The sequence below is a fragment of the Algibacter amylolyticus genome, assembly GCF_014202225.1.
Taxonomy (GTDB): Bacteria; Bacteroidota; Bacteroidia; order Flavobacteriales; family Flavobacteriaceae; genus Algibacter_B; species Algibacter_B amylolyticus.
On sequence record NZ_JACHGE010000006.1, the window covers coordinates 57672 to 115342 of the forward strand.

The following is a 57671-nucleotide window of genomic DNA, read 5'->3' on the forward strand; positions in this document are numbered from 1 at the left end:
GCAAGGCAAGTTTGAACCTATCGATAATATGATAGCCGCACCTAATACGTATAGAACCGCAAGTGGCGCTCCTGGAAGTGCCTATTGGCAGCAACGTGCAAACTACAAAATTAAAGCCGTTATTGATGAAAGCAATAATACCTTAACGGGAGAAGAAACTATTACCTATTTTAATAATTCTCCAGATGATTTAAGTTATGTGTGGATTCAGCTAGAACAAAACGTTAATAAAAAAGAAAATGAAGACTTTGGCAATTTAAGAAATAGTATGCGAGACTCCATGACTACTAGAAACCTACAGTTTTTAACTAGAGCCATAGACTTTCCTGCAGGTTACTCTATTAAATCGGTAACCGACAGTAGTAACAACAAACTAAAAACCATGGTTAATAATACCATGATGAAAGTAAAATTAAATACTATTTTAAAATCGGGCGAATCCACTAAAATATTAATCTCTTGGTCTTATCCAATAACCGACAGAAGCATGTATTTACTATCTCGAGAAGGTTATGAGTATTTCCCTGAAGACGACAATACAGTATATTTAATTGCGCATTGGTTTCCTAGAATGGCTGTGTATAGCGATACAGAAGGTTGGCAGAACCAACAATTTCAAAAACTAGGGGAATTCGCTTTGGAATTTGGAGATTACGAAGTTGAAATTACAGTTCCACAAGATCATATAATTGCATCTACTGGCGAGTTACAAAATAGTGACGCCGTATTAAGTAAAACACAAAGAAAAAGATTAGAAGTAGCTAAAAAATCTTTTGACAAACCTGTAATGATAATTACAAAAGAAGAAGCCATAGCTAACGAAAAACAAAAATCGACCAAGAAAAAAACATGGAAATTTAACGCTACTAACGTTAGAGATTTTGCCTTCGCCTCTTCAAGAAAATTTATTTGGGATGCCCAAGCTGTAAAATTACCAACTAATACGGTTATGGCAATGTCATTTTACCCCAAAGAAGGTTTACCTGTATGGCAAGAGGTATCTACCGAAGCCATTAAACATGGTTTAGAAGTGTACTCTGAGGCTACTTTTGATTATCCTTATCCTGTTTGTATTTCGGTAAACACATCCAACATTGGTATGGAATTCCCTATGATTAGTTTTAATGGCGGAAGACCAATTAATGGTGAAATAACCGAAAAGGCTAAACAATCTATGATTGGTACTATAATCCACGAAGTGGGACACAATTGGTTTCCTATGATTGTAAGTTCAGACGAACGAAAATGGATGTGGATGGACGAAGGTTTAAACACCTTTTTACACCAAAGAACACTAAAAGAGCGCTACCCTAGTTTTGCAAGTGTTACACCACAAACCATTGTGCCGTTTATGAGTGGCGATAAAAACATATTAAGACCAATAATGACCAATTCTGATAATGAGCTTATGACGCAATTTGGCTCCAACTTTTACAAAAAACCAACGGTTGGATTGCAAATGTTAAGACATTCTATTATTGGAAAAGAACTTTTTGATGAAGCTTTTAAAGTATATGCGAACCGATGGAAATACAAACACCCTAACCCCGCAGATTTATTTAGAACCTTAGAGGATGCCACTGCAACAGATTTAGATTGGTTTTACAGAGGATGGTTTTTTACTACCGATCATGTAGATATGGAATTAAGTCATGTTAAATGGTTTAAAGTTTATGAGGATGAGTTAAATATTGAAGACAAAAAAGGAACATCAAAAGCTAAAATAGCATCGCAATCTGGCAGCGGTAAAACCACAAATAAAGATTTTAGTAACGGACCAGAAGTTATTACCATGACCGCTACCCCAGATAAGGCTTATGGCCAATTCCTTTCTAGAATTGACGAAGCTGAAGTACGCAAGCAAGTTTCCGGAAAAAATATTTATGAAATTACTGTAAAAAACATTGGAGGTTTAGTTATGCCGGTAACCATAAAATGGGAGTTTAAGGATGGAACATCCGAAATAGATAGACTTCCTGCAGATCTATGGCGCAGAAACGAATACGAAATTCAGGAAACTTTTATAAAAGAAAAAGAAGTAATTTCTGTAACTTTGGATCCTAACTTTGAATTTGCAGATACAAACACAGAAAACAATAGTTTCCCTAGAACAGAAACCATCTCAGAATTTGAAAAATTCAAACAAAACAAATAACAACGTACTCGTAAAACATATGCCATATCGTTTTTTAAAGTATTGCTTTACACCGCTGTGTTGTTTGTGTGTTATCTTAAATGTTAGTAGTCAAAATAATGAGTTAGACAGTTTAAAGAAAAAAGAAGAGATTCATAAAATTCTTTTTATTGGTAACGATATTATTTCTGCACACAACTTACCTGCTGCTGTAAAGCAAAAAGCGAAGTATTCTGGTTATACCATAGAAACTAAAATGATTACTACTTCAAACTACAATTATTCCGACCATTGGAATAAAAGTGGTGTGCAAAGTTTAATAAGCAGTAAGGTTTATGATGTGGTTGTTATTCAACAAAACCCCACCAATCGCATTAATAGTTACGATAATTTAGTCGATTACAGTAACAGGTACAGTAAACTTTGTAAAGAAAACAGTGTAATATTGGCCTTTTTTATGTGCTGGCCAGCTCTAGATCACTTTATTACATTCGATACCGAAATACTAAATTACCAACTTGTTTCAGAAACAAACGACGATGTATTATGCCCTGTAGGACAGGTTTGGAAAACATACTTCGATAAAACTAAGAAATTTGATTATTATGGCGACGACAATTTCCTACCTTCAAAAAAAGGAAATGATGTAGCGGCCCAGGTTGTTTTAAAAAGTATTTCAAAATACTTCAGGTAACCTCTTTTTTACCATAAAACCAACAAAACGCATAACCCATAAAAACATCTGTAAAGCCTTATTTTTAGTAAGTTTCCTCTGTGGAACTAAATACTGCTGAATATAAAATACGTACTAATGCGTATTTCACAAGACTATCTTTAAGTCTATATTTACATCAAACCCATTAATTACCAAACCGTTATGATACGCCTAAACTTAAAGCCCTCAGTAATTAAAAACATCAATTTTAATAAAAACGACGAAACTCTAGAGATAGAATTTAAACGCCATATTAATACCGCTCAGTGTATAAATATACCGTTATCTATTTTACAAGATTATGTTGAAACATTAAAAGACGACAAGGAAAATGATGACGACTATCAGCCAAATTTAACCGTAGTATATTCTAACTTTAAAGCGTCTTAATTAGTCTATACGTTCTATTTTAGCACCAATTGCTCTTAATCGTTCATCTATATTCTCGTAACCACGATCAATTTGCTCAATATTTTGAATCGTAGAAGTTCCTTTAGCCGAAAGTGCAGCAATTAATAATGAAACTCCAGCACGAATATCTGGCGATGTCATTGTGGTAGCCTTTAAAGTCGATTTATAATCATGACCAATTACGGTAGCACGATGCGGATCGCAAAGAATAATTTTCGCACCCATGTCTATTAGTTTATCTACAAAGAATAAGCGACTTTCAAACATTTTTTGATGTATTAATACACTACCTCTAGCTTGGGTAGCAACAACCAAAATAATGCTTAATAAATCGGGTGTAAATCCTGGCCATGGTGCATCAGAAATAGTTAGTATAGATCCATCAATAAAGCTTTGTATTTCATAACCATCCGTATGTGCAGGAATATGAATATCATCGCCTCGTCTTTCAACCGTAATACCTAATTTTCTAAACGTTGCAGGAATTACTCCTAAATCATTCCATGACACATTGGTAATAGTAAGCTCACTTTTTGTCATGGCAGCAAGACCTATCCAACTTCCTATTTCAATCATATCAGGAAGCATTCTATGTTCGGTACCACCTAAACTATCAACACCATCAACAATTAACATATTAGAACCAACACCACTAATTTTGGCGCCCATTCTATTTAGCATTTTACAAAGTTGTTGCAAATACGGTTCGCAAGCTGCGTTGTATATAGTCGTTTGGCCTTCTGCTAAAACAGCAGCCATTAAAATATTTGCTGTTCCAGTTACAGAGGCCTCTTCAAGTAACATGTAAGTTCCTTTAAGTCTTTTGGCTTCAACACCATAAAACTGCTCCTCTTTGCTATAACCAAATTTAGCACCAAGTTTTATTAAACCTTCAAAATGAGTATCTAAACGACGTCTACCAATTTTATCGCCACCAGGTTTAGGAATATATCCTCTACCAAATCGTGCTAATAATGGGCCAACAATCATTATAGAACCACGTAAACCACGACCATCAATTTTAAATTGATCGGACTCTAAATAATCTAAATCAACATTATCTGCCTTAAACGTATAAGAGCCTTTTGCTAGTTTTTCAACCTTTACACCTAACTTTTTTAATAAGCTTATTAGTTTATTAACATCAACAATATCTGGGATATTATTAATCGTAACAAGTTCTGGAGTTAATAAAACAGCACATAAAATTTGTAATGCTTCGTTTTTGGCACCTTGAGGCTGTATTTTTCCTTTTAGTTGGTGACCACCTTCAATTTTGAATGTTCCCATGCTTTGATTAGTAGCGTTTTCTTTGACGGTTATTAGTATTCTTTTTCTGGTGCGTTTTCTTATTATTGTTGTTATTAGAGTATTTCCCTTTAGTACGCAATAAACTTGTAGAGTCCGATAAATCCTCATCAGAATCCTTTAAGTTTAATTTACCTCCAGAAAGCTCGTATAAATGATCAAAAATAACAGCATCCTCAACAGTGTCCTTATTCCAATTTAAAAAACACTTTTTCATGTGGTTTGCAATAGTATAAGTTAAAGCTTCTTTAAGCTCGCCCTCTTCCCAAGTGTTTGCAACATCAATCATGGTTTTAATATTGTTTCCGTAAAAACGATATTTCGGGAAATTTTGTGGATATTCTAACGGGTCTGGACGCTCTTCGTAAATTTCCTTGGTAGGAATTTCGTAAGGCGAATCTACATCCAATTCAAAATTAGACATTATAAAAAGCTGATCCCAAAGTTTATGCTGAAAATCTGGAACATCTCTTAAGTGCGGTTGCATATTACCCATTACGGCAATAATAGCCTTAGCTACCTTATTACGTTCCTCTTTTGTTTCAAGTGTTTTAGCATGATTAATCATTTTTTGCATATGGCGACCATACTCAGGAATAATTAAATGTTCACGCTCGGTGTTGTATTCTAAATTATCTATCAAAATAAATGTGTAGAGTTATATATTTTTGCATGTAGTATTCTATGCAAGCGCAAAATACGAAAAAAAACTAAAGACTAATCACACCCTCAACCTTTTCTGCAACTTCTTTGTATTTATTAATAACAGCATCAGGGTTTTTCATGGTAACATTAATAGAAACGCTAGTATATTTACCGTTTTTAGACTCTTTAGTTTCAATAACAGCGCCTAAATAATTAAAAATTGTTTCTATTTGCTCTATCTTTTCCTTATCAGAAATTACAATAAATTTATACAAATACTCACTAGGCCAAAGCGATGTATCTAGCAATTGCGATTTTAATTTTTTGTAAAACTCTTCAGAATTTGGAGGTGTGCTCATATCTATAAAATTGAACTACAAATATACGGCACCAAACCACATTTAAAAACATAAAATTTTATTATTTGGGCGCTACCATCCCGATAACAATCGGGAGGTCGGGCTTGAAGCTTGTCTTGAGCAAAGTCGAAAGGTTACAAGTCCTCGCACCTCCTAAGTCGGGCTGTGGGCTATCCACTACAATCCCTAGCGCAACTATCCGCAAGCAAAATCTAACACCAAAAACCACAGTCCATTTACAATAGTTAGGCATCTACTTTTTTTTCAACATTAAAATTCCGATTTTTACAGCAAATAAAACAGCATTGAGCACAAAAAAAATAGTAATTACAGGTGGTCCAGGAACCGGAAAATCTACTTTAGTTAAAGCATTAATACAACAAGGCCATATCTGCCTCGAAGAAATTTCGCGTCAAGTAACCTTAAATGCTAAAAAGGATGGTGTAGACCAACTATTTTTAACCAACCCATTATTATTTAGCGAACTCCTTTTACAAGGCAGGCAACAACAATTTTTAGAAGCCGACCTCTATAAAAATAAAACCGTTTTTTTTGATCGTGGTGTGCACGATGTACTTGCCTACATGGATTTTATTGGCGACACTTACCCCGACAACTTTGTGCAAACCTGTAAAAAAGCCACTTACAATTTGGTTTTTATATTAAAACCCTGGGAAGCCATTTACACAAGCGATAACGAGCGCTACGAAACCTTCGATCAAGCACAAAAAATACACGACCACCTAGTTAACACCTACAAATCCTTTAATTACAAACTTATTGATGTACCTTTTGGTACCGTTAAAGAACGTACAGATTTTATTTTAAAAACAGTCAATATGTAATATGGAGCACCCCATTAACATATTAGAACGCTATTGGAAATACACAAGTTTTAGGCCGCAACAAGAAGCCATAATTAATTCGGTTATTGCAGGCGAAGACACTTTTGTATTACTCCCAACAGGTGGCGGAAAATCGATGTGCTTCCAAATTCCAGCTTTAGCAAAAAAAGGGATTTGCATAGTCGTATCGCCGTTAATAGCATTAATGAAAGACCAGGTTTTAGCCTTAAATAACAAAGGCATAAAAGCCATGGCAATTACTAGCGGCATAAGTTATAAAGAGCTTGACACCCTTTTAGATAATTGTATTTACGGTAACTACAAGTTTTTATACCTATCGCCAGAGCGTTTACAACAAGAGTTAGTGCAAAGTCGTATACAACAAATGCCGGTAAACTTAATAGCTGTAGATGAGGCACATTGCATCTCGCAATGGGGAAGCGATTTTAGGCCAGCATACAAAAACATTACGTTATTACGCCAACTACAACCCAGTGTAAATGTGGTAGCCTTAACCGCTTCGGCAAAACCAGAAGTGGTTCAAGATATTGTAAACGAGTTGGATTTTATAGATCCTAAAATATTTAAACAATCGTTTTACAGGCCAAATTTGGCGTATATGGTTTTTCATGAAAATGATAAATATTATAGGCTGGAAACTATATTAAAAAAGTACAGCGCATCATCAATAATCTATGTTCGTAACCGAAAACAAACACTAGATATAAGTGCCTTTCTAAGTTCTAAAAAAATTACTGCTACGCATTATCACGGCGGACTTTCAAATGTTGAGAAAGATGCAAACATGGCGGCTTGGTTAAACAACCAAAAACAGGTTATGGTAGCCACCAATGCCTTTGGTATGGGCATAGATAAGCCCGATGTAAAAACCGTTATTCATCTTACTTTACCCGAAAGTATTGAGAGTTATTTTCAAGAAGCTGGTCGTGTGGGACGAAATGGCGACAAAGCTTTTGCTGTAATTTTAAAAAACGATAGCGATAAAGCCTTGGTTAAAAACCAATTTTTAAGTGTATTACCCACGGTAAGCTTAGTTAAACAAGTGTACAGAAAGCTGTGTAACTATTTTCAAATATCGTATGGCGAAGGCGAATATTTAACCTTCGATTTCGATTTTAATACGTTTTGTAAAACCTATAAATTTAGTGCCATTACATGTTACAATGCGCTGTTAATATTAGATAGAAATAGTATAATAACCTTATCTAAACAATTTAAAAACAAGGTAACCGTACAATTTATAATTTCAAACAAAGCCTTGTTTAACTATTTGGAGACACACCAAAATTTCGGAATTATAGTAAAATCTATTTTACGCCTTTATGGCGGTGTTTTCGATCATGTTACAAAAATAGATCTGAAAAAGATTTGCGAAAAAGCAGCCATATCCGAGGGCAGATTAACCTACATATTGCAAGAATTAGAAAAGGACGAGATTATTACCTTAAACCTAGCAAAAACCGATGCACAGGTAACTTTTATTGAACCTCGCGAAGATGATAAAACCATAAACCGAATTGCTAAAACTATCGAGCAACAAAATAAATTAAAACAAGGGCAAGTAAAAGCCATGTTAGATTATGTTGAAAACGAATTGGTTTGTAAAAGTATACAGCTACTCTCCTATTTTGGAGAAACCGAAGCTGAAAACTGTGGCATTTGCTCGGTGTGCATACAAGCGAAGCATGATAAAAAGAAACCTGTAGATGGTAAAACGCTTAAAAAACGTGTTATTGAGTTGCTTGAAAATGGCGACCAATCGTCGCGCGCTATGGTAAAACAATTGCAATGTGAGCAAGAGGTTTTAAAACCCGTACTAAAATTATTATTAGAACACCAAATAATTGTAATTACACCAACAAATACTTATAAATTAAGCCATTTATAGGTGTGTGCTACTTGACTTTGTAAAAATTTTCTAATACCTTCGTTTAACGTCGGATATAAAACGATTTCATATCCGTAAAAACATTGTGAAGCATTGCGGAGAATTATAAACTGATTTTAAATAAACTAAATAAAAGCATACTTAATGAGTGAAGAACTAAAAGCTAATAACTACACAAAAAAAGGCGACAAATTCGGAGAGTTTGAATTCTTCAACATTGGTAAAACCAATTTATCTGAACTGAAAAAATACAAAATAGTTCCAAACATAGATTACGCAACTTACAAAAACACAATGCCAGATGGTCTTCTAGTTGATAGAAGAAACAGAAAAGCACTTGAAGTAATAACTGTAATAGAGTTTAAGAATCATAATAAATTTGATACAGCTATTAAAAGAACTCAAGCTTTTGAACAATGTAGCACCTATTGTCAGCTAGTCGGAGCAAAATTTGGAATCATTACTGATACTAGAGAATTCTATTACTTAAACCCTTCTGGAAATGATATCACTTACCTTGATGAAAAGAACAAAGAAAGGTCCTACAGCATAATACAAAATGAAGATGGTTATGATCTTAGTGTTAACTTCCCTATTTCTGTGGATGATCAAATTGAAGTTGATAAGGCACTAAAACTTATACAACGAATTACAAATTCAATCAGCGATACTTCTTCAAAACTTAAGCAAGAGCAAAAAATTAATCCTAAAAATCTAGCCAAAAGTGTTTGGCAATCAATATGGCTTGCTAGTGGTGAAAACCCAGACAAATGCTTATCCACTTTTATCGAAATATTTATTTTTCGCTTTTTAAGTGACCTTGAAATTCTTCAAGAAAATGAAAGTGGAGTATCGGTTACTTTTGAGGCTGTTTTAAAACTTGATAAAAATAAATCTCTTAAATATTATTTTAACAACGTTAGAAGTTATGTTAAAGAACTATTCCCAGAAAGTGATTTCGATAAGACTTCTATAATAAATGGCTTTGTTCTTGATCCAGAAATAACTGAACATAACGCATTGTTTTCAAGCATTCTAAGTTCTTTTAATAAATTTCTTATTGATGATAAAGGAAACCCAATTAAACTAAATAATATAGAACCAGAATTTAAATCTAAAATTTACGAGGATTTCTTAAAGAAAAGTATCAGTCAAAAGAATTGGGGACAATTTTTCACACCAAGAAGTATTGTAAAAGCAATAATTGAAATGTCAGGAATTGAATCACTTTCTCCAAACTCTGTCGTAGGTGATCCAGCTTGTGGTGTTGGTGGATTTCTATTAGAACCAACATTGTCTAAAAGAAGTTCTGACTATACTATTTCTAATGGCAAACTAAATTCAAAATTGATTTATTTAGGAGATGATAGAGACCCAAAAGTTATTATTCTAGCCAAAGCTAATATGCTAATTCATTTGTCAGATTTGTTGGCAAATAATAGAACTATTTCAAGAAATATCTCAAAAAAAATAAATGAGACATTTAAGTCGTTTCATTCATCAATATTAGGGTCTTTGACTGATTGTGCAACTGATAAATTTGATTTAATTCTTTCAAATCCGCCCTATGTTACAAAGGGTGTAACTAACTACAAAGATGCCATTAAAGAAAGCGGAGAATTGACTGATTATTATACAGTTAACGGAATGGGAGTTGAAAGCTTTTTTATGGAAAAAATTATTAATAGTCTTAAAGAAAATGGAAAAGCCTTTGTGATTATTCCAGATGGAATTTTAAATAGAGTTCATGAAAATAAATTAAGAGGCTTCATCAAGAAACATTGTACAATAAATGCTATTATCTCTCTACCAATAGGAGCTTTTTACTCAACTTTAAAAAAGACATATATTCTAGCTATTTCCAAAAAAAGCACTGCTATTGTTCAAAAAGACAAAGTCTTTTCATACTTAATTAGTGATATAGGAGAAAGCCTTGATGTTTATAGAAGCCCAATCGAAAATAATGATCTTAAGGACATGGTTCGTCAGTTCAAGTATTTCATGGCTGATAAAGATACTTTTGAGCCATTAAACATTAAATGCAAAACATTTGATATATCGCAATTCGCAAATGAGAATAATTGGTGTGTAGACAAATGGTGGTCAAGAGATGAAAAAGTAGAACTTGGAATTGAAGATTCAATTGATATAATTGATGTTGAGGAATTTAAAGATCAAACAGCAGCAATAGCAAAAAAATTAACTGGTTTTAAAACTAAAATTAACGCAATTAATGTTGATTTAAAAAAAGAAGAACTTAACATAATTCCAGTTAAAATTTCATCATTATTTAATCTTAAACAAGGAGACTCTTTTTACACACAAAAACGAATTAGGGAAAATTCATGGCAAGGTGATATTCCCGTTTACTCATCCAACACAAAGGACAATGGAGTTTTAATTCATATTGATGAAAAACATATCAAACTCAAAGATAAAGTATATGATTACTGCCTGACTTGGGCAGTTGATGGCACTTCAGCAGGCCATTTATTCGTTAGAAATAAAAAAAATAAATCAAGAAAAATTAATAAGAAATATCTATTTACTTTTAATAATCATTGCGGAGTTATGATCCCAAAGGAAAAGATTGAATTTTATTTAGATTGGTATAGACAAGGTGTTTATGTAGATTTAAGTCTTACTGAAGTTTACAGTTTCTTTGTTCGTTTAAAGGAAAGTTGTCCTAAAAAAAGCCTTACGTCAATTCAAAAAGTGCTAGCAGATATTTTTAATGACACTCTTAATTTAGAACAAAATTTAGATGAATTTAAATTTCAACTAGCAAAATGTGATTTTAAGAATATTGAGGTCACTGAAAAAATAATTAAAAAACTACTTCCAATTAGCACAAAATTTCTTGTGGACAGGATTGATATTGATTTAGAATATGTAAGCCGTAATGCGCAACCACTACTTTTTCAAAAAACAAGAAGTTATCGTAATCATAAAGTAGGTACTGGTCAAATCGTAGACGTAGAAATAAATATCCCAACTAATGAAGAAGGATATTTTGATTCAAAAAAAATGAAAGACATTGCCGCTGAGCAAATTAAATTGGAAAACATAAAAAACGAAATGTTGAAATCATTAGAGTCTCTCAGTCAATTGAATGTAGTGATCTAAATTAACAACGCTTCACAACAACGTATATAAAAAATAGCGGTTTAAGTGCCTAAACGAAAGATAAATATTAAAATAAAGGTCGGTTATAACCCGAAAATTTAGTGCTTAAAAACCCGCTACTTTTCATATACAAGACCGTTAAACGAACTTTTCCCAAAATCAAAACCAAATCAAATAAAAAAACAGAATTAAGCAAACATACCCGCGTTAGGGATTGAAAAGGATAGCCCACAGCCTGACGAAGGAAGTGCGAGGACTTGTATTGGAAAGCCCGACCCTTTATGGGTAACGCTAAAATATAAAAGAAAAAAAATGAAAGATTTAAGAATTGTTTTTATGGGTACGCCAGATTTTGCCGTTGCCACATTACAAACATTAGTAGAACATAATTATAATATAGTTGGTGTTATTACTGCACCAGACAAACCTGCTGGACGTGGCAGAAAACTTAATGAGAGTGCTGTAAAGCAATATGCCAAATCGCAAGATTTAACAATTTTTCAGCCTACAAACTTAAAAAGCGATAGTTTTATTGAAGAACTAAAGGCGGTTAATGCTAATCTTCAAATTGTAGTAGCTTTTAGAATGTTACCTAAAGTGGTATGGCAAATGCCTGAATATGGTACGTTTAACTTACATGCATCGCTACTACCAAACTACCGTGGTGCGGCTCCTATTAATTGGGCTATAATTAATGGTGAAACAAAAACAGGTGTTTCTACATTTTTTATTGATGAGAAAATTGATACTGGCGATATGATTCTGCAAGAGGAAATTGCTATTAAGCCAGATGAGAATGCTGGAGATTTACATGATACGCTAATGGCTATTGGAAGCGAGTTGGTTTTAAAAACAGTTGGTTTTATTGAAAAAGGCAACGTTGAAACTATTAAACAGAAGGACACGAGCGATATTAAAACGGCCTATAAACTTAATAAGGACAACTGCAAGATAGATTGGAATGCTCCTTTGGATGCTATTTTTAACCATATTAGAGGCCTATCGCCTTATCCTGCTGCTTGGTGTACCTTACTTAATGGTGATGATGCTTTAGATATTAAAATATATAAGGTAGAAAAAGAGAAAGAACTACATAATTTAGAGGTTGGAAAGATTATTTCTACAAAGAAGGAACTAAAGGTAGCAGTAATAAATGGTTACATAATTATTAAAGAAATTAAACTTCCGGGTAAACGCGCTATGGATATAAAGTCGCTTTTAAACGGTTATACTTTTAATGAAAATGCTAAAATGCTGTAAAGCCTTATTATCACTCATTTTACTAAAAACTCGACAAATAACGCTTCCTTTATTAACAAATGTCCTAAGTTATTAACAAAACCACGTATTTCCCTTGCTGTTACTTGTGTGGTTGAAGAATCCGTATAAATTTGTAAAGGATTTAACAAAAATGTTTAACCGAATTATTAATAATTAAATTTTATATTATGAACAAAACAGATTTAATCGACGCAATGGCAGAACACGCTGGAATTACTAAAGCAGCTGCTAAAAAAGCTTTAGAATGTGCAATTATTGAAATAGAAGGTGCTTTACAAAAAGGTAACAGAGTTTCTTTAGTAGGTTTTGGATCTTGGTCAGTTTCTAAAAGAGCTGCTAGAGAAGGAAGAAATCCTCAAACTGGTGCTACAATCAAAATAAAAGCTAAAAACGTTGTAAAGTTTAAAGCTGGATCTGATTTATCTAGTGCAGTAAACTAATTATTTACTTCTTAGTAAAAAAACAAGCTTCCATTTTTTTGGAGGCTTTTTTTTTATATTGCCATTAAGAGTTGCATTTTAAATAAATAAATCTTAGATTTAATTATTAATTGCTCAAAATATGGTTACAACAAAGCCCAAAAAAGGAGATCTATTAATTGCGGAACCTGCAATAATTGGCGATGTTTCATTTAATCGTTCCATAGTACTCCTTGCAGACCACTCAGATGAAGGTTCAATAGGATTTATACTTAACAAACCCTTAGAATATAATATAAACGATCTTATACCTGAGGTGGAAGCTACGTTTAAGGTATACAATGGCGGCCCTGTTGAACAAGATAACCTTTACTTTATTCATAAAATACCACATTTAATTCCTAATAGTATTGAAATTTCGTTAGGTATTTATTGGGGTGGAGATTTTACTAAAGTTGCCGAACTTATTAAGAATGATACTATAAAAGAAAATGACATTAAGTTTTTTCTGGGGTATTCTGGATGGGAAACTAGCCAGTTAGTTAATGAACTAAAAGCCAACTCGTGGGTAGTATCCAAAAACACCTATGAAAAGAACATTATAGAAAAAGATTATGAAAGTTTTTGGAAAGAAAAAATGTTAGAATTTGGTGGTGAATATAGTATTTGGTCTAATGCACCAGAAAACCCAAGTTACAATTAATAATTCAACTTCTGTTTAGCCTAATATAGGACTAACCCAATCTTATCTTTACATTTAATTTTTGCAGTAATAGCTTAGCTATCGCATTATCATAACTTTTTTTCCTGTATTTACTAACCGGTTGTATGCCTGTAATAACGTTGGTAATTAACATTTCGTCTGCTTTTTGAATTTCGAATGGCGAGATAGAATCTTCTTCCAATTGGTAATCCGGTAATGTTTTAATTATATTAATTAGTTGTGTACGCATAACTCCTTTTAAACAGCCATCGGCTAATGGTGGTGTTTTAATGGTATTGCCTTTTACTAAAAACACATTGCCATTTAAAGCTTCTACCACATGTTTGTTTGTATTAACTAATAAGCAGTTGTTTAAATTGTTTTCCTGGGCATAAATGCTTCCTACTACGTTAAGCGCCTTATTATTCGTTTTTAGCGTAGATAACAAACTAGGTGACACGTAATAATCTTTAAACAAATCGACTTCGTAAAACGCGTCGTTTAACAAGTAAAAGTTTTCTGAAAGTGGTTTTACAGAAATTATAAAACTTACATTTGAGGTGCTTGGTGTATAAAGCCCGCCTTCGTTTCTATGCACTTGTAATTTTACTCGTGCTGTTACTTTTAATTGACTGTTAGCCTCTAAGGTTTTAAGAATTTCGGCTTCTAAAAATTCCATGGTAAAACTCATAGGTATTTCCATACGCATAATACGCATAGATGCCATTAACCTAAAGTAATGGTCTTCCCAAAATAATATTTTACCACTTACTACCTTTATTGTTTCGAAAAGTGCATCACCATAAGCATACCCTCTATTTTGAATTGAAAGTATTGTGTTGTTCTCTGAAACTGTTCCGTTAAAATTTATCATAAAAAGAAATTATGTCTACCTTATTTTAAAAGCGCCACAAATATAAATAAAATAGCTTGGGGCAATCCCACGAAGTCTTAAAATATATAAAAAACAATAGCTAGTTTATAAAACGAAAAAACCTCGAAGCAAAGGCTTCGAGGTTTTTCTATTTATTTTTAAATACAATCTATTTATTAAGCAGAACCTAACACTTGCTTTAAGCTAGAAATCTGATTGGTCCATAACATTTTAGACTCATCGACCTCATCATCATCATCGGCAAAATCTGTAATCATTAATGAGACATCTTTAGTAATTTCGTCAACTTGAATTCTAATTTCAAAATAGCAAGATGATCCGTCTTCTTCATCTTCTATCCATCTGAATTTAACACGTTCGCCGCTTTTTTTATTTAGTAACTTAGCTTGCTCTTCACTATCATCCCAAATAAAGGTAAACAATTCACCACGAGAGTTTACATTATCTGAAAACCACTCGGATAAACCTGAAGGCGTTGAGATATATTGATATAATAATTGTGGAGAAGCTTGAATAGGAAACTCTATTTCAAATTTAACTTTATCGTCCATTATTTATGTTTAATATTATTGATGCTCAATATATACATAAATTGATAAGTTAAGCAAGAAAAATTAATAATAATTTCTTCAAGTTCTGTTTGCGTAGTACAATTTTGTTTTTATATTTGCAGCCTTAAATTATGGCGAGGTAGCTCAGCTGGTTAGAGCGTCGGATTCATAACTCGGAGGTCGCGGGATCGTGCCCCGCTCTCGCTACAAGGTATTAAAAGGAAAAGCTGAAGATTCGTCTTCAGCTTTTTTATTATAGGTACAACAAATGCCCTTTTTTTAGTCCTTATTATATTTAATTCCATAAGACATCAAATGATATTAAAACTTATTATTACTTTTTAAAAGTTCTTCGGAATATTAAAAATTTGCAGGTAATCCACCAGTATGCCAAAAGAGCACATTAGAGTTTTTTTCAATTTTGTTATTTTGAAGGTGGTCTAGTATTCCTTAAAACGTTCTTCCAGAATACACAGGGTCTAATAAAATGGCTTCAGTTTGTGCTAATTGTTTTATGGCCGACTTTTCGTTTTGAGTAATTACTCCATATCCAGGGCCATCATAATCTCTAATAATTATTGCATCTTTTATTGAGTATCTTTTTTTAATATATTTCTTTATGACCATTAAAAAAGAAGCTAAAAGGCCACGATACTTCAAAATTCAAACTTACCTAGTCCTTACTGCTATATTATCAATAATTCTATTACCGTTACTAACCTATTTTGGAGATTTCCGACCTATTACTCAGCCCTTAGTGTCTTTGGCTTTTTTTTAGTTACGGTAATGGAAATTAACAGCTATTTATACCGGTTAAAAAACACGTATATCCTAAAACGAAATATTGCAAAAGAATATAATTTAACGAATCGAGAGATTAAAATTGCTATTCAAATTATTAAGTGTGATAATTAAAAGAAAATATCCAAAAATATGTTTACTTCATATGGCACAGTTCGCAAACATGCATCTAATATTTTTATAAAGTCTAATGTTACCTATAAAGAGGCTTTTGTAAAAAAGTTTAAAAGTTAAAAAGTATGTGAACAAAAGTTCACATACTAAATACACAGATAAAATTTTGATTCTATTATAATTTTTAACATCTTAGAAATAAAATGAAATAGTAAGTCCCTAAAAAAATATAAACCAAATAGCTAGTAAATAACTAAAATTTCAAATACAATTTTAGTTATTTAATAGAGTAACAGTTAAGGTTAGTCTAAACTTATAATTTCTTGATTAGTTATTTGGCGTGAAGATGTTCCAACAGATAGTATAAACTTTCCTTCCTCAATTTTCCAATCATGAGTTTGTACATCCCAAAAAGAAAAGGCTTCATTTGTTAAATTAAAAGAAAAAGCTTTACTCTCATTAGGTGCTAATTTAATTTTATCGAAAGCTTTTAATTCCTTATTAGGCCTGATAACTGAACTTTGAAGATCTCCTACATATATTTGTACTACCTCACTTCCATTAGTTGAACCTGTGTTAGTTACTACCCCTTTTATATTTATTTGAGGATTATTTTTATTTGAATTAATTACTTGAATTTCAAAATCTGTAATTTTAAATGTAGTGTAACTTAAACCAAATCCAAATTCATAAGCTGGTGTAATTCCTTTGGTATCGAACCATCTATATCCCATTAATACGCCCTCTTTATAATCCATATCATATCCATGCAAAACCGAACGTTCTTCTGGTATAAAAGAAGCTTTAAGCGGAGCAGGGTCTACAATTGCACGAGGTGGCCATGTCTCTAAAGTGTGCGCTCCATAATCATTTAACTGCTTAGCCATTGTAAAACTAAGCTTCCCTCCTGGGTTGGCTTTACCACTTAAAATATGGGCAATGGCAGAACCTGTAGATTGTCCAGAATACCATGCACATAAAATAGCATCGACATCTCTTTCCCAAGTTTGAGTTTCAAAAGTACTAGCAGACTGAACTATAACAGCTGTATTAAAAATAGCACTCCACTTTTTTATTAAATTATTTTGATTATTACGTAATGAAATGCTTTTCATATCATGACCTTCGCTGCCTTGTTGACCTTCTGCAAAATATAAAACTGGATAGTTAAAATTTTTATATTGATTAAGTTCTTTTTGATTAAAGTCTTCTAGACTTTTAACCTCTATTAGCCTGTCCTTACCAAACATATTTATTAAACCTTGTAGTGGTGTTATAGAAAATTCTGAATCCACTTTGCTCGACCCTTTGCCAAAAGCTACACGTTTTAAGGCTGGTCCGGTTACAATTATTTTGCTCACCTTTTTAGCGTTTATAGGCAGAAAATTATTATTGTTTTTTAATAATACCATACCTTCAATTGCAGATTCTAAAGCCGCTTTTTTATGTTCTGGCGTATTAACTTTATTTAATTCTGACCTTTCATTATTATTTAATAACCCGGTGCGTTCGTAAAGTTTTAATATTCTAAAAACTCGTTCATTTAATTCATTTTCGTGAATTTCACCATCCCTTACTAATTGTAATAAATCTCCATTACCGTATACATAAGCACAAAAGCCCATACTCATATCTAACCCCCCTTTAAAACTAAGTAAAGGAGAATAAGCGGCTCTCCAATCACTTACAACTACACCATCATAATTTAATTGCCCCCTTAAAATATCATTCAAAATTATATCATTTTCAGCTACGTGTTTACCATTAACAAGGTTGTTACCAGCCATAATAGTCCAAACATTAGTTTCTTTAATAATTTTTTCAAAAGGCAACATATGTATTTCTCTTAAGGTCCTTTCGTCTAAATTAGAACTAATAAAATGTCTTAAGCCATCTATATCGTTAGCTACAAAGTGTTTTGCACAACCCGCAATATTATGTTTTTGTAATTCATCAATATAAACATTAGCAAGTGTTCCTGTTAAATAAGGGTCTTCGCCCATATATTCAAAGTTTCTACCTCCTAATGGTGATCGCATTAGGTTTACTCCAGGGCCAAATAAAACTTGCTTATCCAAAGAAACCATTTCATTAGCTAAAACATTAGCATATTTTCTAACTGCTTCAGTATCCCAAGTACAAGATAGTGCAAGCGTAGATGGTAGCGAAGTTGTTGCTTGATTTTCATCAAAATCTCTTAACCCTACAGGACCGTCAAGCATTTTAATTGTTGGTATATTTAATCTAGGAATACCTCCGCTTTCAAAACGAAGAGGAATACTATCTGAAATAAAACCATGTACGAGGCTTACTTTTTCCTCTAATGTTAATTGATTAATTATATTATTTATAACATCATCTTTTTTAGTATTAGTCTGTCCCCAGCTTAAGCAAGAAAAAGTTATTAATAATGTGAGAATAATTTTATTGTTGGTCATTTTATATATGATTTTGAAGTGCGTAAATCTTTTTTTAGTATTAATCTAAAATCCATACTGGTGCTAACCAAGATACGGGTGAAACATTATTGTTACTAGGATTGGGATTATCCCAAACTTGAATAAACAAATACGAATCGATTTCTTTATTTTTAACTGAAATATTCCAATAATTTTTATGCTTTAAATTTTCCGATTTAATAGACTTTATTACTTTTCCATGATGCGTTACTAAATCTATTTGAGATATTTTATCACTATTATCATTTATATCTGGGTCATTAATATAAATTTTTAAATTATATAGGTTTGATTGCTTAATAGTACTCCCCATAACTGAATCGTTTACAGAATAACGACACTCCAAGTTTTTGTCAAAAGAGGCATAAGTCCTTCTCTTTCGCATAGCTGTTAAAATATCTCTTGGTGAATTATTTTCAGCCAAAACAAAAGTTCTTGATTGTGCTTCTGGAATTTCTGTATAATTATGATTATCGATACCCGCAACAGGAGATACCTTCCACCCCTTATCTAAAGCATTAATAAAACCATCATATTTAGGTTTTTTGTTGTTTATTATTTCCAATAACGTTATTAATTCAGTAATCTCATCATCACGATATGCCCAGTTATTAAATTGATCTTTATTTGGGTGATTGAAGGTTACTACTACAGGGTTTCCTGTTGTTAAGTTTTTAGGATTCTCTTTAAGCCAATTATAAAAATATGGAATATCAATTCCTGGACGTATCGCATTAATATAAGAAGACGAGCCAATTACATTATAATGACCTCTACCATTATTGCTATCATTTTCTGAATGTTCAACCCCCATAAACGCCGAGAAATTATTTTTAGAAGCTATTTCAGCCTGTTTTTTAGCAATTGCCCATGACGAATTATTTGTAGCATTAGGAAAAAATGCTTCTTCTTGTGAATGATCTGTAACACAATAAAAATCGTAATTGGCCTTAATAGCCTCTTCATAATGTTTTTCGGGTAAACCTTGAAACAGGTCCCAGTTTTCTTTTAACTCCTTGTTTTTAGGTCGACTTAAAAAAAGTGAATCTGTAAACAAGACCTTGTCGCCTTTTACAAAACCCGAACTACGTTTTAAATGACCTCCATGAGAATAGGATAATATAGAATGAGCATGGGTGTTACCATTAAAAGCTTTTAAATTTTTAAATGGTATTTCTTGCACTTGACCAATTATTGAACAACAATGTAAATAAAGAAAAATACAAAATAAGGCTTTCATTTTTTTCATAATTAATTTATTCCATTTAACTGTAGTGTTACATATCATAATATAAGAGTAAACATAAGTGCTATATTTTATAACAACGACTATGGTGTTTGTTTTTAAGTATTAATATTAATCATTAGAAGAAATTAACAAGCCTTTACCATCTGTTACTATAACAATATAATCATCAGATGCGCTCATATCAATTGCTGTTGCCGCTACTTCTCTCAATGTATCATCGGCTTTATCAAGCCAACCATTTTGAGTGTTATGAGGGTTGTTAAGTCTATATAAAAAACAATCGGGATTGCTTGCATTTTCAGGTCTTGCATATACTAATAAACGACCACTAGGATCTAAAGCCATTGCTCCTGGGTTATCTTTTGGATAGTTTAAATTAACCTCAGAAGGAGAACCTCCAACTGAAGCATTAGCAATTCTAAATACATCTTCATCAGTAGAAACATACAATATATCATTGGAACTATCGTAAGCTAAATAACCTTCATCTTTTCCAACTGGTTTCGTTAGAATTTTAGTCCAACTCACACCGTAATCTGTCGTTCTCCAAACACCAGTTAGCCTATCATACATAAATGTAGTTGTAGTACCATTAGTTACCACTGAACACCTAAGCCCATTGTTAGATTGGAGGTTCGTAAAAGCTGGAGTGCTACGTGAAACCCAATTAGTTGAAAAATTATTACTGTTTGAAGGTCTATCCGAGGTTATAATCTCTCCATCATCTACTGCAGCAATTATACGCTCAGTTCCACCAGGAAACTCAACCCAAGAACAACCTATAATCCTCTTAGGAGAAGGTGTACCGGTAACTTCGTCAACAATTGGGGAAGATGAGGAAAGTGAAGAAACGATTCCAAACTTACCTGCTGTAGTATTATTATCCCGTTCATTAGCGGCAAGTGCCACCTCCGACCCATCAGGCGAAAAAGTGATTCCATGACCCGTAGTTACACCTCCTAGTCCTGCAGAATACCAATTAGCACCTCCGTCACTAGATGTTACCAAATCATGATCTGTATTCCCAACTGCAATTACACCAGACTGATTTATATCTACATCTCGATAAGTTAAGATTTGAAAACCATTAGCAGGCTTCCAAGTAACTCCTGAATCATGAGTAGTCCAAATAGCTGAAGTAGAACACACAACCCATTTTCTATTATCATGTGGCGATACCTGAATTGAGGCTATATCACAATTGGATTTACCTAAAGCCCAATTTCCATGCTTTTGAAATACAAGTAAATCTTGAGTACCATCCCATGGTGTATTAGATACTCCCGAAGCTGTCGTATTAGTCCAAGTTGTTCCACTATCCTCGGATAGCCAAATATCTCCATCACCATCTGCAGTACCAACAACAACTCTATCAGTATTCCAATTTCTCTCATACCCACTTATAGCAGTTGACATAACTGATGTACCTATACTACCAGTAATATCAGATAAATTACCATTAGATGGCACATATCTTCTTACCCCAAATCTGCCACATGCTAGATAAAGTCGGTTTCCTAAAACAACAATAGATTCTACTACATCTGGTATATTTGAAATTTGTGTACCTGAAGGCGACGAAGTATTTAAACCGCTTATAAGCCACAATCCTTTATTCGGAATAGATGAATCATCCCCCCATAATCCTACATAAACTGCATTAGGATCATTAGGAGACATGGCCATAGCACGTACATGAACTGCACCACTATTAAACACATTATTTATCTTAGTCCAACTTGAACGGTTATTGGTTGAAATCCATACACCATCCTTATAGGTACCAGCTACCCAAGTTGAACCACTTACCCATTGAATTAAACTTGCATCTGTAGATCGCGGTCTTCCCGTTGGTAAAGGCACATTACTATTTTGAGCGGAAAAAGAAATATCGGAAGAATCCACGTTCCAAGAATCTCCATTGTCAGTAGAAGAAATTACTTCTCCTCCTATACCTTTAAAGCCTGTTCCTCCAACAATTACTGTACTTCCATTAACATCAATAGCATTTAAAGTAGCTATTTTTTGATGAGAATCTTGGTATCCTAACCCTTTACATTTAGTTTTAAAACTTTTACCATAATTAGTTGAGACACCTGTTCCTCCAATATCCGATCCAAAGTAAACTTTATTAGGATCATTAGGGTCCCAGGTTACTACATTAGGATATCCTCCGCCTACGGGTCCAGACTGTTCAAAAGCTATCGTTCCCGAAATTAGATTAGATGAAGTATTTTGGGTTAATAAAACACTTTCATTATTTTCCTCGGAAACAAAATCTTTTTCATGACACCCCAAGAAAAAACTTGAAAGAGTTAAAATACAATAAAATACCTGCTTATTTTTTTTAAAACGTTTCATAATATTATATTAGTTAGTTAGTATACATTTTATAAATCATTCTAAATCTGCCGGTTACACAGATTTGAATCCATCATCTTAAATAGTAACAATATCTATTTAAACTATAAGTTTCTTTGTTTAAAAATTTGACTATCTTTTAGATAAATAAAACAACCTACATTCACAAGTACTAATGAGCCATAGCCATACATTACTAATTACCTAAAAAAACAACACTTTAACATTTAATTAATTTGGATAACTTTTAGAAACGAGAAGTCCTTTTCCCGAAGTTGTTAAAACAACCTGATTTTCTAAAATATCTATATCTGTCACTGGTGGTGCTACTCTTTTAAACGTTTCATCTGCAACATCAACCCACATATTTTTATCGGTACTTGGATTGCTATTACAATACAACGCACAATCAAAATTACCTGCAATTAGTGGCTCTGCATACACCAATAAACGACCAACTGAATCTAAAGCTAGTGCTCCTGGTTTACTAGTTGGAAACGATAAATTATACGTTGAAATCTCTGTCGATGCATTTTTTAATAAAATAACTTCATTTGGAGTGGATACATATAAATTATCGTTAGCACTATCATAAGCCAAATAACCTTGATCACTTCCTGCGGTAGTTGTTAAAATTTGACTCCAAGTTTCACCATAATCCGTGGTTCTCCATACACCAGTTTGTCTGTCGTAAATAAAAGTAATTGAGGCTCCATCTGTTTCCACAGCACATCTAAGTCCATTATTAATTTGAGCACCCATGAATGCGTTACTGCGTATAGTCCAATTTGACCAGTATCCATTACTACGATCTATGGTCCTAACACCTCCATCATCAATAGCTACAATAATTCGCTCTGTTTTATTAGGAAGATGTACCCAAGAGGAACCAATAATTCTCTTTGGTGAAGCCGTGTTACTAATTTCTTTAATTTCTGGAGATAAAGGCGTGTTAGGACTTGATGCTATTCCAAATTTACCATCCGATGTATTATTATCTCGTTCATTAACCGCAAAGGCTAATTCTTCACCATTTGGTGAGAACTTTAATCCATTACCAGTAGTTACGCTTTGTAATCCTATTGCCGTCCATTTAGAGCCCTGATCGGTTGACAATAACACATCATGATCTACATTAGCAACAGCAATAACCCCAGTTTTACTAATCTCAACATCACGGTAAGTTAAAATTTGAAACCCATTAGCTGGACGCCAAGAACTACCTGCGTTATCTGTAGTCCAAATTGCCGAAGTAGAACAAACTACCCAAGCATCAGGATTATGTGGAGATATTTGAATTGTTGCCACATCACATTTTGCGCCTCCTAATGCCCAATTACCATGTTTCTCAAAAACAATTAAATTTTCATTACTACCCCATGGATTAAACGATACTCCCGAAGCCGTAGTATTAGTCCAACTTGACCCACTATCTTCTGAAACCCAAATATCACCATTACCTTCAGCAGTACCAACTACAACTCTATCGGTATTCCAAGATCTTTCAACACCATGTATAGCTGTAGACATAACCGTATTACCTATATTTCCAGTAATATCAGAAAGATTATTATTTGATGGAACAAATCGTCTAACTCCAAATTTTCCGCAAGCCAAATACAAACGATTTCCTAAAACGGTTATGGACTCAACTACATCTGGAATACCTGATACCTTTGTTGCTTGAGGCGAACTATCTAAATTACTTATGCGCCATAACCCTTTATTTTCAATAGATGAATTATCACCCCATAAACCTACATAAACCGTATTCACATCATCGGGAGACATAGCCATAGCACGTACAAATACATCCCCATTAAATACTTTTAACCTGGTCCAACTATTTCGATTGTTAGTTGAAATCCAAACACCATCTTTATAGGTGCCAGCCACCCAAGTTGCCCCACTAACCCATTGAATTAGACTAGGGTCTGTAGAACGTGGACGTCCTGTTGGCAATGGTGCATTACTATTTTGTGCTGAAAAAGAAATATCGGACGAATCATGACTCCATGTTTCTCCACCATTAGATGAAGAAATAACCTCACCGCCAGCCCCCTTAAAACCTGTACCTCCTACAATTATAGTACTTCCATTTACATCAATGGCGTTAAGAGCTGCTATTTTTTGATGTGAATCTTCGTATCCTAAACCTCGTGCTGAAGATTCAAAATCTTTACCATAATTAGTTGATTTACCCGTACCTCCTATATCTGATCCAAAATAAATTTTACCTGCTTCATTGGGATCCCAAGTTACTACATTAGGATATCCTCCTCCAACAGGTCCACCTTGTTCAAAATTTATAACACTTATATCAGTATTTAAAATTTCTTCATCGGGATTATTATTTGTTGGCGTTTCGTTATCAATAACTTCTTGTTCTGTTTCAATAAAATTTTTTTCTTGACAAGATGAAAATAAACTAGAAGTAATAAAAATTACAAAAAACACCTGTTTAATTTTAATTAATTTCGTTTTCATAAAGATCTTAGTTTGCAAATTTTATTTTTTATTAGTTCTCTTTTTTATCTTCACCTTTAATATCTTCAAATACTTTAATCATTTCATGAAGTTTAGATGCATTAGATTGGGCTAAATTTTCTTGTTCACCAATATCATTAATAAGATTATATAATTGATAATCGCCTAAACTCCCCGTTACTATATTTTGGCTTTTCATTACTTTAGGTCCCTTATGAGGCGGAATCATAACCCATTCATCTTTTCTAAGTGCTGTTTTAGACATGGCCTCAATTACTAGCTCTGTCCTACCAACAGAACTCTTACCTAAAAACGTGCTTAGTAAATTTTTACTATCAGTTTTAGTAATACTTTCACCTACTAAATCTGATAAAGAAGCTAATATATCTAATTGAGAGACTAAGGCTTTAGAAACACCTGGCTCAATATTTCCTTTCCAATAGGTTAATAAAGGAATATGAGTTCCTGCTTCTAACAGACTGTATTTCCCACCACTAAATTCCCCCCAAGGTTTATGGCTACCAAGCTTTTCAACCGCATCATCATAGTATCCATCATTTAAAACTGGTCCATTATCACTTGTAAAAATTATTAAGGTATTATTTAAAATATTTTTTTCTTCTAAAGTTGATATTAATTGACCTATAGTCCAATCTGCTTCCATAATGACATCTCCACGAGGCCCCATTCCAGATTTTCCAACAAATTTTGGGTTAGGAGTTCTTGGAACATGTGGTTGGTGCAAAGCAAAATATAGAAAAAAAGGATTATCCTTATTATCTGTGACAAAACGTTGCGCTTCTTTTAAAAACGTTTTAGACATGGTGGTATCTACCCATTTAGCATTCGTACCTCCTTTCATAAAACCTATTCTAGGAATCCCGTTTACAATACTGTTATTATGAGTGTGATGCCATTTCATTTCTACCAATTCTGGATGATCTAAAGCTGTTGGTTCTCCTATGAAATTTTCTTCGTAACTCACTTCTATAGGATCATTAGGATCTAGATTAACTACATTTCCATTTTCAATATATACCGTTGGTACCCGATCTTGAGTGGCAGCCATTATATAGGAATGATCGAAACCTACTTGATTAGGTCCCAAAGCAATTTGTTTATTCCAATTTAAAGTGCCATTTCCAAGACCTAAATGCCATTTCCCAACAATACCTGTAGTATATCCTGCCTTTTTCAAGACCTTAGCAATGGTCTCTTGATTTTCATCTATTAAAAGAGGTGCGGTTCCTGTAAGTATTTTGGCATCCTTTTTTCTCCATGGATACATCCCTGTTAAAAGAGCATACCTACTTGGTGTACAGGTTGCCGAACTTGCATACCCATTTTCAAAAACCATACCTCCATTTGCTAAATTATCGATATGTGGTGTTGCTATTTCGCCTCCATTAAACCCTACATCTCCATATCCAAGATCGTCCATATAAATTAAGACAATATTTGGTTTGCTATCGGTTTGTTGTATTTTATTTTTTGCCTTATTACATGATAAGACTAATAAAAAACATAATAACAAATAAGATTTATTAAGGAAGGATAAGATATGCTTTTTCATATTTGATTTCATTTTCTATATTAATTAGATTATTGTCCTTTGGTATCAATGATCTATATTATTAACTTCAACAACTACTTTATTTCTACAACCACCTTAAAATCACTAACCTTAAAACAGAAGGTGTTCAAAAAAAATCATTGCGTTGTTGCTATTTATTTAACTATGCTAAGTTAAATACACCAACTCCTAAGGCTCGACATTAAAAGTAGTTGGAATAATAAAAGTATCGCTACTTTCATTTAATGTTTCGGTACGAGACCTTCTAGATAAGAGCTCAATCTTATAATCACCTATGGTATTAAACGTTATTGTGTCTATAACTTTTTTCTCAAAATCACCTTCTCTATCTAGTGATTGACTATCTATTGTAATTCTATCCTCCTCGTTTTCTTCATTAGTTAAAACTTTCCATGTTGTAAAATGCGGTCTTGCATTATTATTCTCCACAAAATTACTTTGATCCTCAATAATTAATTTATCACCAACATTTAATGTTACAACTGATGTATTTTCATAATCTATAATGGTTTCATTTAAGTATCTAATTTCCGGTTTAGCTACAACGGTATCATACACATCAATTGAAAATTCGTGTTCTGCAATCCATTTTCCGTCTATATTAACGGTAGCAATTGTATCTTCAATAGATGTATTGGTTTCTACATCGAAAACATTATACCGGTAAGATGTAGAATCTGCAAACTCACCATAATACTTTATTCGAGTATCTGAATTACCTTTTTTAAATAGGACACTAACAGTTTTTTCATTTGAAGTATTAGTTACAGGTTCTTTAATATAGCTATCGTGATGAGGCAAATTGTTCGGTATTGGACCTTCTAGAAAAAATGAATTATCTGGAATAGTCCATTCGGTAACCAATGCTCCGGCGGAAATATCGCTAAAGGAGAAAAATTGATTAACCTCTGAATCTCTAACCTCATTTGCACCAGAACTCATTGTAATAAAAAGGTCCGTAAAAGATGGCGGTGTTTCGTAATCATCTTCATTACAACTAGTAATAAGTATAATAGGCAGTAAAAACAAAATTTTTAATATGTTATTCATAATTATAAAAATTAATTTGAGTTTAAATTAGAGTTAATCTCATCTTGAGGTATTGGGAAATAAGAATGCAAACTTTCATTGAAATTTTGAGATCCTAATAAATGATCTTTTAAATGGGCTTCTTTAGTTCTTCTATTTGTATTAGTTTCAATATTATTAGGATTTCTAAGCGTTTCAAGCGGTGGTACTTCTCCTGTAGGTACAATAAAACATCTAAACCTTATAGGGTTAGCTCCATTTATATTTTGTCTATAACTAAAAGCATCATATTCTGGTAATGCAATGGCTTGTAATTGTTGTTTCCAAACTCCCCAACGTCTTAAATCTATATACCTTACACCTTCTAATGCTAATTCTAATGGTTTTTCTGTAAACCTTAAATGCTCTCTTAAATTATCAATATTTACAGTTTGTTCTCCATTATCAGGATCCATATCAATATCATTCATGTAAGTAGAATTTCCAGAAAATTCGCCAATACCTTCGTTTCCTAATAAAATAAGATGCGATCTTTTTCTAATTCTATTTATATACCTTAAAGCTTCGGTTAAATCGCCTTTTTCAATCATACATTCTGCATATAATAAATAAATTTCGGCTAAACGAATCACAGGGATATTTATACCCGATCTACCATCAACACTTGGGTCTTGATCTTCTCCATCTCCACCATTTTCAGTATTCCAACCTGTAAATTTTTTCCAAAAATTAGGAGAAGCTTTAGCATGAGATCTAGCATTTCTACTTATACCATATTCGCCAGTTGTAACACCGTACATCGGAGAATCTACATCATCTACCGAAGAAATAGAATTACCCATTCGGAAACTATACTTTCTCAAAACATTCTCGTCTACACCAATAAGGTCTCCATTACTTCTATCATAAAGATTTCTATTTAGATAATTTGCATCATCCAATGGATCTGGTTTTTCTGCTCTATACTTTAGTGTTATCCAAGATGAAGGTTGAATAACTCTATTTATATTTAGTATTGATGAAATTCTTTGAGATACATTTTTCTCGTCTGTACCTAACTCAACGCCAATTTGTTTATAATTAATTTCAAAAATAGACTCGTTATTAAACTCATCAATTCCGGTAAAACATTTTTCTAGATTATCTGCTAAATTATAGTTGTAATTATTAATTACATTTAAAAGTATTGGTTCTGCAGTTGTAAAATCATTTTCATTCATATAACTTTTAGCAATTAAGGCTTCGCAGAAACCTGCTGTTACTCGTCCTAAGTTACCCGAACCTACATCGCCCCAATCATTATATGTTTTTGGTAAATTTTCTAAACCATATTGCAAATCTTCTCTATAAAATTCTTTAATATCATCAGATGAAGAGAATGATTTTTGAAACTCATCAAACGTTGCAGGAACCGTGGCAAATAATGGTAAAGAACCATTGTTATAAGAATTATGAAGCACATAATAATAATATCCTCTAAGTGCTCTTGCTTGAGCAACAATTCTTATTCCTGCATCTTGCGAACTTTCATCTCCAAAACTAGATTTTAAATCTTCATAAGCATCAATAACTTGGTTCGCTCTAAAGACTCCGGTAAAACAAGCATCCCATTTATCTTGAACTTCGTCTGTGGTTAAATCAAATGTTTGATCGTATATAGGGTTCCCTGAAGTAAAATTTCTTTGTGTTCCTGGTACCGCTACATCTGTACGATAAGGCTCAAACAAAGTACCTATAATATTTTCATCTCTTAACGACGCATAAACAGCATTTAAGCCCGCATTTAAATCACCTGTATTCTGCCAAAAACTTTCGTTTGTAAGTGCATTTGGATTTACCTGATCTAACTCTTCTGTACATGAATGCAATGTAATTACAAAAAGCATAAGAGGAATTATTCCATTCTTTAATGTATTTTTCATCTTTAATTTTATTTTTTTGTCTTTATTTTCCATCGGTATTTTATTAAAATTGAAGTTGAACACCTAATCTATATTGTGAAGTTAGCGGATATCTTCCTTGATCTATTCCTCGGGTGCTTAACCCATTACCTCCTACTTCCGGATCAAAACCAGTATAATCTGTTATGGTAAGTAGGTTTTGACCTTGTATATAAAATCTACATTTACTAAAACCTAAGTTATTGAGTACCTTTTTAGGTAAATTGTAGCCTAAGGATACATTTCTTAATCTTATGAAGTCTCCATCTTCTAAAAAATATCCAGAGGCACCTCTATAAGATGATGATTGACCACCATCATACCATGGAATATCTGATGTTGGATTTTGTTCTGTCCAAGCATAAAAAAGATCTCTATGTGTTCCTACTTGATACGCATAAGCCTTACCTCCATTCATGATTTCTGCTCCAAAGGCTCCATACCATTGCATGGTGAAATCGAAACCTTTATAGTTTGCTGAAATATTTAGGCCAGCTTCCCAATCTGGAGTTCCACTACCGGAGTATACTCTATCATCATCATCAATAGTTCCATCCCCTGCATCTGCAACACCATCGCCATCAGTATCTACTGTTAATTGATCGATATATCTAAACTCTCCTATTTGTGCACCCGGGTCAATAGTTTTATATTCTTCAAGCTCTTCTTGTGTTTTTATAACACCATCCGTTTCTCTTAAGAAAAAAGCAGCAGCTTCATAACCTTCGGTAATAACACTTACCAACTCTTGGGTACCAGCATCGGAAACATAACTTCCATCTAAATAAATAATTGGGTTGTTTAAACTTGTTTTTGTAACCACATTACTATTACTAGTATACGTTGCAGCCACGTTCCAATCAAAACCAGATTCCCTACCTTTATGTTTGTATTTTAAACCATATTCCACACCTGTATTTTGCATGTTACCTACATTGAAGATAGTTGTTCCGTTATTACCGCTTACACCCGTAGAAGGTGGATTAATTACTTGATAAAGTAAGTCTTCTTTCTCATTCTTATAAACATCTGTAGTAAAAGTTAATTTGTTTTTAAAAAACCCTAAATCGAAACCTAAATTTGTTTCTACATTAGTTTCCCATTTTAAATCTGCATTGGCATAGTCAACCTGCGTTGTTCCTAGAACAATATTTCCAGAAGCAGGGTTATTAATATCACCTGATGCATTATCACTTCCAAAAACATAATCACTTCCAACTTGAACAACGGTTTGATTACTATAAGCACTAAATCTATCATTACCAGTAGTACCATACCCCATTCTCATTTTAACCGAGTTTACTGTCTTTTTTAAAGGCTTCCAAAATGGTTCGTCTGAAATATTCCAACCCACTGATACAGATGGAAAAAAGCCCCATCTATTATCTTTACTAAATTGAGAAGAGCCATCATATCTACCACTCGCACTTAATAGGTATTTACCATCAAAATTATATTGGATTCTTGCAATGTTCCCAATTAGCGTTCTTGTATAATCCTGACCTCCAGACTCTACTGTTCCAATATCTGAAAAATTATCCAATACGGTAATTGCAGGGTTTATGTTCGATCTTTTTTCTACACGGTAACGTTCATTTTCTGACTTTTCAAAAGATGTACCTAGCAATAGGTTGAAGTTATGTTTTCCTAATTGTTTTTTATAATTAACAAACTGCTCTGATGTGATTTTAGAATATGTAATATCTGTTAGTCTAATTGACGTTATGTTATCTGGATCGGAGATTAAATTACCATCAGTATCAAAAACATCAAATCTTGGTACTTGTCTTTCTTGTTTTTGATCGGAATAAGTTGCTCCAAATCGTGCAGTAAACTTTAATTCTTTAATGGGATCAAACTCTATTTGAATATTACCCGTATGCGTATTTATAAATCTTTCATCTGTTGTTTTGAAAGATCTTGCTTGACTAGCAATACGTCTAGCATCATTTAGAAAGTAATCCTGATTAGGATTGCCTATAGGTGCCGCAGCATTTTCTAAAGAGTTAGTATCTAAGTCTATTTGAGTTGTAAAAGGTCTTAAACGATAAATTCTATTTGTTAAGCCACTTAAAGGCACCAGCTTTTCATCTCTTCTAAGATTTAAGCCTGTTATAACCTTCCATTTATCTTTTTTAAACTCCACATTGGACCTGATGTTATATCTTTTAAAATCTGAATTATAAAAAATACCTTCTTGACCAAAATAATTACCATTAAAACTATATGTTAAACCCTCTTTTCCGCCAGATATATTAATAGAGTGATTTTGAATAGGTGCCATATCATTTAGCAATAGATCATCTAAGGTGCTATTGTTTGTGAAATTATTTGGATTTCTATGGATATCTCCATCTACATTACCCTTAGTTTTAACTTGGTTGATACTTGTGCTTGTTAGCTGCACATAAGTATACTGCTCCTTAGTCATAAGATCGAACGTTGGGTTGATATCTTGAAATCCATATTCTGAATTTACACGGATACTCATTTGGCCAACTTTACCTTTTTTGGTTGTAATTAATATAACACCACCAGCAGCACGTGTACCATAAATTGAAGCCGATGCTGCATCTTTTAATACATCTATAGATTCAATTTCACTAATACTTAAACCAGGGTCCGAATCAAAAGGAATACCATCTACTACATATAGCGGTCCGTTTTGTCCATCTATTAATGAACTAAAACCACGAATTAATATATTTGCTTCTTCTCCAGGAGCACCAGATGAAGATGATACATTAACACCTGCTATTTGACCTTGTAAAGCTGTACCAATATCAGAAGTTGTTACTTTTTCTAATTCTTCTGCTTTTACTTGTCCTACGGCACCAGTAACTTCTTTTTTAAGTTGTGTTCCATAACCGACAATAACAACCTCATCTAGAGTAGAAAGATCTTCTTCCATTACTACATTAATAATAGTTTGATCTTTTATTAAAATTTCTTCATTGATAAAGCCTATATAGGAAAAAACCAATGTTTGTCCTGCTGCTATGTTAATAGAATAATTACCATCAAAATCGGTAACTACACCTTTATTTGTTCCCTTAACTATTATACTGGCTCCTGCTAATGGTAAACCTGACCCGGTGACGACACCTTTTATCTCTTGTGCATGTAACGCGTTTACACTTAGTGATAACAAAAAGGTAATTAAATAAACCTTGATTTGCTTTTTTAAAAATAGTTTTCTTTCAAGTATCTTTATGTTCATATTTACTAAATTTAGTTTTTGTTATATTGGTTTTAATGGTTGTTAAAAATCACAGATAAAAATTATTTTTTTCAAAGTCTTTTATTACTAAAACTTAATAGGTCAAATATAGAATACAACTGTTGTTTTTATTAGGTCAAATGATTCAATTCTTAGGGGGAATAAATCAAATTTAGTCTTTAACCCTAGTAAAACAGACGATTTATAAAAATTCATGCTTATTCTTGATATATTTCTTTTTATTCTTTAAAATCTTTTTTTTGCATTATAAAACAATGCACTATACTCAACTTTTTCTAATAAAAATTAGTTAAAATAAAAGGAGATTCCCTACTAAACAAAAACTAACAAAAGCAATTATAATAAGACACAAACTTAGCTACTTAAATGCCAACACATTTTAACTAATTGTTATATCTTATTTTGAGTGTATCGTTTATATTTTGACGATAAATAAGTAATCTATTTAATAATTAACTTTATACTCTTTACTTGACCTTCAAAATACACTTTAATAAAATATAATCCATTACTTAATTTAGCTGTTTGAGGGTAAGTTTGCACATTGCCTGTAATATTAAATTTATCTATTACTTTTCCTTGGATATCAAAAATTTTGCATTCTGCAGTTTGTAAACCATTTGGTAACTTGATTGTTAAACTATCTCCTTGGTTTAATGGATTTTTAATTACTAATTTATCTTCTTGGTTTATCGAATTTATACTTAAAAAGCAACTTGGATATTGCACTACGTCTGATGGAGGTGATACTTCTCCATTAACAGCCGGTGGCATTCCAGGAACTCTGTGCCATCTTCGAAACGGAAGTGCATGTAGAATTTTAAAATCTGGTTCCTTAATCTTAATTGCATATTTAGGGGTTGATGTGTTTTTATCTTCTCGCGTTAAGGTTGCTGTTTCAAAGCCTGCAGTTTTAATCAAATCAAACGCTTTTTGCATTTTTTCTAAAGCAATGTCACCTCTATCATCTATTATTCTTCCTCCTCGAAAACCTTCGGTATAAACAACACCCATCATCCAAGATAAAACCTTACTTCTAGTATCAACTACCTCAGCTGGAGCTGCAATAATAGGAGATGTACTTTGAGCATGGGTTGGATCAAAGTCCTTAAAAGTACCGTCTGGATGCACCCAAAAAATGATATTATTTAATCTTTTTTCTATTGCAGTTCCTTCTGCAGATGTTGGTAGAGGCGTTGTATTTAATTCTTTTTTAATATTTTCATATCGTTCTAGATCCCAGTAGATTCCCTCTATCCCATATCCATCACCAAAAGCTTCAACCACCTCATCTCTATACTCCTTTATGGCCCAAATTTTACCTCCATGATAGGTAACCCCATCTATTATTTTACTATTTTCAAATTTGGCTTCTCCATCTCCAAACCATAGGCCTGTAAATAATGCTGTTTTGTTATAATCAAAGCATTCTTCTTGATTTTGGGCTAGAATATTATTACATAATAATATTTGAAAAGTGAAGAACACATATATTAATTGAGGTAATAAAGTACTTTTTTTCATAATACAAATAATTTAAAGCTAATACTAAGGCAAATTATTTGCCTTATTTTGAGGGGTTATAAATAACAATGTTTGTCTTGAAAAACTAGAGGATTATATTCGTGCCTTTCACTAATACACTAGCTCCTGCTAATGTAAACCTGCACCGGTAACTACACCTGTAATTTTATTTGTTTGGGCTTGTGCGTGTATTGCATTTATACTTATTGAAATAAAAAACACAATTAAACATACCTTGATTTGCCTTTTCAAAAATAGTTTTCTTTCAAGTACTTTTATTTTCATAATTTACTTTGTTTAATTTTGGTTTTAGTAGTTGTTAAAATCACAAATAAAAACTATTAGTTATAAGCTATCTATTATAGAAACTTAATAGGTCAAATTTATATTAGAATTGAGGTTTCAATTAGGTCAAATAATTCGATTTTTAGGGGGAATAAATCAAAATTGCCATTAAACCGAATAAAACAAAGGGTTCTTATAACTTCATTTTTTCACAGAGCTTTTTTCCGTTGTAAAAAAATCTATTTTCTTAATTATAAAAAACAAATAGTTTTAAAGCACTTCAGCTAATTAATACATTGAATTTTAAGAAACCACATAACAAACCTGAGACAGTTAACATATTTATTTTATAAAATCACAAATAGCCACTACACCACTAAAGCTTTTTAATAAATTGTTATATCTTGGTTTGGGTTTGTAGATTAATTTTTGATTTATATTTGAAAGGAAGACATCCAAATCTTCTAAATAAGTAGGAGTGATTTCTAATTCATTATATAAGTCAAAATATTTTTTAGGAATCATATTAGGTAAATGTCCTTCATATAAACCTAATGCAAGAAAAAAAGGAGTTTCATGTTTTTTTTCAAGTATTTCAATTCCGTAATTAACCACATCATACGACTGGTAGTCTGAGTCATCATTTAGGGTAGGATAAAATTTCCGAGATTTACTAAACGTATAACCTAAATCTTCAATAGGCTTCATCTCCTTTTGTTTTGGAGTGTAGTGTCCTGTCCATTCATTTTTACCATGCATGTGGGTATATGTCCAATTATAGCAATGAATTTCTCCAGATGCAAATGTATTATATCCATTTTCTTTAAGTAATTGTGGTAAAGAAATAAATTCTGGAGTTTTTTTTCGTATTTCAACCTGCACCTCTTGCATATCCTTATTATAACGATATAAACCTGAATTAAAGGCATGCTGTCCAAATAAGATAGCATTTCTGCTAGGGCCACAGGAAGGCGTTGTGCAGTGAGCATTTTCAAAATTAACTCCCAAATCGGCAACTTTGTCCATATTTGGTGTAATAGCTTTGTATCTACCATCTAAAAAGCCTACAAAATCATTGACATCATTTATACTAAGAAATAAGATATTTGGTTTCCTATTGTTTTGTTTAAGTTTGGTTTCTTTACTACAGGATACAACTATAAAAAATAGTAATAAAAAAGAGCGTTTATAAATGTAATAACGTATTGGCTTACCCATGTTTAGTTTCTTATTCTTTAGATTATTAGTTATTTAATTCTAAAATTAAAATACTTATTACTAATACATTCCTTAATTCGCAATATTAAAAACAATTGGGATAGTAAAAACGTCACTACTTTCCGTTAATGTTTCTGCGCGAACACCTATTTATTAAAAATTATTTGGGATATAATAATTTATGAAACAAAATTATATAAGTACAGCTGCTCTAATAGAGACAAATGATTCAATTGATAGGGTGAATAAATCAAAATCACCTATAATAATCTATTAATAACATGCTTTTTGCATAAATTCAACCATTATTTACTTGCAACTTAATTTTTGATTTATACTTGGACGGAAGACATCCAAATTGCTTTGTAAAGGAGACTTTAAAGTATTTATAATCGTTAAACCCTACCTGCATAGCAACATCGGCCATTTTCATATTTTCAGTAAGAATTAACTCGGCAGATTTTTTTAATCTAATCGAACGAATAAACCCTGTAAGAGAAAGCCCTGTAAGCGATTTAATTTTTCGGTATAACGTAGATTGACTCATATGGCAAATATCAATCAAACTATTAATTCCAAATTCCTCGTTAGTAAGATTTTCTTCTACAGCAGTAATTACTTTATTTATAAATTCAAGTTCAAAATTACCTGTTTCAACTTTTGAAACCGTTGGTTCAAAGCGTACTTTATTTAAAAAATACTCTCTGGTTTTAGATCGATTTTCTAGAAGTGAAGCAATTCTTGCTTTTACAATCTGAGGATCAAAAGGTTTTGTTATAAAATCATCTGCTCCTGTTTTTAAACCTTTAATTTCATACATGTTAGATGATCGTGCGGTGAGCAAAATTACTGGAATATGGGACGTACTTATATTGGATTTTAAACTTTTGCAAGCTGTTAAGCCATCCATTACTGGCATCATTATGTCACATAGTATTAAATCGCAATTTTCTTTTGATGCTATTTTTATACATTGCTTTCCATTTTTAGCCACCAATATATTGTAATGCGGTGATAAAAACTGACGGATATACTTTCTAATGTCCTTATTATCGTCTACTATTAATATTGTATTGTCCTTTTGTTCTATATCTAAATTTTTAATATTTAAATCATCAAGATCAAGTTTTTCATATATTTCAATCTTATCAGTATTCTTAGTATCTAAATCAATATCTTTAACGCTATAATTAATAGATAAAGGAAATTTAATTATAAATTCAGTTCCCTTATTTATTGCACTATTAACTTCTATTTTACCATGATGTAATTCAACAATTTTCTTGGTAAAACTTAAACCTATACCACTACCAATAAAATCGAAGGTATTTGTTGTTTGTATTTGAAAAAAGCGATTAAAAATTTTATCTTGAAATTCCTGGCTCATTCCAGCTCCGTTATCTTGAAGCTTTAATACACAAAAATTATCTTCTTCACTTACAGATAGTTTTATAGTTCCACCTTCTTTAGTAAACTTAAAAGCATTGGAAATTATATTACATAATACAATTTCTATCTTATTTCTATCAAAAGGAAAATCAATGGAGTCTTTAGATTTACTAAACTCATAATGATAGTTTTTTTCCGCAGCTTGTTCTTTAAAATAAAGAAACACTTCTTCTGTAAATCGAGCAAAATTCCCATCACTTACATTTAGTTTTAATAGTCCATGGCCTGCTTTTCTAAAATCAAGTAATTGATTAATAAGGTTAAGTAAACGTGTTGCATTTTTATCTACAGTAATTAGTTTTTCGGTTACCTCTGTTTTTAAATCCGTCATTGAAATAAGCTCTTTAACAGGCCCCGTAATTAACGTAAGTGGTGTTCTAAATTCGTGAGAAATATTAGTGAAAAATGTAAATTTAGCTTCACTTAATTCTTGTTCCTTTTTTAATGTATTTCGCAGTTTGGAATGCCTTAATAGCACATAATAAAAACTGGTAATTACTAAAGTAAATACTACGAAATATAATAAAAAAGCCCATGGACTAAGCCAAGGTGCATAATTAATCTTTATATTAAGCGGCTTTGGTCTAGACCATTGTTGTAAATCTTTTGACGAGCTTATTAGTAGCTTGTAATTACCTGGTGGCAATCCAACAAAATGAACCTCGTTTTGTGACTTTAAATTTACCCAATTGTCTTGATTGCCTTCTAACTTATATCTATAATTATTGACTTTGTTTGCAAAATTGGAACTTGCAAAACCTATTGCAAACGACTTTTCTTTATGAGTAAATTCAATATCCTCAACATAACTAAAATCTTTATTAAGATTGACAAATTCATATTTAGGATTGCTAGGTGTTACCACCTCATTATTAACATATAAATGTGTTAATGTAATATCGGTATTTTCTACTATTTCTTTTTTTATATTATCAGGCTGAAAATATGTTAAATTCCCTAAACCACCTGTATAAATCCACGAAGCATCATCCTTATAAAAACTTCTTATATAGAATTGCGATGTGTAAACACCATCATTTCTTCCATATTCTACGAAAGACTTATCCTTGATATTTAAGCGAACTAAATTGGTGGTAGTGGTTAACCAAAGTATATTGTCATGACTCGTAATTCCGCAAATAAAATCATTGTAAAGTCCATCTGCTTTTGAAAATTTATCTATTAACTTTAATGTATTATTTATATATTTTAATTTAAACAAACCTTCGGGAGTTCCTAACCATATAAAACCATTATCTATAAATGCTACATTAATGATAGCCGGTAAAGACTCATCGAAAAACTCAGCATGATGAACAAATTCCTTATTCCTATAGTCATACATATACATGCCGTTGTAGGTTCCTATCCACATGTTGTTATCACTATCTCGAACTACAGAAGTAATTCGGGTGCTTCCTAATGATTTTTTTTCAGTATTGTAAGTAAACTGATCTCCAATAACCGGATTTTTAGGATTAGAGACATCTAATAAAATAACCCCGTCTTGTTGCGTACCTACCCAAATCAATCCTTCCTTTTCTGCTAAGTAAGCTGTAGCTAAAGGAATTTTAATAGAACTTATTTTTTCGCCAGAAGCATTTAATAAAAAACATTCATCGGGAGTTCCAACATAGAAAATAGAATTATCCTCATAAATAGATAGTACTTTTTTATTTCCGATTTCTCTAACTTGGTTGAGGCTTGAAAGAGAGTCTCCAATAAATAGACCATTGCGTAAAGTTCCAAGCCAAAACTTTTCTTTTTTAAGTATTGAAAGTATAACAAGATTTTCCTTTAAAACTGAATTTTGAACAAGGGCATCTAAGTTTTTAAAACCTTTTCCTTCTGTTAATTTTACTATGCCTCCTAATCCTGTTGCTATCCACAACACATTATCTTTATCTTTATGGATATTTATTACAATATCATAATTAACCGTGTTTTTTTCATTTGGAGGATATACCAAGTTTATTTTTTCAAACTCCTGTAAACCCTCATTATACCTATACAACCCATTTCCCCATGTACCAATCCATAGGCTGTCTGTATTATCCAAATGAAGTGTTGGAAAATAATCTGTTTCAATTCCAGTACTAAATTTTTTAATACTTAATTTTGTAAAATCTAGTTGAAAAATTTTTTTATTTTCTTGAACTCCATCAGACAATGTGCTTATCCACAAACAATTACGTTTAGCATCCTCTACTACATCTGTTATAGTAGAAAGTTCTTCATCTAGTACAAATGAAAAAACTCGTTTTTCTGAAGGATCATACTTTTTTAAAGTATTTTTAGAGCCAAACCACATATTACCATAATCATCTTTTATGATACTAAGAACCTGTTTAAAAGGATAATGTTCCAACAATTCATTATAAGTATTATTAATAACAAAAAGACCATTTTCGCTAGTTCCAACCCATATATTCCCATTGGAATCCTCATTAATTGCCCGAACTCTTAATGCTGCTCTTTCGTTACCTGTTAGCACAGTATTAAAATTATCTAACTCACCAGTTTCTAATGTTATTCTAGACAAACCACCACTCTTAGTTCCAATCCAAAGATTGTTCTTACTATCTATAAAAAGGGTTTCAATATTTTCATTATGAAGCCCAGGATAGTTTGGTCCTGGTTTTATAGTTGTATAACTATTGCCATCATATTTAATAAGCCCATTTTCTGATGCAATCCATTTAAAATTTAAAGAATCGCTTACGACCTGAGACACATAATTATGAGAGAGTCCTTGATCTGTTGAAATATAATCGATTAAATAATCCTGATTAAATTCTTGAGTATATCCTAAATAGGAATAAAAAAATAAAAATGTCAAGAACAACTTATGCATGTATATAATTATTTTAATTTAGTGTGATAAATTACACCAAGTTTTATTTTATATATTATTTCTTTTGAAATTATATGATATATAACGATTAGTAAAATATTAATTTAATTAATATTTAAACTAAAACTACCTTGTTATTTAAATTTTCTTTTTATTCATCTTCCCACCATTGCCATACTTTCCTGTGTTTTTTTAAGTAGGCAATAGCCTCCATTCCGCCATAATACCTAACGGCACCGGAGGGCATATGAATAACACAAACAGATCTATCATTTAATGAAGCATCTATATAGTCCTTATAATTATAGTCTTTAGCTATAAATACATTTCTAAATTGCAACAAATTTTTTCGCCATTTTACTACATTGCCATGAGCATCTCCATCTGCAATAATAGGTAAAACACCTTCCCAACGTTCTTTATAAGGAAAATGTCTAACCCAATCTATATTTCCAAAATGCGCACCAGGTACGGCATTATAACCATTGCCACTACCCAAACCATCGTCATAAACCTTATACGCGTTTAGCATTGTATAATCTAATTCTGGGTAAAAAAGTGTGCTGCTTTTTAATTTTTTAATTGGGCGTATAACTTCACTTTTAAAACGTTTCCAAGTAAGTCCTGTTTGTCCAGCAAAATAAGCTATTTTATATATCTGTGCTTCTGATTCTGATAAGTTTGGTGGAATTATAAAATTAGAAACATGATCTGCTTTTTGTCTATTAGGCCATAACAACTTATGACTGTAATTTTCAGGTAATTCTAAAACCTCTAAAGGATATCCTTTTTGTTTTGCATACCTCCTATTATTCTCTACTTGGGAGCTTATACCTTTATTTAAATCAATCGTCTTTATATTTGATTTTACCCCAATCAAATTTATTTTCATATTAACTATAGAATCAATCATGCCTTCTCCTCCAGAAGGACTTTTTTGGTAGGATTGAAAAATGGAGTACTTGTTTTCTGGTATAATCTTTGTTTTTTGTTTTCGACTTTTTGAAGTAATAGCCGTTGTAGCATTTAATGTGAGTGCATTTAATGAAGAAACCGCGTAGTACGTACTATATAGTCTAGATTTCCATTTTGGTCTATCTCCAAAACCTCCATCGTAATTTTCAAGTGAATTTAACCAAATAATACATTTTTTAGTATTTTTAGGTTTAGCTCCCAATGCTTTTAAAGCTTGTATTGCAGACCAAGTATACCAAACATCTGCTTTATTACTAGTTTCTTTACTATCTGGACTATATTTAAACCCGCCTTCGTTTGTTTGACACGATTGAAGCCAAGCAATACATTTCTCTGTATTAGGGATTTCCTTGCCTAAACGCTTTAATGTTAAGATTGCATAACTAGTAATTATTAAATTTGTTTCGGCATTTTCAGAGGTAGGCGAATCTGTAACATCATCCACAAAAGCACCATTCTCTGCCTGTCGCTTTATTAAATAGTTTTCTACATACTCTTTATTTGAAACATTACCATCTAACAAATACAATGCTCCCAACATATGCCACAACGATGGTATATCAAAAAAATGCCCCTTAGTATATCCTCTTACCTCTAAGTAATTTTTTCTTGGCTTAAATTTAATCTCCCAGTTCTGGTTTCGTTTTACGCCAATTTCAAAATCTACATTGGTGCTATTAAAAAGTTTGTACAAATGAGCTTTTTGAAAAAAGGACCAATACCAAGGTCCATTTTTTCTAGAATTTATCTCAATCCAAGATTTATTACCATTTTCAAAAGCTTCTTTTTCTCTTGGTATTTCTGCTCCAAGAATTTTAAGCGTATGCAAGGCTGGATAATTCCAAGCTAAATCTGTATATTCTTTATTATGTGGGCCAAAGGCACCGTTCTCTTTTTGATGATCTATTAAATAAGATACAACCGAAGAAGCATCAATATTTTTTTGCTGTGCAAAATTTACAAGAGAAATAAAGCATATAGAAAGAACAACTACATGTTTTGCAAACTTATTAATCATATATAGTTCTATTTAAAAATTACTGCTTGCTAAAAAACTCTACATCATAACGTGTGTTTTCAATTAACTGCTCTATTTTTTCAACAACATCTGGGTGCTTACTTGCTATATCATTAGTTTCTCCTATATCTGTGCTTAAATCGTAAAGTTCTAGTTTTGCATTTGGATTCTTTGCTATACCACTTCTAACAGCTTTCCAATTATCCATTCTTACAGCTTGACTTTCAAATGAATTTCTTTTCTTAGGGTCGCCACCTTCTTTCCATCCATAATGGTACTTATAAAATTCCCAATATAGAAAATCATGTTCCTTTTGTTCTTTACCATGTAATTCTGGAAGAAAAGAAATTCCATCTATATTTTTAGGAGGTTCTATTCCCGCAATTTCACAAGCGGATGGCAAGAAATCTGAAAAATCAGATATTAAATCACTTGTTGTACCTGCTTTAATTTTACCTGGCCAACGCACAATCATTGGAGCTCTTACGCCGCCCTCGTAAAGGTCTCTTTTAAATCCTCGTGACGGACCATTACAATCGTAATACTTATTTACATCGCGCGTTGGTCCATTATCACTTGAGAATATTACAATGGTATTTTCATCAATATTTAAACTTTTAAGCAACTCAATTATTTTTCCAATATCGCCATCCATGCGAGTAATCATTGCCGCATAATTTTTAATTGGCTGTGGCATATCTAAATCTGAATAAGGTGCATCGTCAGGCACTTGATACTTACTATGCGGAATCGTATAAGGCAGATATAGAAAGAAAGGTTCTTCTTTATTTTGCTTAACAAAATCCAATGCCTTATTAGTGAAAAGATCATGACTATATTGTATCTCTTGCTTATTTACATTTTTTTCTAACGCATATTTCTCTTCATTTTCCCATAGGTATTCTGGATAATATTCGTGAGCATTACGCTGATCGAGATAACAAAAAGAATAATCAAAACCTTGGTTGTTTGGACCACCTACAGATTTTGGACCTCCTAATCCCCATTTCCCTATAACCCCAGTTTTATAACCGTCATTTTTCAGGATTTCAGCAACTGTTACTGTACTATCTGGAATTGGTAAATTTCCTTCCTCTTTTATTGAAAAATTACCTCTTATGTAAGCATGAGCTGTATTCAACCCGGTCATAAGTACGCCTCTCGAAGGTGCACAAACCGTACTTCCTGAGTAATGTTGTGTAAATCGCATACCTTCATTAGCCATTCTATCAAGCACAGGAGTTTTAATTATTTTTTGTCCATAACTTCCCAAATCTCCATAACCCATATCATCAGCAAGAATATATATAATGTTTGGTTTTACTGATGGTGCCTCTTGAGGTTGCGTATCAGATTTCTCCTTACACGACTGACCCAAAATAACTATAAGCCCCATAATTATTAATAGGTATTGACTTTTACAAATTTTATTAATTATCATTTCTTTATATTTTGTATTAATTGTTATAGGGTGTATTTATTGGTATTATATTTTTATTTTCTATCCTTACTTAATAAAGTTTTTTCCCAATAGTTTAAGTATGCTTCATCAGAAATATCTGGAGAAAGTCCTTTTGCTTCCATTTTCTGTTTAAACTTACCCTGCATTAATTGATTTGCAAATTCTATTTCTTTTTGGTCCTCTGGATAAGTTCCTAAATCTGTTTCTTTTAACCATTTGTTTAGCTCATTTTCAAGTTTAGTCTTTTCAGAATTATGTGTTTCAGAATCAGCCAAATTATGTAATTCAAAAGGATCGGCGCTCAAATCATAAAATTCTTCCGAAGGTCTAAATTTACTAAAGAATGGTGCTTGATCTGCATTAAGCTCTCCTTTCTTATACATCACTTGCATTAAGGTTAACACCGGGTAAAAATTCTTCTTATAGGCATTAAACTGAGTATAAGGCCTATCTGTATAATAATTTCGAATGTATTTATATTTTTTACTTCTTACCATACGTATTCTGTCTACCGTCTCATCTCTACGATCTCTCATTGCATAAACATAGTCTCGTTGAGAATCACTTTGAAGAAAGTCTTTACTCTGAATGTATTCTGGAACCGTTGCATTGGCGATTTTCAAACTTGTAGTTGCTAGGTCTAAATTATTTATGAGTTGATCATTTACAGTTCCTGGTTTTATTTTTCCTGGCCAACGCATTATAAAAGGTGTTTGGATGCCCGCATCATATAAAAACTGTTTTGATCTTACCATAGGTCTTCCTTGATCTCCTATAAACATAACTACAGTGTTTTCAGAAAGGCCTTCTTTGTCCAATTTATTAAGTATTTCTCCAACCTCTTTGTCTACTTGTTGAACAGTTTCCAAATACATAGCCCAATCTTTTCTAGCAAGGGGATGATTAACATAATAAGGCGGAAGCTTTACATCCTTTGGATTTATTGGATGTACCGTATCCTTAACAAAAGGTCTATGTGGATACTTTATTTGAATCTGCGAAAAGAAAGGTTGTCCTGATTTTCGATTTTCCCATTGCTTACCATCAAAAAGATCTTCTTGTGTGTGGATAAAATTATAATCCGTTTTACCCTTATTCGTCACATAATAGCCTGCATTCTTAAAGTATTCGTTAATAGGTTTAACATGATTAGGTAGTGAATCTTTAAATTGTGTTCTATGTTGATGACAATTAATACTTGTAGGGTACATACCAGTAATCATAGACGATCTACTCACAGAACAAACAGCCGAAACTGTAAACATATTAGTATAACGCGCTCCTTGACTAGCGAGTTTGTCAAGATTAGGTGTGTAAATTAAATCATTTCCATAACACCCTAAATCTACACCTAAATCATCTGCTATAATCCATAAAATATTGGGTTTTTTCTCTGATAAGGTTTTATTATCATTTAAAGCCTTACTATTTTTATCAGAACTTGAATTCAGACATGACGTCATTACAAGTAAAATTCCAATATTTAAATATTTAATTATTTTAAGCATATTGCGTGGTGTTTAGTTTATTAGGGATTTAATTCTTTTTGCTTATTTCGGGTTTAATTTCAAAACTATAGGCATAACGCTTGTTTTTCAAACGGTAAGGTTCATGTGGTTTTGATCTCATAGTCCAAGTATCATCGCCACCAAGTCCCATTTGCTTATAATCTATATTTAAGGTAATAAAATCTCGTTTTGGAAGTTCTACAATATGTTTAAATGTTTCTAAATCGAGCATAGAATATGGCCATGCACTAACACTTAAAGGTTGTAAACCTCTTACATGCCAGCCTATGTTTTCGTTATCTAATAAATTAAACCATTTAACTTGAGTACGATTGCTGCTTTCTTGAGGTTTAACATAATTCACAAAATCTTTAGTAACCTGTGCACTATAATCTCCAAATGCAGCTCCTTTATTTCTATCTGAATAATTTTCATGAGGTCCATTACCAAACCATTGCATATTTTCTAAGTTTTTAGAAACTTCCATTTGAAGGCCAAAGCGCGGAAGTTCTGGTAGGTCCTCTGATCCAGGCATATAATCACAGGTAACTTTTATATAACCATTAGGCTGAATTTGATAGGACATTTTATACTTAGAATCCATGTTTTTCATGCTATAACTTGCTTCTATCTCTACAAGTTTTGCTTCACTATTAATTTTAAAATCATCTAATATTAAATTGTCAGCTGCGGTTTTCCATACAGCTTGATGTTTACCAACCTTTGAACCTCTCTCATCATTATCTGTAATTGGGCGCCAAAAATTAGGTTTCATTTCTGAAAGTAAAATGTCCTTATCATTAATTTTATATGAACTTAAGAAACCAGTTTTTTTATTAAACGATATTCTAGTATGATCACTTTTAAGTTGTAGTGTATTTTCATCATTTAATATCTCAATTTCAGAAGACGTAGAATTGTAAGTGGTATTAGAATAGCTTTCATCATAAGGAATTTCAAACTGATCCCAACCTACAACATGGCCTTTTTGTGCCCAAAGCGTGTTTTGTTTTAATTTAAAACTTACAGTAATATAATATGATTTACCAGGAGTAAAATCTGGAAGTTTATAAGGTAACTTTACCTCAACGGTTTCTTGTGGCTTTATGTTTAAATCATTATTTATTCCAGTTTGTACTACCTTTCCATCTTCTTCAAGTTTCCACTCTAACTCATACTGACTTAGGTTTAGAAAATTGTGTCTATTTTCCACTTTAATAACGCCCTTATCAATGGCTACAATACTTGCCGTCATTGGCTGAAATATTTTTTTACATTCCCAAGCGGCTGGTTGTGGTGTTTGATCTGGGAAAATGACTCCATTAATATTGAAATTTTCAGAATTAATGGTATCACCAAAATCGCCACCATAAGCCCAAAATTCTTTACCGTTTTTATCTTTTTTAATAAGACCTTGATCTGTCCAATCCCATATAAAACCACCAATCATTCTTTTGTTGGCACGAATAGCGTTCCAAAATTCTGCTAGATTTCCTGTAGAATTACCCATAGAGTGTGCATACTCACACCACATTACAGGTCGGTCATCTCTAACATCATTTGCTAAGGCAACTACTTTTGGAATTGAAGTATACATACGGCTTACCACATCTACATACCCTGGGTCTAACGTATTATCGTTGTACTGTGCGCCCTCGTAATGAATAAATCGAGTTGGGTCATATGATTTTATCCACCCAGCCATAGCAGCATGATTAGGCCCCATCCCAGATTCATTTCCTAATGACCACCCTATTATTGATGGATGGTTTTTATCTCGTTCTACCATGCCTATGGCACGTTGCAAAAATGCTGAATTCCACTTAGGATTATTTGTTAATTTACCACCTAAACCATGAGTTTCAAGGTTAGCTTCATCTAAAACATAGATTCCATATTCATCACACAACTCGTACCATCTAGGATCGTTAGGATAATGTGACGTTCGAACGGCGTTAAAATTAAATTGTTTCATTAATTCAATATCCTTAAGCATTGTTTTCTCATCGACAACCTTACCTGTTCTTTCATTATGATCATGGCGATTTACTCCATATAATAATATTTCTTTACCATTTACCCATAATTGGCCATCCTTAGTTTCTACTTTTCTAAATCCAATTTTAGAACTTCGTGCCTCTATAATATTATTATTTTCATCTTTTAGTTTTATAACCAGATTATAAAGGTTTGGCGTTTCTGCAGACCATTTTTTAGGGTTTTCAACGTTTTCTTTTAATAAGGCGAATTCTGTAGCTCCACTATAAGGGTATTTTTCATTTATAATGTCATTTACATCTTTTTTAAGTGGATTTTTTAAAATTGAATGCCCTTTATCATCATATAGCTCTACTTCAATATTCCATCCATTTAATATTTTTTTAGTTTCATTTACAATTTTTGGTCTTACTTCTAGAACTGCATCTTGATAGCTACTATCTAAATTTGTACGAACAAAAAAGTCTTGAATATAAGTGTGAGGTGTGGCCTCTAAATATACTTCTCTATGAATACCGCTTAAGCGCCAATGGTCTTGATCTTCAAGATAACTTCCATCACTCCATCTAAAAACTTTTATAGCCAACTTGTTTGTTCCCTTAGTTAAGTATTTTGTTATATCAAACTCAGCAGGTAAACAACTATCTTCGCTATACCCTACTTTTTTTCCATTAACCCACACATAAAATGCAGAACTTACACCTCCAAAATGTAAAACCACTCTTTCGTTTTTCCAATTAGCAGGAATTTTAAATTCTTTAACGTAACAACCTGTAGGGTTATCATTAGTTGGAACGTAAGGTGGGTTTACTGGAACAAATGGATATATTGTGTTTGTGTAAATTGCAGTACCATAGCCTTCTAATTCCCAGTTGGCAGGTACTTTTATATCATCCCACTTAGAGGTATTAAACTTATTTTCATAAAAATCCTGTGATGATTCCGCTATCGTTTCTGACCATTTAAATTTCCAATTACCGTTAAGAGAATGGTATCTATCAGAATTAATTTTATTTCCAATAATCGCATTTTTTTCACTTTCATATGAAATAGAAGTTGATCGAGCTGGTAGTTTATTAATACCAAATACTGCAGGATTTTCCCAATCATTATTTTGTGAAAGAATTAAATTTGAAGAAAAAGTGATACATATAATTGATAAAATTCTTAATATTTTCATTGAATTTAAGTAAGTAGCATCTCTAAAAAATGCTGTTAATAAAACTTGATAGCGGTATTGGAAATACAAATTAATTATAATACTATTATTTAAAATTTAAATTAAAAGATGGAATATATTTCCCCTATTTATTTACAACCAGTTTTTTAATACTATCTCCATTACTATCTCCCTTTATTCTAACAACATAAACACCATTATTTAAGTTTGAGATATTAATCTTGCTATCTATAATTTCATTTGATTGTAAAACTAGTTTACCTGTAATGTTATAAACACTAACAGAAGACGCTAATTGATTCAAGCTATTAACATAAAGCACATCTCCTTTAGTTGGGTTTGGATATATTTTAAAAGCTTTGTCATTTGTTACTCCATCTTCAATATTTAAAGTTACATAGCTAAATTCAGATGCAACATTATCAATAGTTACTGTATCCCCAGCTTCTGCATCTCCTCGAAATCTAAGTCTAAAAAGAATCTTATTAAATGGTTGAGAAACTGCTTTACTAATTTCTATGGTTTCCCATGTGTTTATAGCATCTATACCTATTGATCCTGAGTTTATGGTTTCAACAGTATTATTTGCCGCATCAAAAGTCCTTATAGAAACTTGAAATTGTGCACCAGCATTTGTAGCCATAGCATCTAATTGAGCCGTAACTTCTGATGGATTTACAGTTTGTCCAAAATCAAAAACCACATTATCTATACTATTACCCTGAGAGGTTATAGGTCCATCAAAAGCAATTTGAATTGCATTTGCACTTCCATTTCCTGCAACAGCAGTTGGACTGCTCATAGATACATCTGAACCGTTTAAAGTCCAATCATCCAAAGGGCCTGTTTCAAAATCTGGATTACTAACGTATGCACTTTCTGATGTTATTGTTATTAATGTTATTGTTATGCTATCAATTTTAAGCGTTCCAGTAACACCTGTAGCTGCATTTTTATTTGCTCTTAATGAGAACCTTTCAATTCCGCCATCCGTATTATCTGTGTTTCTAGGCACATCAAATTCAAATGTAGACATTCCATTGCCAGCAGTAACTATAGGCATTGTAAATGCTATAGACTCTGCAGCTGTAAAACTAATACTTCCTTCATCTAAATTTACAAATTGCCATTTATCGTTATCTGTAGCATTTTCTGCAACTATGGTAACTCTAATTATTTGATTAGCAGCAACTGCTAATAATGGAGCAAAAAATTCGCTTCTTATTTGAGGAAACCCTGTGCCCACTCCTTTGCCCTCAGCAAATAAGAAACCACCCGATGGGTTTGGTGATGCTACGGATATATCTAATCCTCCATCTGTCCATCCCTCTGTATTATTATCTACATCAAAAGTGTAATCGTTTAATTGTCCTATTGCTAAAAAAGGTAATACCATTAAAATACATAAAATTGTAATTTTTTTCATAATCTGTTTTAGTTTTTAATTAATAATTTGTTCTTAGTTAATAACCTATTTAGATAGATTAATTGTAAAAGATAAAATCCTTAACTAAATGCTTAATTTCAAAAACTTATAAAAACAACGACTGTTTTCTTTTAGCGAGAAACATTAAAAATTTAAACTTTCTTAATAATTTATTTTAAAATAAATCAAGATTGTCGCTTAGATTTTCTAACAAGTAAATAATTGAGGTATTTTAGATATTCAAATATAAATTGCACCTGCCAATTTTATTAGGTCAAATGATGCAATCAATAGGGCGTATTAACCAAAAGACTCCTTATTCCTTTTAAAATCTATATATTCTTAAATTCAAATCATTTTAAATTCATATAAAATAGGCTTAGTCTAAGCCTGCTGTTATAAAATAATTAATCAAACATTTTATATAAATACATTTCTCAACTATGTGCTTTTTTGGAATATTTTAAAGCTTAATCAACGTGAAAAAATTACTATTTCGCTATCTCTATAATGCTAATAATCTTATTTCAATTCTAATACTTCAACATTTTTATAATCTGTTCCCCTAATACTTTCAAAATTAGCAACCATGTCTTTTATTTTTTCTGGGTTCAATTTTGCTAAATTATTTTGTTGGCTTACATCATCTTTTAAATTGTAAAGCTGATAATCTTTAGAGTTTCCAACCTCAATATTTACCAATTCATTTATTGCTTTTCCTTTATACGGAGGAATCATTACCCAATTCCCTTCTCTATAAGCCGTTCGTGTTGTTGCTTCAATAACCAAATTCCCTCTACCCCTTTCAGATTTCCCTAAAAGCGTGCTTAATATATTTTGACTATCCGTAGTATTAACTTCAATATTTGTTAATTCAGCGATGGATGCTAAAACATCCAATTGAGACACTAAGGCATCAGAAACTGTAGGTTCAATTTTTCCTTTCCAATATGTAATAAAAGGTACTCGCGTTCCTGCTTCTAGCAAACTATACTTACCACCTCTTAAACCTCCTTTTGGGTCATGTTCCCCTAATTTTTCGACAGCATCGTCAAAATAGCCATCATTCAAAACTGGGCCATTATCACTAGATAAAATAATTAATGTGTTTTCTAAAATGCCCTTTTCTTCAAGTGTTTTTATAAATTCTCCAACAGCCCAATCTGCTTCTACTATAACATCTCCTCGAGGTCCTAAACCAGAAGCACCTATAAATCTTGGATTTGGTGTGCGTGGTACGTGTGGTTGTTGCATGGCATAGTATAAGAAAAATGGTTCTTCTTTATGTGCTTCAACATACTCCTGAGCTTTAACTAAAAAATGATCTGCCATATCCTCATCAATCCATTTTGCAGACTCGCCACCTTTCATATAACCAATTCTAGGAATACCATTAATAATACTACTGTTGTGCCCATGATGCCATTTCATTCGTAATAATTCAGGGTTTTCTTTTCCTGTTGGTTCTCCTTCAAAATTCTTATCATAATTAACTTTAATAGGGTCTTTTGGGTCTAAATTGGCAACAAAACCATTATCTATATAAACCGTTGGAACTCTATCTTGAGTAGCTGCCATGATATAGGAATAATCAAACCCTACCTCGTTTGGTCCAGGGGTTACTTTTTTGTTCCAATCAACAAGTCCTGTACCTAAACCAAGGTGCCACTTACCAACAACTCCTGTATAATATCCGTTTTCTTTAAGCATTTTAGGAATTGTTATTTGTGCTGTATCAATAATTAATGGAGCCGTTCCTGGTAAGATTTTAGCGTCTTTATTACGCCAAGGGTAAACACCTGTAAGCAAGCCATATCTACTTGGTGTACATGTTGCAGAGGTAGCGTAACCGTTTGTGAATTTCACACCTTCATTAGCCAATTTGTCTATGTTTGGTGTTTTTATACCTTTTGCTCCGTAAACACCTAAATCTCCATAACCCAAATCGTCTAAATAAATAATAACAATATTTGGTTGCTTATTTATGGTTGCTTCGTTTGTGGTAGCTGTAGTTGTTTTGTTATCACTTTTACATGCCACAAAAACTATCGCAAAAAGAATTATTGCTAATTTTTTCATAATAAAATTTAATGTTTTTTAATTAGAAAGATTACGAGACTGTGCTGTAAGTCTATTATTTAACTGCGCTTGGTATAATGAAACCGGTAAGACACTTTTATTAATGTCTCTAAAATATAGGAAATCAGATTGTCTGTCTTTTATATCTGAGTTAACCTTTATATTTTTATGATTAGATATAGCTCCTGCTACAATTGTACCAGGAAAATAAATATAATCATCTGTTTCATTACTAGTTCCAAATTTCTTGTTTTCGTATACCCAATATCTAAAAAGATCATCATCTTTTTCTAAGCCATCAAATGTCACGTTCCAAAATGTGTTTCCTTTAGCTGTATGAGGCAAATTAAATGTAGCACCTCCTCCTGTAATATTGTTAAAACCTGTAATTAATTCAAAGAGATTATCCGCTGGCGGTGCAAAAGTTTTATCCCCAAACCCATGGAAATCAAAATTTGCTTTCAGTTCATTTTTCTTTAAGTTATAATGAATGTTTCTAAAAACATTACCATAGCTATTACCTTCTGCACTTAACATGTGGGTAAAATTGGCTTCAAAATTTACATTCTGAATAAGATTATCATTAGCATGAGAATATACTTTTATTCCATAATGACCATTGTAACCAGAAATATTAATATCTTCTACGGTAACATTCTTAGTGTCTAATAGGCTAATGCCACAATTATAATTTTTAATAGTTACATTTTTTATCCAACTATGAGACGTACGTACAAATTGAATAGCATTCCAACCATAGTCCATAATTAAACTTTCGGCCTTATTGGACGATTTGCAACCATGATGACAGTAATCGCCTTTCCATTTACTTGCAAAAGTGATATTTTCAACTCCTATACCACTTAACATTGGCGCCGCTGCTACTATGGGCTTAAATTCTGTTTTAATATCAACTCGGCAAGGTTGCTTTAAAAATATTTCTTGTTTTGAAACACGATCTACTTCTACTAACCATTGATAGGATGCTGCCTTATTTTTACCAGCCTCATTGGCGTTTTTCATATAAGGCTTAAATGTATGCCACGGACTCATAATTTCATGAATTAAATTACCGTTATCCGTGGTATTATACATTGCTATTAATATAAAATCTCCAGGACTAATTCCACCTGTAGATTCTACGCTTATTACTTTACTTCCTTTATTAGAATTTTTTAATATTTTAGTAAGTTCTTTTGCAGGATAAATATTTCCCGAAACACCAACGCCAGTAGCTCCTACAAATACGTCTTTACTTTCTACTCCTGCAGGTATTCCCCAAAACTTATCTGTGCCTTGCAATGTATTCCCAACTCTTAAAATTGCTGGAGATAGCCACGGACTTTTTTCTAATTGGATTAAGGTTTGACAATTCATAAAAACGGTGTTTTTATCTCCTCTTAATACAACATTAGAATAGTCTATAGTTAAAAAACTACGTTCCTCTGAAATAGCGTTTAGAGAATATTCTCCCGATGGAAAAAACAAAACCCCTCCACCTAAACGACCAATACTATCTATTAATTTTTGAATATTTTTAGTTTGATCAAATTTAGAATTAACGGATACACCATACTTAGTTACGTTTATACGAACTGGATTTACAGGTATTTCTATTTCTCCATAATTATAACCTGCATATGAAAAATTTGGAAGTAACGATGTATCTGGATTCTTAACATATTCAGAATATATCTTTGACTCTTCTTGAGCTTTACACCCTATAATTATTACGGAAAATAAAATAGTGTAAAAGTAAATACTACGTTTTTTCATATTTTAAAAAATTCAATTTATTATAACTAAAAACCTAATGTTTTATTAGTTTTTTAATTGTTGATAAATTATTTTCATTAGTAATTTTTGCGATATACATAGCGTTAGTAAAATTTGCAATGTTTACTTCCATTTTATTACTTTTATTATAATTGTTTATACTTTTAATAAGCTTACCATCAATACCAATAATTTCAATTTTTGTAATATTATCTGAATGATTTATATAAAACCTACTTGTAACTGGGTTTGGGTAAATTACTGGATCAAAATTGATTTCTTTTTCATTTTCAGCAATATCTAGAGGTTCTTTAGTAGCAGAAGTTTTAGCTGTATTATTGTTAGCACCATATTCTAAAACCAAAACAGGTCTTTGAGAGGCAACAGCCTCTTTCGAATAAAATTTTATCAAAGCACTTGAGTTAGTTGATACATTTAATGATGCCTTTTTGTTATTTTCTATTTGAGTAATAATGTAAGCGGTAACATCCCATTCTGCAGTTTCATCAGAGGCTGTAGCCGTTTCAAGTATACTATCTATTATACTACTACCTGCATCATCTTGAAGTAAATCGTTCCATATAACAACATCTTCATCCCAATTATCTTTTGCAATCGATTTCAGGTTTATAATATCTGTAGCTGCTCCAGAACTAATAGATTTTGCAGTCATTATCAATTTTGCAGAGGTTATTGTTTCTGTTGCAGACGATAAATCAAACCTTAAAAAAGATTCACGCTGAAACCCTGTATTACCCTGCTTATTTACCAATTCATCATCATTACCAAAATTAGTCCCTGCTTGACCACCATCGCAAACATAGGTATCTGCAACAGCCTCAAAGGATGCTTCATTATCTACTATAGTATAGGTATGAACGGTGTTAATTCCCATAGTAATATCAGCAGGATTTGATAAAGTAATAATTACAGTCTCATCATTTTCTATATTAGTATCATCTATAATATTTGAAATTACAATATTAGAACTAGATTGCCCCGCAGGTATGGTTAAAGTACCATTTGCAAGTGTATAATCTTTTCCACCTCCTGTATTTGTTGCTGTACCGGTTACTGTATAATCCACAGTTACATTAGAGTCACTAACAGAAGAGAGAATTACTGGTATATCAACACTACTAACAGACTCTAAGCCACTTGAAATTACATTTTCAAACTCAATTTTAGGTTGGGCAATTTCTAGAACCAAAACTGGTCTTAGAGCTGCGTTAGAACTTTCTTGAGAATGAAATTTAATATTTGATTGTGTTACATCTGATGATAGTTGTATTGATACTTCTTTTTGCGGGTCCTCATCTAACTCCGATTGTATATACTTAGTGAGGTCCCATTTTGCAGTTTCACCAGATGCAAATCCAATTATTTCAGTAATTGCTACTTCTTTATTATTTTCATCAGGCTTATTATTCCAAGTAATTGTGCCTTCATCCCAATCATCATCATTATCATCTATTGATTTAATAATTATATTGGAAGTGTCTTCATCAGTACCAACAGAACTTAATGTCATTCTCAATTTAGCAGAGATTACTGTACCATTAACAGAAGATAAATCAAACTTTAAAAAAGACTCTCGCAAAAAATCTGTACCGCCTTGTTTAATAATTAATTCTGATTGATTTCCATAGTTATCATTAGCATAAGAACCGTCCCTAACATAAGAATCCTCTGAAGTATTGTAAGATGTTTCATCATTGTCAACAATAATATACGTGTGCAAAACATTATTTGCTAAGTTAGCATTATCAGGATTTAATAATGTAATAATAATGGTCTCATCTTCTTCGATATCCAAATCATCCACAATATTAGTTATTGAAATATTAGCGCTAAGTTGATTTGCTGGTATAGTTAAGGTACCGTTTACAAGTGTATAATCTTTTCCTGGACCTGTTCCTTTTGCCGTGCCTACTACCGTATAATCTAACTCCACAACAGAATTACTCGCTGAAGAAAGACTTAATGGTATATTAACACTACTATTAGACTCTATACCATTTGAACTTGAACTATCAAATTGTAGTGTGGGTGCGGCAAACTCTAGAACCAAAACAGGTCTATGAGATGTATTTGAATTTTCTTTAGAATAAAACTTTATCATGGAAGTTGAGTTAGCTGATACATGTAATGAAACTATACTATCATTTTCCAGTTGATCAATAACATATGTAGTCAAGTCCCATTCCGCTGTTTGACCTGATGCTGTTACTGATTTAAGAATTTGATCCACTACACTAACATTTTCCTGTGGCTTATTCCCCCATTCAATACCGCTTTCAGTCCAAGAGTCATTATTTACCGATTTAAGACTAATATTATCTCCTGTATTTGTAGTACCACCAACAGAGCTTGCTGTCATTTTTAATTTTGCAGAAACCACAGTGCCACTAACAGAAGATAAATCAAACTTTAAAAAAGACTCACGAGTAAAGCTTGAATTACCTTGCTTATTAATCAATTCGTTGGCGTCACCATAGTTCTCATTAGCATAATCACCATCTCGAACATAAGAATCCGCTACTGGTTCTAACTCTAAAGATGAACTTTCTAGATATTTAGTTGTGCTATTATCAACAATATAATGTACAGATGAACCTCTATGGTCCTTTGTTGGCATAATACAGTTTAAACTTCTAGTGTCATTAATTCCAGGTAAATTTACCAACACGTCTATTGAAGTTTGAATTTGATTTGGATCTGAAATATATAAATCTACTGTGCTACTATTGAAATTTTTAATCATTAACACACAAGGCTTATCTACAGTAATACGAATACCGTTTCCATTATCATACGTTGTCGCCTCATGAAAAACTATTTGCAATATTTCATTTCCAGAAACATTTTGCATTACGGCTTGTATAGAAGCTGTGTTTTCTAAAATTTCTACTGGTAATTGACCAAAATCTACCATGTCGTTTGCAGTATCTGCAGCAGGAGCAACAATATAGCTATAGCTTTGGTTTTGTATATCATCATTTTCTCCATGATCTACCCATAGTTGAAATGTATTGTCACTTTGATCATTAGTATTTGAGTTAAGATCACTAACATCCGACCATTTTCCTGTTTTTAAAGTATTATTAACTGATAATTTATTACCTGCAGGAAAATAATATCCAATATTATCATGATGTATCCATGTATTAGAATTTTGGTCAGTATAAGTCTCATTAGTATCATTAGCCAATACTTGCTGAGCTCCTGAACCTACTTTTACTGTAACGTCTCCATCTAAAAGCACTTGATTTACAGTAGTGGTTAATTTCCCTGTCGTGTTAGCACTAATGCCAGCACCAAGACAAACAATATAATTATCTAGAAAAAACCAAGATTTTTTAGCTACTACTCCTGTTCTAGAATCAGAATAATCTTGTACAGCAGCACCATGTATACTATCTGAAACACCACCAACAAAATCGGTTTCCCCTAAAGTACACATCCAGTTTTGTCCGCTTCCAAATGCTGAGCAATCATATAATAAAGGATCGTCGGAAACAGCTGTAATACCCGGTATTTTTGTCCAATCCATTAAAGGTAGAAGATCTTTGATATATTCATCACCATCAACCATAAAATAAGTAGCCCCACTAGAAAGATGCCAACCTAATCTGTTCTGACCTTTAGAGTTTTCTGTACCTATTACCCTAGTAGATTTAGAACGTACCGATGCATAATAGCCTTCATTAGAAGAAGTTGCCGCATCAAATTTAACACGTTGTGTCATATAATCTGAACGAAAATATTGAGTATTTCCAAATTTTAAACCATCACCTTCAAATGGTTTTTTTGTTTCATCTTGACGATCAAGAAAATGTAAATAATTCGTTTCATTAGCAAAATCTAAAATCGCCATCTTTTGAAGAGGTCCCTTATTTGGTTTTAAACTTTTTACACTTGGTTTTTTATTAGTTGATCCAGAACTGCTTGAGCCCCCACCAGTAGAAATGTGTCTACCACCAACACTCCAATCAACATTTGGACCAATAAAACCGTTTGCATAACCTTTATAAATAAATGATCTTAAAATATTTAATTTTGAAGGATCTATCGGTATACCACTATTTAAAAAGAAAAAAATTTCTGTAGCAGATATTATAAATGACTCCCCATAAGTTGTGGTTTGCATTTGTGCATCATGCTGTTGAAAAGACCAGTCTGACTTAATGCCATCACTAAAATTTGGCGAAAAAGGATCAGTTGTACCATTCGCTATTCTTACTATAAAATAGGTCTCCTCAATTGTTGCAGCGGCTAATGACTGATTATTCGTAAGAGCGGCTCTGTTTAGGTGGTGCGCTAAAACATCTAGAGAATTTGCA

The 57671-nt window shown here is 32.3% G+C and carries 35 protein-coding genes and 1 tRNA gene (2 of these 36 cut by a window edge); 10 read left to right on the forward strand and 26 right to left on the reverse strand.

Annotation, left to right across the window (positions count from 1 at the left end; genetic code table 11):
• The 3 genes from HNQ90_RS12200 to HNQ90_RS12210 form a co-directional block, all read left to right on the forward strand.
• Positions 1-2155, forward strand: the 3' portion of a protein-coding gene (locus tag HNQ90_RS12200; protein WP_144116318.1) for a M1 family metallopeptidase. The gene continues 65 nt to the left of window position 1, outside the view; 2155 of the gene's 2220 nt are visible here — the last part of the coding sequence; its start codon lies off the left edge, out of view; its stop codon occupies positions 2153-2155.
• Between the two features lie 19 nt (positions 2156-2174).
• Positions 2175-2828, forward strand: a complete 654-nt coding sequence (locus HNQ90_RS12205; RefSeq protein WP_144116319.1) for an SGNH/GDSL hydrolase family protein — start codon at positions 2175-2177, stop codon at positions 2826-2828.
• A gap of 183 nt (positions 2829-3011) precedes the next feature.
• Positions 3012-3239, forward strand: a complete 228-nt coding sequence (locus HNQ90_RS12210) for a hypothetical protein (protein WP_144116320.1) — start codon at positions 3012-3014, stop codon at positions 3237-3239.
• Here the strand turns inward: HNQ90_RS12210 and murA are convergent, their stop codons facing one another.
• From murA to HNQ90_RS12225, 3 genes are all read right to left on the reverse strand, one after another.
• Positions 3240-4550: a UDP-N-acetylglucosamine 1-carboxyvinyltransferase gene (gene murA, locus HNQ90_RS12215; protein WP_144116321.1), complete on the reverse strand. Its 1311-nt coding sequence runs from the start codon at positions 4548-4550 to the stop codon at positions 3240-3242.
• A 7-nt stretch (positions 4551-4557) separates the two neighbouring features.
• Positions 4558-5211, reverse strand: a complete 654-nt coding sequence (locus tag HNQ90_RS12220; RefSeq protein ID WP_144116322.1) for a DUF4290 domain-containing protein — start codon at positions 5209-5211, stop codon at positions 4558-4560.
• Between the two features lie 67 nt (positions 5212-5278).
• Complete coding sequence (locus HNQ90_RS12225; RefSeq protein WP_144116323.1) at positions 5279-5572, reverse strand: DUF493 family protein; 294 nt, start codon at positions 5570-5572, stop codon at positions 5279-5281.
• Positions 5573-5877: 305 nt separating this feature from the next.
• Here HNQ90_RS12225 and HNQ90_RS12230 point away from each other — a divergent pair, with 305 nt between their 5' ends.
• The 6 genes from HNQ90_RS12230 to HNQ90_RS12255 all read left to right on the forward strand — a co-directional run bounded on the left by HNQ90_RS12230 (position 5878) and on the right by HNQ90_RS12255 (position 13855).
• Complete coding sequence (locus HNQ90_RS12230; protein WP_144116324.1) at positions 5878-6417, forward strand: AAA family ATPase; 540 nt, start codon at positions 5878-5880, stop codon at positions 6415-6417.
• 1 nt (position 6418) lies between these two features.
• Entirely contained in the window at positions 6419-8326 is a 1908-nt protein-coding gene (locus tag HNQ90_RS12235; RefSeq protein ID WP_144116325.1) for a RecQ family ATP-dependent DNA helicase, read from the forward strand.
• A 144-nt stretch (positions 8327-8470) separates the two neighbouring features.
• Positions 8471-11452: an N-6 DNA methylase gene (locus HNQ90_RS12240; protein ID WP_144116326.1), complete on the forward strand. Its 2982-nt coding sequence runs from the start codon at positions 8471-8473 to the stop codon at positions 11450-11452.
• Between the two features lie 312 nt (positions 11453-11764).
• Positions 11765-12712, forward strand: coding sequence for a methionyl-tRNA formyltransferase (gene fmt / locus HNQ90_RS12245; protein ID WP_172625863.1), 948 nt, complete (start codon positions 11765-11767; stop codon positions 12710-12712).
• 188 nt (positions 12713-12900) lie between these two features.
• Positions 12901-13173 (forward strand): HU family DNA-binding protein, encoded by a 273-nt coding sequence (locus tag HNQ90_RS12250; RefSeq protein WP_034040429.1) that lies wholly within the window; start codon positions 12901-12903, stop codon positions 13171-13173.
• A gap of 121 nt (positions 13174-13294) precedes the next feature.
• Positions 13295-13855: a YqgE/AlgH family protein gene (locus tag HNQ90_RS12255; protein ID WP_144116327.1), complete on the forward strand. Its 561-nt coding sequence runs from the start codon at positions 13295-13297 to the stop codon at positions 13853-13855.
• Positions 13856-13886: 31 nt separating this feature from the next.
• On the opposite strand, the gene HNQ90_RS12260 is transcribed toward HNQ90_RS12255, so the two are convergent.
• Both HNQ90_RS12260 and HNQ90_RS12265 read right to left on the reverse strand, forming a co-directional pair.
• The gene (locus HNQ90_RS12260) at positions 13887-14729 is read right to left on the reverse strand and encodes an aminotransferase class IV (RefSeq protein WP_144116328.1); all 843 of its coding nucleotides are present in this window, start codon (positions 14727-14729) and stop codon (positions 13887-13889) included.
• 176 nt (positions 14730-14905) lie between these two features.
• Positions 14906-15301: an START-like domain-containing protein gene (locus HNQ90_RS12265; protein WP_144116329.1), complete on the reverse strand. Its 396-nt coding sequence runs from the start codon at positions 15299-15301 to the stop codon at positions 14906-14908.
• A gap of 133 nt (positions 15302-15434) precedes the next feature.
• Between HNQ90_RS12265 and HNQ90_RS12270 the strand changes: the two genes are divergently transcribed.
• Positions 15435-15508, forward strand: a tRNA-Met gene (locus HNQ90_RS12270).
• Between the two features lie 243 nt (positions 15509-15751).
• Here HNQ90_RS12270 and HNQ90_RS12275 read toward each other — a convergent pair.
• The 21 genes from HNQ90_RS12275 to HNQ90_RS12375 form a co-directional block, all read right to left on the reverse strand.
• Positions 15752-15928 (reverse strand): hypothetical protein, encoded by a 177-nt coding sequence (locus tag HNQ90_RS12275; protein ID WP_172625864.1) that lies wholly within the window; start codon positions 15926-15928, stop codon positions 15752-15754.
• 590 nt (positions 15929-16518) lie between these two features.
• Positions 16519-18654, reverse strand: coding sequence for a beta-glucosidase (locus tag HNQ90_RS12280; protein ID WP_144116330.1), 2136 nt, complete (start codon positions 18652-18654; stop codon positions 16519-16521).
• Positions 18655-18694: 40 nt separating this feature from the next.
• Complete coding sequence (locus HNQ90_RS12285; RefSeq protein WP_144116331.1) at positions 18695-19924, reverse strand: CehA/McbA family metallohydrolase domain-containing protein; 1230 nt, start codon at positions 19922-19924, stop codon at positions 18695-18697.
• A 108-nt stretch (positions 19925-20032) separates the two neighbouring features.
• A complete protein-coding gene (locus HNQ90_RS12290) occupies positions 20033-22285 on the reverse strand; it encodes a hypothetical protein (protein WP_144116332.1) in 2253 nt (750 codons plus the stop codon).
• Between the two features lie 231 nt (positions 22286-22516).
• Entirely contained in the window at positions 22517-24772 is a 2256-nt protein-coding gene (locus tag HNQ90_RS12295) for a hypothetical protein (protein WP_144116333.1), read from the reverse strand.
• Between the two features lie 31 nt (positions 24773-24803).
• Positions 24804-26345, reverse strand: a complete 1542-nt coding sequence (locus tag HNQ90_RS12300; RefSeq protein WP_241678353.1) for a sulfatase-like hydrolase/transferase — start codon at positions 26343-26345, stop codon at positions 24804-24806.
• Positions 26346-26534: 189 nt separating this feature from the next.
• The gene (locus HNQ90_RS12305) at positions 26535-27416 is read right to left on the reverse strand and encodes a hypothetical protein (protein WP_144116335.1); all 882 of its coding nucleotides are present in this window, start codon (positions 27414-27416) and stop codon (positions 26535-26537) included.
• Positions 27417-27427: 11 nt separating this feature from the next.
• On the reverse strand, positions 27428-29317 hold the full coding sequence (locus HNQ90_RS12310; protein WP_172625865.1) for a RagB/SusD family nutrient uptake outer membrane protein: 1890 nt from the start codon (positions 29315-29317) through the stop codon (positions 27428-27430).
• 43 nt (positions 29318-29360) lie between these two features.
• Positions 29361-32555, reverse strand: a complete 3195-nt coding sequence (locus HNQ90_RS12315; RefSeq protein WP_144116337.1) for a SusC/RagA family TonB-linked outer membrane protein — start codon at positions 32553-32555, stop codon at positions 29361-29363.
• A 462-nt stretch (positions 32556-33017) separates the two neighbouring features.
• Entirely contained in the window at positions 33018-34100 is a 1083-nt protein-coding gene (locus tag HNQ90_RS12320) for a T9SS type A sorting domain-containing protein (RefSeq protein WP_144116338.1), read from the reverse strand.
• A 129-nt stretch (positions 34101-34229) separates the two neighbouring features.
• Positions 34230-34385, reverse strand: coding sequence for a hypothetical protein (locus HNQ90_RS12325; protein ID WP_172625866.1), 156 nt, complete (start codon positions 34383-34385; stop codon positions 34230-34232).
• Positions 34386-34727: 342 nt separating this feature from the next.
• Positions 34728-35603, reverse strand: a complete 876-nt coding sequence (locus HNQ90_RS12330) for a sulfatase-like hydrolase/transferase (RefSeq protein WP_144116339.1) — start codon at positions 35601-35603, stop codon at positions 34728-34730.
• 298 nt (positions 35604-35901) lie between these two features.
• The gene (locus tag HNQ90_RS12335) at positions 35902-39906 is read right to left on the reverse strand and encodes a response regulator (RefSeq protein WP_144116340.1); all 4005 of its coding nucleotides are present in this window, start codon (positions 39904-39906) and stop codon (positions 35902-35904) included.
• 151 nt (positions 39907-40057) lie between these two features.
• Entirely contained in the window at positions 40058-41899 is a 1842-nt protein-coding gene (locus tag HNQ90_RS12340) for a prenyltransferase/squalene oxidase repeat-containing protein (RefSeq protein ID WP_144116341.1), read from the reverse strand.
• A 19-nt stretch (positions 41900-41918) separates the two neighbouring features.
• Complete coding sequence (locus HNQ90_RS12345; RefSeq protein WP_144116342.1) at positions 41919-43340, reverse strand: arylsulfatase; 1422 nt, start codon at positions 43338-43340, stop codon at positions 41919-41921.
• Between the two features lie 53 nt (positions 43341-43393).
• Positions 43394-44869, reverse strand: a complete 1476-nt coding sequence (locus tag HNQ90_RS12350) for a sulfatase family protein (RefSeq protein ID WP_144116343.1) — start codon at positions 44867-44869, stop codon at positions 43394-43396.
• Between the two features lie 28 nt (positions 44870-44897).
• Positions 44898-48047, reverse strand: coding sequence for a beta-galactosidase, LacZ type (gene lacZ, locus HNQ90_RS12355; protein ID WP_144116344.1), 3150 nt, complete (start codon positions 48045-48047; stop codon positions 44898-44900).
• Between the two features lie 124 nt (positions 48048-48171).
• Positions 48172-49473, reverse strand: coding sequence for a T9SS type A sorting domain-containing protein (locus HNQ90_RS12360; RefSeq protein WP_144116345.1), 1302 nt, complete (start codon positions 49471-49473; stop codon positions 48172-48174).
• Between the two features lie 522 nt (positions 49474-49995).
• Positions 49996-51552, reverse strand: coding sequence for a sulfatase family protein (locus HNQ90_RS12365; protein ID WP_144116346.1), 1557 nt, complete (start codon positions 51550-51552; stop codon positions 49996-49998).
• 18 nt (positions 51553-51570) lie between these two features.
• The gene (locus tag HNQ90_RS12370; RefSeq protein ID WP_144116347.1) at positions 51571-53328 is read right to left on the reverse strand and encodes a right-handed parallel beta-helix repeat-containing protein; all 1758 of its coding nucleotides are present in this window, start codon (positions 53326-53328) and stop codon (positions 51571-51573) included.
• A gap of 34 nt (positions 53329-53362) precedes the next feature.
• Positions 53363-57671 carry the 3' portion of a CBM96 family carbohydrate-binding protein gene (locus HNQ90_RS12375; protein WP_144116348.1) on the reverse strand. Its footprint extends 623 nt past the window's final position, so only the last 4309 of its 4932 coding nucleotides appear in the window; its start codon lies off the right edge, out of view — the gene reads right to left on this strand; its stop codon occupies positions 53363-53365.

What these genes read in the sequence shown, in the direction of transcription:
- HNQ90_RS12340 (WP_144116341.1), bottom strand. Translation starts at nt 41,899, where the DNA reads ATGATTAATAAGTTTGCAAAACATGTAGTTGTTCTTTCTATATGCTTT.
- HNQ90_RS12205 (WP_144116319.1), top strand. Translation starts at nt 2,175, where the DNA reads ATGCCATATCGTTTTTTAAAGTATTGCTTTACACCGCTGTGTTGTTTG.
- HNQ90_RS12310 (WP_172625865.1), bottom strand. Translation starts at nt 29,317, where the DNA reads ATGAAAAATACATTAAAGAATGGAATAATTCCTCTTATGCTTTTTGTA.
- HNQ90_RS12225 (WP_144116323.1), bottom strand. Translation starts at nt 5,572, where the DNA reads ATGAGCACACCTCCAAATTCTGAAGAGTTTTACAAAAAATTAAAATCG.
- fmt (WP_172625863.1), top strand. Translation starts at nt 11,765, where the DNA reads ATGAAAGATTTAAGAATTGTTTTTATGGGTACGCCAGATTTTGCCGTT.
- HNQ90_RS12255 (WP_144116327.1), top strand. Translation starts at nt 13,295, where the DNA reads ATGGTTACAACAAAGCCCAAAAAAGGAGATCTATTAATTGCGGAACCT.
- HNQ90_RS12250 (WP_034040429.1), top strand. Translation starts at nt 12,901, where the DNA reads ATGAACAAAACAGATTTAATCGACGCAATGGCAGAACACGCTGGAATT.
- HNQ90_RS12315 (WP_144116337.1), bottom strand. Translation starts at nt 32,555, where the DNA reads ATGAACATAAAGATACTTGAAAGAAAACTATTTTTAAAAAAGCAAATC.
- HNQ90_RS12305 (WP_144116335.1), bottom strand. Translation starts at nt 27,416, where the DNA reads ATGAATAACATATTAAAAATTTTGTTTTTACTGCCTATTATACTTATT.
- HNQ90_RS12300 (WP_241678353.1), bottom strand. Translation starts at nt 26,345, where the DNA reads ATGAAAAAGCATATCTTATCCTTCCTTAATAAATCTTATTTGTTATTA.
- HNQ90_RS12335 (WP_144116340.1), bottom strand. Translation starts at nt 39,906, where the DNA reads ATGCATAAGTTGTTCTTGACATTTTTATTTTTTTATTCCTATTTAGGA.
- HNQ90_RS12350 (WP_144116343.1), bottom strand. Translation starts at nt 44,869, where the DNA reads ATGCTTAAAATAATTAAATATTTAAATATTGGAATTTTACTTGTAATG.
- HNQ90_RS12330 (WP_144116339.1), bottom strand. Translation starts at nt 35,603, where the DNA reads ATGGGTAAGCCAATACGTTATTACATTTATAAACGCTCTTTTTTATTA.
- HNQ90_RS12235 (WP_144116325.1), top strand. Translation starts at nt 6,419, where the DNA reads ATGGAGCACCCCATTAACATATTAGAACGCTATTGGAAATACACAAGT.
- HNQ90_RS12210 (WP_144116320.1), top strand. Translation starts at nt 3,012, where the DNA reads ATGATACGCCTAAACTTAAAGCCCTCAGTAATTAAAAACATCAATTTT.
- HNQ90_RS12285 (WP_144116331.1), bottom strand. Translation starts at nt 19,924, where the DNA reads ATGAAAAAAATGAAAGCCTTATTTTGTATTTTTCTTTATTTACATTGT.
- HNQ90_RS12360 (WP_144116345.1), bottom strand. Translation starts at nt 49,473, where the DNA reads ATGAAAAAAATTACAATTTTATGTATTTTAATGGTATTACCTTTTTTA.
- HNQ90_RS12345 (WP_144116342.1), bottom strand. Translation starts at nt 43,340, where the DNA reads ATGATAATTAATAAAATTTGTAAAAGTCAATACCTATTAATAATTATG.
- HNQ90_RS12325 (WP_172625866.1), bottom strand. Translation starts at nt 34,385, where the DNA reads ATGAAAATAAAAGTACTTGAAAGAAAACTATTTTTGAAAAGGCAAATC.
- HNQ90_RS12290 (WP_144116332.1), bottom strand. Translation starts at nt 22,285, where the DNA reads ATGAAACGTTTTAAAAAAAATAAGCAGGTATTTTATTGTATTTTAACT.
- HNQ90_RS12320 (WP_144116338.1), bottom strand. Translation starts at nt 34,100, where the DNA reads ATGAAAAAAAGTACTTTATTACCTCAATTAATATATGTGTTCTTCACT.
- murA (WP_144116321.1), bottom strand. Translation starts at nt 4,550, where the DNA reads ATGGGAACATTCAAAATTGAAGGTGGTCACCAACTAAAAGGAAAAATA.
- HNQ90_RS12240 (WP_144116326.1), top strand. Translation starts at nt 8,471, where the DNA reads ATGAGTGAAGAACTAAAAGCTAATAACTACACAAAAAAAGGCGACAAA.
- lacZ (WP_144116344.1), bottom strand. Translation starts at nt 48,047, where the DNA reads ATGAAAATATTAAGAATTTTATCAATTATATGTATCACTTTTTCTTCA.
- HNQ90_RS12275 (WP_172625864.1), bottom strand. Translation starts at nt 15,928, where the DNA reads ATGGTCATAAAGAAATATATTAAAAAAAGATACTCAATAAAAGATGCA.
- HNQ90_RS12370 (WP_144116347.1), bottom strand. Translation starts at nt 53,328, where the DNA reads ATGAAAAAACGTAGTATTTACTTTTACACTATTTTATTTTCCGTAATA.
- HNQ90_RS12280 (WP_144116330.1), bottom strand. Translation starts at nt 18,654, where the DNA reads ATGACCAACAATAAAATTATTCTCACATTATTAATAACTTTTTCTTGC.
- HNQ90_RS12260 (WP_144116328.1), bottom strand. Translation starts at nt 14,729, where the DNA reads ATGATAAATTTTAACGGAACAGTTTCAGAGAACAACACAATACTTTCA.
- HNQ90_RS12295 (WP_144116333.1), bottom strand. Translation starts at nt 24,772, where the DNA reads ATGAAAACGAAATTAATTAAAATTAAACAGGTGTTTTTTGTAATTTTT.
- HNQ90_RS12265 (WP_144116329.1), bottom strand. Translation starts at nt 15,301, where the DNA reads ATGGACGATAAAGTTAAATTTGAAATAGAGTTTCCTATTCAAGCTTCT.
- HNQ90_RS12365 (WP_144116346.1), bottom strand. Translation starts at nt 51,552, where the DNA reads ATGAAAAAATTAGCAATAATTCTTTTTGCGATAGTTTTTGTGGCATGT.